The organism is Nonomuraea sp. NPDC049486, assembly GCF_040676925.1.
GTDB classification, from domain to species: domain Bacteria; phylum Actinomycetota; class Actinomycetes; order Streptosporangiales; family Streptosporangiaceae; genus Nonomuraea; species Nonomuraea ferruginea.
Window position 1 is genome coordinate 1 of sequence record NZ_JBFAPV010000032.1, and the last position, 45,443, is coordinate 45,443.

The 45,443-nt window shown below is 70.0% G+C and carries 39 protein-coding genes, 1 tRNA gene and 1 pseudogene; 25 read left to right on the plus strand and 16 right to left on the minus strand.

Annotated elements, in window-relative coordinates:
* The 3 genes from AB0K05_RS43545 to AB0K05_RS43555 form a co-directional block, all read right to left on the minus strand.
* The coding region (locus AB0K05_RS43545; protein WP_364237557.1) for a M23 family metallopeptidase at positions 1-1,487 on the minus strand (1,487 nt) is incomplete at its 3' end.
* Positions 1,488-1,644: 157 nt separating this feature from the next.
* Positions 1,645-2,298 (minus strand): M15 family metallopeptidase, encoded by a 654-nt coding sequence (locus AB0K05_RS43550; protein ID WP_148029802.1) that lies wholly within the window; start codon positions 2,296-2,298, stop codon positions 1,645-1,647.
* 99 nt (positions 2,299-2,397) lie between these two features.
* Entirely contained in the window at positions 2,398-5,409 is a 3,012-nt protein-coding gene (locus tag AB0K05_RS43555) for a BTAD domain-containing putative transcriptional regulator (RefSeq protein WP_364237560.1), read from the minus strand.
* A gap of 357 nt (positions 5,410-5,766) precedes the next feature.
* On the opposite strand from AB0K05_RS43555, the gene AB0K05_RS43560 reads away from it, so the two are divergent.
* Positions 5,767-5,934 carry a hypothetical protein gene (locus tag AB0K05_RS43560; protein ID WP_187280998.1) on the plus strand — a complete coding sequence of 56 codons (168 nt, stop codon included), beginning with the start codon at positions 5,767-5,769 and terminating at the stop codon, positions 5,932-5,934.
* A gap of 111 nt (positions 5,935-6,045) precedes the next feature.
* The gene (locus AB0K05_RS43565) at positions 6,046-7,932 is read left to right on the plus strand and encodes an ABC transporter ATP-binding protein (protein WP_364237564.1); all 1,887 of its coding nucleotides are present in this window, start codon (positions 6,046-6,048) and stop codon (positions 7,930-7,932) included.
* Here AB0K05_RS43565 and AB0K05_RS43570 read toward each other — a convergent pair.
* Positions 7,854-8,324: a S26 family signal peptidase gene (locus AB0K05_RS43570; RefSeq protein WP_271278780.1), complete on the minus strand. Its 471-nt coding sequence runs from the start codon at positions 8,322-8,324 to the stop codon at positions 7,854-7,856. The genes AB0K05_RS43565 and AB0K05_RS43570 overlap by 79 nt on opposite strands.
* A gap of 141 nt (positions 8,325-8,465) precedes the next feature.
* Here AB0K05_RS43570 and AB0K05_RS43575 point away from each other — a divergent pair, with 141 nt between their 5' ends.
* Positions 8,466-8,639, plus strand: a complete 174-nt coding sequence (locus AB0K05_RS43575; RefSeq protein WP_187280999.1) for a hypothetical protein — start codon at positions 8,466-8,468, stop codon at positions 8,637-8,639.
* 5 nt (positions 8,640-8,644) lie between these two features.
* Positions 8,645-9,934 carry a hypothetical protein gene (locus AB0K05_RS43580; protein WP_364237569.1) on the plus strand — a complete coding sequence of 430 codons (1,290 nt, stop codon included), beginning with the start codon at positions 8,645-8,647 and terminating at the stop codon, positions 9,932-9,934.
* Between the two features lie 2 nt (positions 9,935-9,936).
* On the opposite strand, the gene AB0K05_RS43585 is transcribed toward AB0K05_RS43580, so the two are convergent.
* On the minus strand, positions 9,937-10,836 hold the full coding sequence (locus AB0K05_RS43585) for a pyridoxal-phosphate dependent enzyme (protein ID WP_364237572.1): 900 nt from the start codon (positions 10,834-10,836) through the stop codon (positions 9,937-9,939).
* Entirely contained in the window at positions 10,826-11,788 is a 963-nt protein-coding gene (locus tag AB0K05_RS43590; RefSeq protein WP_364237575.1) for a hypothetical protein, read from the minus strand. Before AB0K05_RS43590 ends, AB0K05_RS43585 begins: the two co-directional genes overlap by 11 nt.
* A 270-nt stretch (positions 11,789-12,058) precedes the next feature.
* Between AB0K05_RS43590 and AB0K05_RS43595 the strand changes: the two genes are divergently transcribed.
* From AB0K05_RS43595 to AB0K05_RS43635, 9 genes are all read left to right on the plus strand, one after another.
* A complete protein-coding gene (locus AB0K05_RS43595) occupies positions 12,059-13,594 on the plus strand; it encodes an L-tyrosine/L-tryptophan isonitrile synthase family protein (RefSeq protein ID WP_364237578.1) in 1,536 nt (511 codons plus the stop codon).
* A gap of 1 nt (position 13,595) precedes the next feature.
* Positions 13,596-14,774, plus strand: coding sequence for a hypothetical protein (locus tag AB0K05_RS43600; RefSeq protein ID WP_364237581.1), 1,179 nt, complete (start codon positions 13,596-13,598; stop codon positions 14,772-14,774).
* 31 nt (positions 14,775-14,805) lie between these two features.
* Entirely contained in the window at positions 14,806-15,684 is an 879-nt protein-coding gene (locus AB0K05_RS43605; RefSeq protein ID WP_219547955.1) for a 3-hydroxyacyl-CoA dehydrogenase NAD-binding domain-containing protein, read from the plus strand.
* A complete protein-coding gene (locus AB0K05_RS43610) occupies positions 15,675-15,935 on the plus strand; it encodes a phosphopantetheine-binding protein (RefSeq protein ID WP_364237584.1) in 261 nt (86 codons plus the stop codon). Before AB0K05_RS43605 ends, AB0K05_RS43610 begins: the two co-directional genes overlap by 10 nt.
* Positions 15,922-17,058: an acyl-CoA dehydrogenase family protein gene (locus AB0K05_RS43615; protein ID WP_364237587.1), complete on the plus strand. Its 1,137-nt coding sequence runs from the start codon at positions 15,922-15,924 to the stop codon at positions 17,056-17,058. Before AB0K05_RS43610 ends, AB0K05_RS43615 begins: the two co-directional genes overlap by 14 nt.
* Before the next feature lie 17 nt (positions 17,059-17,075).
* Positions 17,076-18,137, plus strand: coding sequence for an HAD-IIIC family phosphatase (locus AB0K05_RS43620; RefSeq protein WP_364237590.1), 1,062 nt, complete (start codon positions 17,076-17,078; stop codon positions 18,135-18,137).
* Positions 18,134-18,763: a GNAT family protein gene (locus tag AB0K05_RS43625; RefSeq protein WP_364237593.1), complete on the plus strand. Its 630-nt coding sequence runs from the start codon at positions 18,134-18,136 to the stop codon at positions 18,761-18,763. Before AB0K05_RS43620 ends, AB0K05_RS43625 begins: the two co-directional genes overlap by 4 nt.
* Positions 18,764-18,831: 68 nt before the next feature.
* Complete coding sequence (locus AB0K05_RS43630; protein ID WP_364237596.1) at positions 18,832-19,257, plus strand: nuclear transport factor 2 family protein; 426 nt, start codon at positions 18,832-18,834, stop codon at positions 19,255-19,257.
* Positions 19,254-20,321, plus strand: a complete 1,068-nt coding sequence (locus AB0K05_RS43635; protein WP_364237599.1) for an alpha-hydroxy acid oxidase — start codon at positions 19,254-19,256, stop codon at positions 20,319-20,321. The genes AB0K05_RS43630 and AB0K05_RS43635 overlap by 4 nt, the downstream gene beginning before the upstream one ends.
* A gap of 6 nt (positions 20,322-20,327) precedes the next feature.
* On the opposite strand, the gene AB0K05_RS43640 is transcribed toward AB0K05_RS43635, so the two are convergent.
* A complete protein-coding gene (locus tag AB0K05_RS43640) occupies positions 20,328-21,221 on the minus strand; it encodes a glycosyl transferase family 90 (RefSeq protein ID WP_364237602.1) in 894 nt (297 codons plus the stop codon).
* 232 nt (positions 21,222-21,453) lie between these two features.
* Positions 21,454-22,128 (minus strand): PIG-L deacetylase family protein, encoded by a 675-nt coding sequence (locus tag AB0K05_RS43645; protein ID WP_364237605.1) that lies wholly within the window; start codon positions 22,126-22,128, stop codon positions 21,454-21,456.
* A 148-nt stretch (positions 22,129-22,276) separates the two neighbouring features.
* Here AB0K05_RS43645 and AB0K05_RS43650 point away from each other — a divergent pair, with 148 nt between their 5' ends.
* The gene (locus AB0K05_RS43650) at positions 22,277-23,236 is read left to right on the plus strand and encodes an NAD-dependent epimerase/dehydratase family protein (RefSeq protein WP_364237608.1); all 960 of its coding nucleotides are present in this window, start codon (positions 22,277-22,279) and stop codon (positions 23,234-23,236) included.
* Between the two features lie 46 nt (positions 23,237-23,282).
* On the opposite strand, the gene AB0K05_RS43655 is transcribed toward AB0K05_RS43650, so the two are convergent.
* A complete protein-coding gene (locus AB0K05_RS43655) occupies positions 23,283-23,876 on the minus strand; it encodes an XRE family transcriptional regulator (RefSeq protein WP_364237611.1) in 594 nt (197 codons plus the stop codon).
* A 79-nt stretch (positions 23,877-23,955) separates the two neighbouring features.
* Between AB0K05_RS43655 and AB0K05_RS43660 the strand changes: the two genes are divergently transcribed.
* Positions 23,956-25,578, plus strand: coding sequence for an MFS transporter (locus AB0K05_RS43660; RefSeq protein WP_364237614.1), 1,623 nt, complete (start codon positions 23,956-23,958; stop codon positions 25,576-25,578).
* On the opposite strand, the gene AB0K05_RS43665 is transcribed toward AB0K05_RS43660, so the two are convergent.
* Entirely contained in the window at positions 25,521-25,931 is a 411-nt protein-coding gene (locus AB0K05_RS43665) for a Rid family hydrolase (protein WP_148029823.1), read from the minus strand. The two genes, AB0K05_RS43660 and AB0K05_RS43665, sit on opposite strands and share 58 nt — an antisense overlap.
* Before the next feature lie 79 nt (positions 25,932-26,010).
* Here AB0K05_RS43665 and AB0K05_RS43670 point away from each other — a divergent pair, with 79 nt between their 5' ends.
* Positions 26,011-26,391, plus strand: coding sequence for a helix-turn-helix domain-containing protein (locus tag AB0K05_RS43670; RefSeq protein WP_364237618.1), 381 nt, complete (start codon positions 26,011-26,013; stop codon positions 26,389-26,391).
* Between the two features lie 96 nt (positions 26,392-26,487).
* Here the strand turns inward: AB0K05_RS43670 and AB0K05_RS43675 are convergent, their stop codons facing one another.
* Both AB0K05_RS43675 and AB0K05_RS43680 read right to left on the minus strand, forming a co-directional pair.
* Positions 26,488-29,433 (minus strand): DUF6351 family protein, encoded by a 2,946-nt coding sequence (locus tag AB0K05_RS43675; RefSeq protein ID WP_364237621.1) that lies wholly within the window; start codon positions 29,431-29,433, stop codon positions 26,488-26,490.
* Positions 29,434-29,503: 70 nt separating this feature from the next.
* Positions 29,504-30,874: a hypothetical protein gene (locus AB0K05_RS43680; RefSeq protein WP_364237624.1), complete on the minus strand. Its 1,371-nt coding sequence runs from the start codon at positions 30,872-30,874 to the stop codon at positions 29,504-29,506.
* A 258-nt stretch (positions 30,875-31,132) separates the two neighbouring features.
* On the opposite strand from AB0K05_RS43680, the gene AB0K05_RS43685 reads away from it, so the two are divergent.
* From AB0K05_RS43685 to AB0K05_RS43715, 7 genes are read left to right on the plus strand one after another with little or no spacing between them, the layout of a single operon-like run.
* Positions 31,133-32,446 (plus strand): extracellular solute-binding protein, encoded by a 1,314-nt coding sequence (locus AB0K05_RS43685; RefSeq protein WP_271278095.1) that lies wholly within the window; start codon positions 31,133-31,135, stop codon positions 32,444-32,446.
* A gap of 42 nt (positions 32,447-32,488) precedes the next feature.
* Positions 32,489-33,436 (plus strand): sugar ABC transporter permease, encoded by a 948-nt coding sequence (locus AB0K05_RS43690; RefSeq protein ID WP_148029828.1) that lies wholly within the window; start codon positions 32,489-32,491, stop codon positions 33,434-33,436.
* A complete protein-coding gene (locus AB0K05_RS43695) occupies positions 33,433-34,308 on the plus strand; it encodes a carbohydrate ABC transporter permease (RefSeq protein WP_364237632.1) in 876 nt (291 codons plus the stop codon). Before AB0K05_RS43690 ends, AB0K05_RS43695 begins: the two co-directional genes overlap by 4 nt.
* Positions 34,305-35,798, plus strand: coding sequence for a DUF4127 family protein (locus tag AB0K05_RS43700; RefSeq protein ID WP_364237635.1), 1,494 nt, complete (start codon positions 34,305-34,307; stop codon positions 35,796-35,798). Before AB0K05_RS43695 ends, AB0K05_RS43700 begins: the two co-directional genes overlap by 4 nt.
* On the plus strand, positions 35,795-36,850 hold the full coding sequence (locus AB0K05_RS43705; protein ID WP_148029831.1) for a LacI family DNA-binding transcriptional regulator: 1,056 nt from the start codon (positions 35,795-35,797) through the stop codon (positions 36,848-36,850). The genes AB0K05_RS43700 and AB0K05_RS43705 overlap by 4 nt, the downstream gene beginning before the upstream one ends.
* A complete protein-coding gene (locus AB0K05_RS43710) occupies positions 36,851-38,461 on the plus strand; it encodes an FAD-dependent oxidoreductase (RefSeq protein WP_148029832.1) in 1,611 nt (536 codons plus the stop codon).
* 16 nt (positions 38,462-38,477) lie between these two features.
* A complete protein-coding gene (locus AB0K05_RS43715; protein ID WP_364237638.1) occupies positions 38,478-39,143 on the plus strand; it encodes a hypothetical protein in 666 nt (221 codons plus the stop codon).
* Between the two features lie 163 nt (positions 39,144-39,306).
* Here AB0K05_RS43715 and AB0K05_RS43720 read toward each other — a convergent pair whose 3' ends face one another.
* Entirely contained in the window at positions 39,307-41,649 is a 2,343-nt protein-coding gene (locus tag AB0K05_RS43720; protein WP_364237640.1) for a M28 family peptidase, read from the minus strand.
* A gap of 137 nt (positions 41,650-41,786) precedes the next feature.
* Here AB0K05_RS43720 and AB0K05_RS43725 point away from each other — a divergent pair, with 137 nt between their 5' ends.
* Together AB0K05_RS43725 and AB0K05_RS43730 are read left to right on the plus strand one after the other, a co-directional pair.
* Positions 41,787-42,377 (plus strand): CGNR zinc finger domain-containing protein, encoded by a 591-nt coding sequence (locus AB0K05_RS43725; protein WP_364237642.1) that lies wholly within the window; start codon positions 41,787-41,789, stop codon positions 42,375-42,377.
* Positions 42,378-42,396: 19 nt separating this feature from the next.
* Complete coding sequence (locus tag AB0K05_RS43730) at positions 42,397-42,879, plus strand: protein-tyrosine phosphatase family protein (protein ID WP_364237644.1); 483 nt, start codon at positions 42,397-42,399, stop codon at positions 42,877-42,879.
* A 209-nt stretch (positions 42,880-43,088) separates the two neighbouring features.
* Here AB0K05_RS43730 and AB0K05_RS43735 read toward each other — a convergent pair.
* From AB0K05_RS43735 to AB0K05_RS43745, 3 genes and pseudogenes are all read right to left on the minus strand, one after another.
* Positions 43,089-43,175: transfer RNA gene (locus AB0K05_RS43735), tRNA-OTHER, on the minus strand.
* A gap of 60 nt (positions 43,176-43,235) precedes the next feature.
* Positions 43,236-44,711, minus strand: a complete 1,476-nt coding sequence (locus AB0K05_RS43740; RefSeq protein WP_364237646.1) for a hypothetical protein — start codon at positions 44,709-44,711, stop codon at positions 43,236-43,238.
* Positions 44,712-44,737: 26 nt separating this feature from the next.
* Positions 44,738-45,096, minus strand: a pseudogene (locus AB0K05_RS43745) (IS256 family transposase); the annotation flags it as partial.
* Positions 45,097-45,443 lie beyond the last annotated feature (347 nt).

The following is a 45,443-nucleotide window of genomic DNA, read 5'->3' on the forward strand; positions in this document are numbered from 1 at the left end:
CCGGCGTAGGAGACGCCGTTCTTCCAGACGTGGTAGCTGAAGGTGCCGTCGGAGTTCTGGTAGGTGGCGACGATGTCGTCCTTGCCGTCTCCGTCGACATCGCCGGAGGCGACGCGGTTGCCGACGTTGGCCATGGTCCAGCCGCCGGAGGTGTAGTCGGAGGCGCGGCTGAAGGCGGATCCGGTGGAGGTCCACCGGTAGATGGTCATCGATCCGTCGCCGTCGTCGCGCATCATGGCGGGCTCTGCTTTGCCGTCACCGGTGAGGTCGGCGACGACGAGGCGTCCATCGACCGGACCCAGGGCGTAAGGGCCGGAGGTGTACCACTTACCGGCGTAGGACAGGCCGTTCTTCCAGACGTGGTAGCTGAAGGTCCCGTCCGAGTTCTGGTACGTGGCGACGATGTCGTCCTTGCCATCTCCATCGACGTCACCGGAGGCCACCCGGTCGCCGACATTGGCCATCGTCCAGCCGCCGGAGGTGTAGTCAGAGGCGCGGCTGAAGGCCGACCCGCTGGAGGTCCACCGGTAGATCGTCATGGAGCCGTCACCGTCGTCACGCATCATCGCCGGTTCTGCCTTGCCGTCACCGTTGAAGTCGGCGACGACCAGGCGTCCATCGACCGGACCCAGGGCGTAAGGCCCGGAGGTGTACCACTTACCGGCGTAGGAGACGCCGTTCTTCCAGACGTGGAAGCTGAAGGTCCCGTCCGAGTTCTGGTACGCGGCGACGACATCGTCCTTGCCGTCCCCGTCGACATCCCCGGAGGCCACCCGGTCCCCGGTGTTGGCCATCGTCCAGCCACCGGAGGTGTAGTCGGAGGCGCGGCCGAAACCCGATCCGGTCGAGGACCACCGGTAGATCGTCATCGACCCGTCGCCGTCGTCACGCATCATCGCCGGAGCGTCCAGTCCCGGGGACGAACAGTTGCGGCTGGTGACGTTGCGCCAGGTCTGGCCGTTCGACCCGCCGTAGGTCACACCGTTGAAGGTGGGCCTGACCCGTTCGGAGCCCGCGGTTCCCCAGCTGGCCGAACCGCTTCCGTCGGCGTCGTAGCCGAGCTCGAAGTGCAGGTGCGGATGCCCGTTGGAGGTGGGGCCGGTCTTGCCGACCCGGCCGATCGTCGTGCCCATGCTCACCCTGGCGCCGACCGAGACGGCGCGGGATTCCAGGTGGAGGTAGGTGGTGAAGTAGCCGCCGCCGTGGTTGATCTGGATGACGTTGCCGGCGTTGCTGTGGTAGAAGGACTGGTTCACCGTCCCGGCGGCGGGGGCGATCAACGTGGCGCCGTCGGTGCCGTGCTGGTCGGGCTCCTTGACCATGTCGAGCGCGGGGGCGTGCGCCCACGTGTCCAGCCGCCACTGCTGGCCGCACGGGAAGGGCAGTTGCAGGTTGGGGGCCGCCAGGGCGGGGCTCGCCGTGGTGACCATGCCTAAGGCGATGAGCGTGCCGGTGATGGCGACGCGTAAGACAGCGGACTGGGACACGAGATCCTCCGGGGAAGCATCGATCGGATGTCGACAGACTCCCGGCGGGCCCTGCAAATCCGCTGTAACTTCCCTCCAGACGACGCCACAGCCCCGTGAACGAGGAACGGCGCCTACCGTGAGGCGGTACGACCGTGCCGATCGAGAGGCCGCGAACTCACAGCGCGTCGGTCGTGGCGTACGTGGCGTGGTGTGCCCCGGCGCTGAAGGCCCAGTAGCGGTCGCCGTAGGACCAGTGCCACCACTCGGTCGGGTAGTTGACGAACCCGGCGGAGGTCATGGCCGCGGACAGGAGCCGGCGGTTCTCTCTCGCCTCCGGGGAGATGTCCGCCGAGGCGGTGTAACAGGCCTCGTCGCTCTCCGGCGGAGTGGCGTTGACCGATGTGCCCATCGGGAGCTCGACGCCGTCGGCGGTGCACAGGGTCAGGTCGACGGCGCCGCCCGTGGTGTGCGGGGCCACTTCGGGTGGTGCGACGTACCGGCTGGTCTCGATCCGGGCGCGGCCTTCGTCCCATTCGGGGTGCGCGGCCCGGTGGCGGGCGAGGGCGTCGGCGAAATACCGCCGCTGCAGGGCGGGCGGGCGATAGCCCTCGACGATCAGCAGGCGTAGCCCGCGGGGCAACCGGGTCTGCGCCGCGACCAGCCGGTCGGCCACGCTCACCCGTACGTGCGCGAAGGCGCCGGCCGGATCGGCCAGCCTCAGGTCAAGCTGGAGCGCCTCCACGGTGCGGAGATCCAGCAGGGGTTCTCCGCACTCCCTCACCGATGTCTCGGCGATTCGCTTGTCCGATAGAAGCACTATCTCAGTCATGCAAGCCTTCGTGATGGACCGTCGGCGCTCCGCGTGAGACGCCAGGTCACCATGGTGCGGCCAGGTGCTCCAAAAGCGCTGTAGCGGCGTTACAGATCATTACAGCGGAAGGGATTCGCCGTACTCGCGGGCGCCGTACAACTGGAAGACCTCCACGGCCTCCGACCGGATGGTCTCGGCGGTCGCGTCGTCGCCGAGGGCCTGATGGACCAGGGCGAGGTCACGCAGGGTACGGGCGCGGAACAGGGCGATGTTCAGCGTTTCCCACAGCCGCAGCGACTCCTCCAGATGGCTCTTGGCCTGGTAGAGCCGCCCTTCGGCCAGATAGAGCTCGCCCAGGGTGCGCAGGGTGCAGGCCTCGCCCCAGCGGTCGCTGAGAGTGCGGGTGGTGACCAGCGCCTCCTCCAGCGGTTCGCGGGCCTCGTCGTATCTCTCCAGCCGCACGCGGGTCTTGGCCAGGGAACGATGGCAGTAGGCCACCATGAGACGGTCCCCGAGGTCCTCGAAGATCGCCAGCGCCCGTTCGCACAGAGCCTCCGAGCTGTCGAGCTCGCCTCGCGCGCGGTGGTACAGCGACATGCTGCGCAGCGTCAGCCCTTCACCGCGGCGGTTCTCGCCTTGCCGGTAGAGCGTTAGCGCGGCGGTGAGACAGGCCCACGACGCGGCGTAGTCTCCCCGTTCGAGGTGGACCGTGCCCATCAGCCGCTTGATGTGCGCGACGGCCGCCGAGTCGGCGAGGTCGTCCCACAGCTCCTCCGCCTTGCCGAGGAAGTGCAGGGCCTCAGGAAGATATCCCTGCTCGCGGCAGGCGGCGCCGAGTGCCGCGAGGGTGGTGCCCTCGCCCCTGGTGTCCTTGGCGGCGCGGAACAACGGCAGGGCCTGGCTGAGATACTCGCGCGACTCGGCGAAGGAGTCGCGTTCGTAGGAGAGCTGGCCGAGCCCGGCGAGCAGCTTCGCCTCGCCGAGTGTGTTGTCCATCCGCCGCGCGACCGCGAGGGCGGCCTGGTGCGTCCGGTGCCAGGCCGCGAACGGGTTGTCGAAGAGATACTGGCTGCCTTCGAAGGCCACGGCGGACAACGCGGAGGCCAGTTCGACGGCGATCTCGTCGAGGTCCATCGCCGCCGCGAGCTCGACGGCGACGATCAGCGACTCCTCCTCTCTGCGGAACCAGGCGTGCGGGTCGGCGAGCACCGCGCGCACCACCTCGGCGTCGACCGGGTGGGTCAGCCCGGTCGTGGCCCGCATCGGGATCATGCCCGTGGGCAGGGCCTCGCTCAGCTGCTCGACCAGCCACAGCCACCCGCCCAGCACCCGGGTGACCACGGCCGCGCACGCCTCCTCCGTCTCCTCGGCCGCCGCGCGCTCCTTGGCGAACAGCCGGGTGAGGTCATGCAGCCGGTAGCGGACCTGGCCCGTCGGATCCGCGTCCACGAGGTCGACGAGGGAGGCGTCGACCAGCTGCTCCAGCGCCTGTTCGGCGACGTCGAGGCTCGCCTCCATGGCGGAGGCGGCCACCCAGACGGTGAAGTGCGGCATCCCGAGCAGGCCGAGCCGGCGCAGCGCGGTCTTGGCCAGCGGCGGCAGCAGCTGGTAACTCAGGCCGATGCTGGCGCGTACCGCCTGGTCCCCGACAGCGAGCTCGTCCAGCCTGCGGTGCTCGTCGTCCAGCCGGTCGGCCAGCCGGGCCACCGACCACTGGCGGCGCGACGCGAGTCGCGCCCCCGCGACGCGCAGGGCGAGAGGCAGGCCACCGCACTGGTTCACCAGGCGCCAGGCCGCGTCCGACTCGCCGGCGATCCGTTCGGGACCGTTGATCCGTGACAGCAGTTCGAACGCGGACTCCCGCGGCAGCAGGCCCAGATCGACGAACGCCGCGCCGGCCAGCCCGGCGAGCCGGTTGCGCGAGGTGATGATCACCGCGCATCCCCTGCCGCCCGGCAGGAGCGGTCTCACCTGGCTCTCGGACACCGCGTCGTCCAGCACGATCAGCTTCTGCCTGCTGGCCAGCAGCGTGCGGTAGCGGGCGGCGCGCTCCTCCAGAGCGGCGGGTATCGGCGTGCCGGGCTGATCGAGCTCGCGCAGGAGCCGCCCCAGCGCCTCCTCCGGGGTGACGGGCGCCTCCGTCGTGCCGCGCAGCTCGACGTAGAGCTGCCCGTCGGGATAGTGGGGGGCGACCTCGTACGCCGTCTGCAGCGCAAGAGCCGACTTCCCGACGCCGCCCTGCCCGGAGATGACGCAGAGCGGCACGGCGTCCGGGCCGGTCAGATATCCGCTCAGCCGGGCCGTCTCCTCGGCGCGGCCGGTGAAGTCGGGCACGGGCGAGGGCAGCTGGCGGGGCAGCTGGGCGGCGGCCTTCGCCCTGTGCAGCAGCGTGGTGTCGGATCGCAGGATGGCCGCCTGGGTCTCGCGTAACTCGGGTCCCGGCTCGATGCCCAGCTCCTCGATCAGGACCTGCCTGCCGTGCTGGTACATCGCCAGGGCGTCGGCCTGCCTGCCCGAGCGATAGAGCGCCACCATGAGGTCGCGGCGCAGGCGCTCGCGTCCCGGATACAGGGCGACCAGCTCTGTCAGCTCCTCGATGAGCTGCTGGTCCTGGCCCGCTCCGAGATCGGCGGCGACCCGTTCCTCGATGACCGCCAGCCTGAGCTCCTCCAGCCGGTCCGCCTCGGCGCGGAGGAAGGAGTCGCCGATGCCGCCGAGCGCCGTCCCGCGCCAGAGTGACAGCGCGGCCCGGAAGGAGGCCGACGCCTCCCGGTGGTGGCCCTTCCGCGCGGCGCCGCGCCCCTCGGCCAGATGCTGCTCGAACACGTCCTTGTCCAGAGTGCGCGGCGGGATCTGGGCGAGGTAGCCGACGCGGTGGGACATGATGACGGGCGGCAGCCCCGCGGCCGCGAACGCCCGGCGCAGCGAGGCCACATAGGTGTGCAGGATCCCCTTCGCGGTGGCCGGCGGGTCCTCCGCCCAGATCGCCTCGACCAGCCGCTCGCTGGTGACCACCCTGCCCGGTTCGAGGAGGAGCGCCACGAGCAGCGTCCGGGGCTTGGTCCCCCCGAGAGACACCTGGCGCCTGTCGTTCCAGACTTCAACGGGCCCGAGCAGCCGAAATTCCATCGAGCTCTCCCAGCTTCGTGACTGACCGCAGCCGTTCAGAGGTCCGCACCGTGCCATGTGGCAGGCGAGGGCGGGAAGATCGAGGTGCGCCACCCATGCTGTCACAAACCTTCTCGTACGCTCACGGAATGCGTCGCGGGCCGGGCACCCGCGTCCAGAGCCGGCGGATCGAGCAGGTCAGTGATGCTGACGGACCCGGAAAAATCTGTCAACAGCAAAAGTCATCAAAGCGGAATCGTCTGATATGACGATCTTGATCATTATTTTCTGATCTTGGTCCGCATAGGTTGCAGGCGCCGGCAAGTAATGATCACCGCTCCGGCATGACCTCTTACGGGGCTCGACAGAGGAGATTTCATGATCCGTTCCCTGGGCAAGCTGGGTGACCGGCTGCTCGACAAGCTGCTGCCCAAGACCTCCGCGGCCGCGGACACCTGCTGGGACGAGACGAAGTTCGTCGGCTACACCATCCGCAGGACGTGCTGCATCGCCGCCGGTTACACGGCCTGCACCCCCTGGCGCTGATCGAGGTCCTCGCCGAGTGATCGTCATGCGGTACGTGCGCCGGTCGGCTTCGCGCCGGCCGGCGCCGATGGTCGTCATCCGCCTCGCCAGCGCCGGCCGAGCGGTGATCACGTGAGGGACCCCGAAGGTCCCGCCGGGGTCTCCCTGTTCCGCCGCGGATGGGTGGCGGTCGAGCTGGCGTGGCGGGCGCAGCCGGCCGCCTTGACGGGCTCGCTGGCGACGGTGCTGCTCATGGGGGCGGCACCGGTGGTGACCGCGTGGCTGACCAAGCTGGTTCTCGACAGGCTGGCGGACGGCGGGGGCCAGGGCGTCCTCCTCCCGCTCGCGGCCGCACTCGGAGTGGCGGGCCTGGCCCTGGTCGTCCTGCCGCACGTCTCCGACTACCTCAAGGGACAACTGCACCGGGGGCTGCAGACGCTGATCTACGACCGGCTGTTCCAGGCCGTCAACGCCGACCCCGGGCTCAGCCGCTTCGAGAACCCCGCCTTCCACGACGAGCTGCGGCTGGCCCATGAGGCCGGCCAGAACGCTCCGCAGCAGATCGTCGGCTCGTCCCTGGCGATCTGCCAGGGCATCCTGACGCTGTTCGGGTTCGTCGTCACGCTGACCGTGCTCAGCCCGGTCATGGTCGTCGTCGTCATCGCCGCCGCCCTGCCGTCGGCCCGGGTCCAGCTCGCGCTGAGCCGCCGCAGGGCCCGCATGATGTGGGGCATCAGCTCCAACACGCGCCGCCAGCTCTTCTACGGCTCCCTTCTCACCAGCCCCGACGCGGCCAAGGAGGTGCGGCTGTTCGGGCTGGGCGACTTCCTGCGCGGCCGGATGCTCACGGAGCTCGGGACGGTCAACGAGGCCGAGCGGGATCTGGACCGTCGGACGCTGCACAGCCAGGGGCTGCTGTCCCTGCTGGGCGCCGCCGTCGCGGCCGGCGGCCTGATCTGGGCCGTGCTCGCCGCCGCCGCGGGAGGTCTGAGCGTGGGGGACGTCTCGGTGTTCGTCGCCGCCGTCGCCGGGGTGCAGACGGCCCTGACCGCGATCGTCAGCCAGTGGGCGGGCGCGCACAACGCCCTGCTGATGTTCGGGCACTACATCGGCGTCGTCCGGGCCGGGCCCGGTCTCCCGGTGGCCCCGGAGCCCGCCGCGCTGCCCCCGCTGCGAACGGGCATCGAACTGCGTGACGTGTGGTTCCGCTACGACGACGAGCACCCCTGGGTGCTGCGCGGCGTGGACCTCTTCATCCCGCACGGCCAGGCCGTCGCCCTCGTCGGCCTGAACGGGGCGGGCAAGAGCACCCTGGTCAAACTGCTGTGCCGGCTGTACGACCCGGTCCGCGGCTCCATCCACTGGGACGGCGTGGACCTGCGTGAGGTGCACCCGGACGACCTGCGCGCCCGGGTCGGCGCGGTGTTCCAGGACTACATGGCGTACGACCTCACCGCCGGCGAGAACATCATGCTGGGCGACCTGGCCGCGGGCGCCGATCCGGAGCCCGTCCGGGCCGCCGCCCGGCGCGCCGGGATCCACGACACGCTCGACACGCTGCCCAAGGGCTACGACACGCTGCTCAGCCGGATCTTCTTCGGCGACGACGACGAGCGCCAGGCCGGGGTGACCCTGTCGGGCGGGCAGTGGCAGCGGCTGGCGCTGGCCCGCGCCCTGATGCGCCACCGGAGGGATCTGCTCATCCTCGACGAGCCGAGCTCCGGCCTGGACGCGGAGGCCGAGCACGCCGTCCACCTGGGACTGCGCCGGCATCGGGCGGGCCGGACCAGCGTCCTGATCTCACACCGGCTGGGAGCCCTGCGGGACGCGGACCTCATCGTCGTGCTGAGCGACGGGAGGATCGCCGAACGCGGTTCCCACGGTGAGCTCATGGCGATGGAAGGGACGTACGCGCGGCTGTTCGGCCTGCAGGCCAGCGGCTACGAGCTCACGCCGGACCCCTCAGCGGGGGAGAGCCTGCGCACGACCACGCCCAGCACCCGGTCGGCCGGGAGATAGCCCCAGTTCCGCGAGTCCGCGCTCGCCGGGCCGTCGCCGATGACGACCAGCCGCCCCTCGGGGACCAGCGCCCCCTCGGGGGCGTTCACCGCGTGCGTGACCTCCGGCGGCACCGGATCGCCGGGCAGCGCGGCCACCCGCTTGATGAGCCACTTCGAGTCCTTCGGGGCGGACAGCGGGCCGGTGCGCCATCGGCCTTCCAGCGCCGATTCGAAGACCACCACCTGACCCCGCCTGAGTCTCGAACCGGCCACGCGGCGGATGAGCACACGATCTCCGGAGCGGTACACCGGGAGCATGCTCGGCCCCGTCACCTGGACGATCACCAGCCGGCGCCGGGCGACGGCGAGACCGCCGGCGATCACCGCCGACAAGATCACTAAGTACCACACGCGCTCACCCTACGTGCCGCACCCCCGCGTGGCGCCACACGAAAGGTTGGCGGATCGGCCATGTCACCCCGTGTTACGCTCGCCGCACAGAAAGCCATAGAGGGGCGCGGCCAGCGTCATCTTCATGATGGGGGAGGGGACATGAACGACAGTTACGCGACAGCGGGCGCGAAGCAGAGGGTCGTGATCGAGGTCGCCGAGGAGCACCTCGGCACGGTCGACGACGTCCGCGCCGCACTGCGCCGGCACATCGACGACATCGCCGACGAGCGGCTCGCATGCGCGCGGGGGATCCAGATCCTGCTCATGTGCTGAGCCACATGCCGGCGACCCAGCGAGACGATCTCACCGCGGACGAGACTTCGCGCGAGAACGCCCGCGTCAATCTCGGACTGGCACTCGAGGCGTACCCCTTGTGGGTGGAACGGCTGACCTGCCGAGACCTGAAGCGGGCGTTCCTGGCGGAGTGCTCGGCCGCGGTCCCCCATTATCGGAACCTCTTCCAGGGCGCGGTGCGCGATCTGGACCGGTTCCCGGTCATCGATCGGGCCGACCACGACGACAGGCGCCTCGACTTCATCAGCACCGACTTCGAGGATCCTCGCGGCGAGATCCTCCGGATCTCCACGAACGGCACCTTCGGCCGGACCCTTCGCGTCGCCTGGGACCTGCCGAGCTTCTTCGATCTCAACCACGCGAGCTACCTCCGCTTCTCGACGGTGCTGCCCGCCTTCTTCTCGTCCCTGGTCCCGGGCGAACCCTCGGTCTTCGTGATCTCCGACTCACCGCGCGATCTCCGTACCTCGGTCGTGATGCCCGCCCTGGACGGCGCGATCCTGCGGAGGCTGATCCTTGGCCGCGACGAGATGACCGACGTCGCGCTCGTCGAGCACCTCCGCCGCGCACGGATCGCCCTGCTGCACGCCAAGCCCTCGGTGCTGCTGGATCTCATCGAGCTGGACGGCGCGCACGACGGAGGCGGGCGCATCGCCCCGGCCTACGTCGTGTGCAGCGGCGAGAACCTCTACCCCGACGACCGCGCGCGCATCGAGGCCGGGCTCGGATGCTCTGTGCTCGACGCGTACGCCGCCAGCGAGGCGGGCCTGATCGCGTACGAGTGCCGGCATCGCACCGGCATGCACGTGGTGACGGATCATCTGACGGTCGAGGTGGAAGCGGGCGACGGAAGCCTCGGCCCGACGGGGACGGGGCAGTTGCTGATCACCAACGCGCTCAACTGGCGCCACGCCTTCATCCGCTACCGCATCGGCGACAGGGCGACGGTGACCTCGGGCGAGTGCGGCTGCGGCCACGACGGGCAGACCATCGTCGCCATGCCCGGACGCGAGCGGGCCGCCTACGGGGACGGCACCGGCTCGATCACCGCCGAGGAGATCGGCGCGGCGGTCGCGGCGGCCGATCCTCCGGTGAAGCAGTTCCAGGTCGCGCCGGGAGAGGACCATCGGATCGTGATCTCCTGGGTGGGCCGGCCCGGCGGTGACACCGCCCTGGCCGCGGTCTTGCGCGGGCGCTTCCCCGGCGCCAGGTTCGAGCTCGTCAACGTCCCGGCCGTCAACCTGCCGGGCGGCAAGCTCCGGCGGTTCCTGTGAGCTCAACCGGTGAGAACCACCACGTGCGCCGACGCCCGGTCGAGCTGTGAGGCGAAGGCCCGCAGGCCCACCAGACCGGCCGCGCCCGCCGGGGACACGCGGAGACCGGCGTGCCTGAACATGCCGTCACTGGCCAGGACCAGTTGTTCGTCCGTCGCGTCGCAGAAGTGGCCCCCCGTGCCCAGGACCGCGTCCATCGCCTCGCGGGCATGGAACGAGGACCAGTTGACGAGCGGCTCGTTCACCTCCGTCTCCAGCAACCGCGCCGCGTCGAGCTCGACCAGGCGGCCGCTGGCGAGGCTCGCCGTCAGGGCGGTGTTCCCGGCGCTTCCCACCACGCCGATGCGCACCTCGACGCCGTGGTGCCGGAGCCGGGCGTGCACCCCGGCCGCGCACGTGCCGTTGCCGACGGGCAGCCAGATCGACCCCAGCGGCACCGGGCACTGCGCCATCAGCTCGTCGACGATCGCCCCGTACGCCAGGATCGCGATCCTCCCCCCACGGCCGACGGGGTTGGCGTCGAACAGCCGGCGCTTCCTGGCGAAGCTCCGGCTGGCCCTGACCGCCGCCTCGTAGTTGTCCCCTTGGGCGATCACCACGGCTCCGAGGCCGGTCATCTCTTCTGAGCGGGTGTGGTGGTACCGGATCGGCACGAAGACGGTGCACGGCAGTCCGCGCGCGCGGCTCGCCCGGCTCAGGGCCACCCCGAGGTTGCCGCAGCTGCCGGCCGTGACGCCGGCCGCTCCGTCGCGGATCGCGGCGAGCACCAGCCCGCCCGCGATCCTGTCCTTGTGCGTCCCCGTCGGGTTCCCCATCTCGCACTTGGCATAGACGTGGGGCAGGCGCAGCCGCTCCTCCAGGCAGGGCAGCCGGATCAGCGCCGTCTCCCGCCTATCCTCCATCGGGATTCCGTACGAGACCCGCCCCGAGATAGGCGAGCAGATCGGGATGTCCTCCGTCGCCCCAGGACGGCGTCGTGTTGACGTCGATCAGGTAGAGATCGCCGTTATCGTCGCTGACCAGGTCGAAAGCTCCGTACTCCACCCGCGCGGCGTCCGAGACGCGGGCGGAGATCGCCGCGGCGCCGGCGACGTCCGCCGGGAGCGCCGCCGGGCGGCCGGCGTCGGACGTCTTCAGGTAGTAGCTCTCGCGCGTGATGCCCACCGGCATCTTCTTGAAGACCGCCGAGTCGTGCACCCGCGACACGACCATGGCCTCACCCGCGAGATAGACACGATGGAAACGATGGGCCGCATTGGTGATGTACCGCTCGACGACCCAGTGCGGCGAGGCCCAGATTGCTGGGGGAACTTCGTCGCGCCTCATCACCCGATATTCGCCCTCCGCTCTGGAGGACGGCATGTCGTGCGGTGCCTCGTATCCGAGCATTCGCCGCTGCGGAAGCGTCAGTTCGCATTCTCGAACGCCGTGGTAGTTGCAGTTCGTCTTGACCAGCAGCGGTTCGCCGGGATCGCCCTGGCGGGGCGCCGTGGCCGTGGCGACCCCGGCCCGGGCACAGGCTCGTTGGACGGCGCGCTTCGAGATGTCGGTGATCCCGGCGTTTCGAACCGTGACGCCTCGGGCCCGCAGTTCTCCGACGAGTTTTTCCCGGTCGAACGGCACCCGGGCGGAAAGCGTCAGGTTGATATGGAACACGAATAACCGGCAGCCGGCCGGTATTCGTGAAAGCACATCCTGGAATCCCTCTCCGAGGCCGGCGGTGATGCGGCGCGCGCCCGGAAGAACGGCCGGAAGCAGGAACCCCTTCCAGGCCCTGTGTTCGTAGACGGCCACCTGGTCGAAGCTCCGCATATCGCAGTATCGACACACGTCTTCGCGCACGTCAAGCGACATGAACCGATCTCGCGGGGCCGTCGTCAACGGCCGGGCCGTTCGGATGATCTCGGAGCGGCGCGGCCACGGAAATGACTGCTTGTTGGCCGGATAGGGCTGTGATAGTAGTGGTTCAGCCATGTTCCGCCCGCGGCGGATGGTCCCGAAAGACATTTCAGCACCGAGGCCCCGTCGAGGTGGCCGGTATTAGCTGAGGGGGCGTCGGCACATGGACTGGATATGCGGCGATCTGGCGCCATGAAGTTTCCCCGGGCTCCTTATCCGGAACAGGTGTCCTACCAGGTCGGCCTCGACAAGATCCAAGAGGCCGTGATCAGTTCGCATTTCATGCACGAACTCGCCGGCGATCCGCGGCTCGAACTCTACGACGAGGACCGGTTCGTCGCGAAGACGCTGCATATCGACGCCGAGGCCGTCCACGACCGGCTGATTCCCGCCCTGCGTGAAGCCTGCGACGTCTTCTCCGGGCATCGGGCCGCCGCCGCACGGTCGAGGGCGCGCGATAATTACCAGGATTACGGGCTGGCCGATCCACGCCAGGTCGGAACAGCTCAGGTCATCACGGAAGTCATGTTCGACCGGCAGTATCGCGCCGAGCCGTTGCGAAGCTGCTCCAGAGAGCTGCTGTGCGGCACCGTGGCGGAGCGGGTCGAGGCCGGTTCTCCCATCGAGATGCTCATTCCGGCGCTGCCGTTCAAATTCTCCTCACCACTCAAGACCCGCGGCCGGCTGCCCGACCTGGCCGAGCTCAATTTCCTCCTCGGTCTCAACGAGATCGTGTCGACGGTCGAGCAGATCTATCGGGCGGCGAGACCTGATCTCCAAGGGCCTCTGGCGCGATTCACGGTCGTTTCCGACGGGAGCCGCTACAACAAGCTGGTGAACGAGCCGGACAGCGTCGTCGAGCGCTACTGGAATCGTCTGGGCGTCTGGGTCGAACGGTTACGGCTCGACGAGCACATCACCATCCTCGACTACCGGTCGCTGCTCCGGGACTCGATGCCGGCGAGTGACCGGCGACGGAAAAGCGCGATCGCCGCCGGAGCGCGCACGGAGTACGGCCGGGTGCTGTGGTCGGTATTCGATCCGAACGACATGGTGTCCGCCATGACCATGGCCGCCCGGGTCGAGCCCGATCCGGAATACGCCAATGCCGAGGGCCGGTTCGTCTCCCTGCTGAAATCCCTGATCTACACGATCAAGTACGACTCGCTCACCATGTTCGACCCCCTGCCGGCCGATGCCCGCCATGCTCTCTACCGCGACCTGACAGCGCACATCTTCGAACCGTATGTGGCGATCCCGCCCGACGAACTCGCCGGCGTCCGCATCGACGCCCGCGCGGGGCTCGCGCCCACGGATCGGGTGAAGGAGCGCCTGAGACAGATGATGCTGAGGGAGTCCTGGGCCTGTGCGATCGACTACATGGCCGAGATCAAGAGCGACCGGGAGCTCACGGAAGACCCCATCTTGACCTGTCTGCCAGGCCATCTGCGCTGGACCATCCACGCGAAAGCGGGCCAGCTGGCGTTGTCGACGCCGATCGCCGCCGGGATCAGGGTCCAGGCGTGGGCGGGCGCCGCGGTGTTCAAGCTCACCAAGAGGAAGGACGTCAAGCTCTGCACCCTTCCGGTCCTCGCCCTGGAGGGAGCCGGCGCCATCCCGGTGCGCGTGCGCGGCGTGGACGACGCGCTGGCCCTGGCCGGCCAGCCTCTCTTCTACATCTACCCGGACGTCACGTTCGCCGACATGGACGACTTCCTCGCCGTCGTCCGGAGGTCGCTCGTACGCAGGAGGACGAACTAGCGTGTCGAACCGCCCGAGCAAGAGGGCGATCTTCTTCGTCTACGACAGGGGCACCGGCATCGGGCACCTGAGAAGACTCGGTTGCCTGGCCAGAAGGCTCCAAGGGCGTCTTTCGTGCCTCATCGTCACCGGTCACCGGTCAGCGGCGCACTGGTTCGTGCCGGAGGAGTGCGAGTACGTCCACCTGCCGAGCTGGGACAGCCTCCTGGAGGACAAGGCGCGTTACTGGGACCGGCGGCCGTTCGTCGTCCTGGACGAAGCCGGCGCCGTCCGGCTGCGGAAGTCGATCCTGACGGCGGTCGTGGAGGCGTTCGAGCCCGACGTCATCTTCGTCGACCATCTTCCGCTGGGCGCGGGGGAGGAGCTCGCGGAGGTCATCGAGGACACGCGATGCCTCAAGTACCTGGTGACGAGAGGCGTGCTGAACGAGACCGCGAACCTGCGCCGGCTCGTCTTCGGCGGAAAGGCCGGCCGGTATCTGGACGCGTACTATCACCGGATCCTGGTCGCCACCGATCGCAAGGTCTTCGACTTCGCGGCGCAGTACAACCTCGGGCCCGCGATCCGCGGGAAGACGGTCCACACCGGTTACGTCGCGGACGGCGTGCCGCACGACACGGTCAAGACGGTCCGCGAGGACCGCGGCCTGAAGGACGGCGACCTCTGGGTGGTCGCCTCGGCCGGCGGCGGCCAGCTCGGCGAGCCGCTGATCGAGGGCTGTCTGGAGCTCGTCCGCGCGTACCCGAACGTCACCTTCGACATCGTCCGGGGGCCCCGGTCGAACATCGCCTGGCCGCGGCGGCACCGCGACCTCGTCGAAACAGGCAACCTGCGCCTCCACAAGGAGACCCACAAGATGCCCTTTCTCCACGCCGGCGCGGACCTGGTGATCTCCTCGGGCGGCTACAACTCGCTCCTGGAGGCGCTGCAGGGGAACGCCCGCATTCTCTGCTTCCCGTTCTGGAGGGATCGGCGCGATGAGCAATACCGTCATGCGGCCCGGCTGCGGCAGTTCGTGGACCTCGAGGTGTCGCTCGACCTCTCCGAACTGCCGGGGATGTTCGCCCGGGCCATCGGCTCGATCGGCCGTGGCGTACCCGACCGGCGTGCGGAGCTGGACTTCGACGGCGCCGCCGCCATCGAGCGCATCGTCCACCGGGACCTCGGGCTGACCGCCTGAGCGGGCTCGACGTACAGGCAGGGGAGTCGCCATGGAGTTTCCGAACGTCGGCGTCATCGGTGCGGGGACCATCGGGACCGAGGTCGCGCAGTGCCTCGCCCAGGCCGGGCACCGGGTGGTCCTGGTGGACGTCGAGACCGGGATCCTCGACCGGGCACGGTCGGCCATCGGCGAGAACCTGAGGTACGCGTCCCTGTTCGATGCCGGGGTGCGCGAGGCCAGCCATGCCGGCATCCTGTCGCGGATCGACTGCACGACCGACTACGGCCTCCTGGCCGACATCGACCTCGTCGTGGACAACAGCACGGAGAGCCGGCCGATCAAGGAGGAGGTCTTCACCCGGCTGGACCGGATCTGCCCGCCGGACCGCATCCTGGCGGCCAACACCTCCGCGATCTCGATCACCCGCCTGGCCGGCGCGACGCGGCGACCCGACCGCGTCATCGGGGTGCACTTCATGAACCCCGTCTTCCGTAAGCCCGTCGTGGAGGTCGTCAAGGGCTGGCACACCAGCGACGCGACCGTGGAGGCGGTCCAGGGCTTCCTCGGCGGGCTGGGCAAGCGGGGGGTCGTCACCAACGACATGCCCGGCTTCGTGTCCAACCGCGTTCTCATGCTGGCGATCAACGAAGCGATCAGCGTCGTGCACGACAGGGTCGCCACCCCGGCCGACGTCGACGAGATCTTCGTCAAGTGCCTGGCCCACGAGATGGGACCGCTGGCGACCGCCGACCTGATCGGCCTGGACACGGTCCTCCGTACGCTCGACGTACTGAACGAGAGCTACGGGGACGGCAGGTTCCGCGCGTGCCCGCTGCTGAGGCAGATGGTCGACGCGGGCCTGCGCGGACGGAAGTCAGGCAAGGGCTTCTTCGACTACTCCGGACAGCAGGGGCTCCGATGGACGTGAAAGCCAGGGTCAGAAGCTACCTCAGACAGGCGATCATGGAGGAGGTCGGAGACGGGGACGACCTGTTCGAGCTGGGGCTCGTCAACTCCCTGTTCGCTCTGCAGCTCGTCCAGTTCGTGGAGAACGAGTTCTCGATCAAGGCCGAGCGGGAAGATCTGGACATCGCCAACTTCTCCTCGATCGATGCTCTGACGGCGTTCGTCCTGAGGAAGACGCAGCCGCCACCCGGGCCCGGCCATGCGGCTGACTGACGTCCAGGCCGGGTGGCGCGACAGGGCGCGGCGGTTCGCCGCCGAGCGGATCGCCCCGCTGGCGGACCAGATCGACCGGCAGCAGGCCACTCCCGCTTCCGTCCTGGCCGCGATGCGCGAGGAGGGCTACCTGGGGGCCGCCCTGCCCGCGCGGTGGGGCGGCGGTGAGCTCGATCCGGTCAGCTACGGCCTGGTCACCGAGGAGATCGGCAAGGCGTGCTCGTCCGTGCGCAGCCTGATGACGGTGCACAACATGGCGGCGCAGGCGCTCACCGCGCTGGGCGACCGGCATCAGCGGCAGCGATGGCTGCCGGAGCTCTGCACCGGCCGCAAGATCATCGCCTTCGCGCTGAGCGAGCCCGGCGCCGGCAGCGCGACCCGGGCGATCGGGACGCGGGCGGTGGAGGTGGGCGACGGCTACCTGGTCACCGGCACGAAGAAGTGGATCACTTTCGGGCAGATCGCCGACCTGTTCCTGGTCTTCGCGCACTGCGAACGCGAGCCGGTCGCGCTCGTGGTGGACCGGCACAGTGACGGCCTCACCGTGACACCGGTCACGGACATCTTCGGCACCCGGGGGTCGATGCCGGCCGAGGTCCGGCTGGACGACGTCCGGGTCCCGAGATCGCACCAGGTGGGGCCCACGGGCGCGGGACTCGGCTTCGTCGCCAACCTGGCGCTCGACCACGGGCGGTTCTCGGTCGCCTGGGGGAGCACCGGAATCATCCAGGGATGCCTGGACGCCTGCGTCTCGTACACCGGGCGGCGCACCCAGGGGGACCGCACGCTGAAAGACCACCAGCTCGTCCGCCGGCACCTCACCGACATGCTGGTCGCGCACACCGCCGCCCAGGCGGTCTGCTACCGGAGCGCATGCCTGCGGGAGACGGGCGACCCGCGCGCCGTCATGGAGACCGCCCTGGCGAAGTACCACGCGGCCGAGGCGGCGATCCGGGTCGCCAACGACGCGGTCCACCTCCACGGGGCGAACGGCTGCACCACGGACTACCCGGTCGCCCGGTATCTGCGTGACGCCACCGTCATGGGGATCGTCGAGGGGACCCACGAGATCCACCAGGTGACCCTGGCGGACTACGCCTTCCAGCGGCCGTACCTGCGATGACGCGACGGAGTGTGAGCATGCGGGCTGAGCGGCAGGGGCCGGGCATCAAGTGCGTCGTCTGGGACCTCGACGACACGTTGTGGCAGGGCACCCTGCTCGAAGGCGACGACCTGGTCCTCGCGCCCGGCGTCAGATCCGTCGTCGGCGAGCTCGACGACCGAGGCATCCTGCAGTCCGTCGCCAGCAAGAACGACCACGACCTGGCGTGGGCGAAGGTCACCGAGTTCGGTCTCGCCGAGTTCTTCCTGCATCCGCAGATCGGCTGGGCCGACAAGTCGGCGTCGATCAGGATCATCGCCCGCGAGCTCGGCATCGGCCTGGACACCCTCGCCCTCGTCGACGATCAGGCGTTCGAACGGGACGAGGTGCGGTACGCCCTGCCTCAGGTGAGCGTGATCGACGCCGCCGACCTCGGCGGGCTGCTGGACCTGCCCCGGATGCGACCCCGGTTCGTCACCGACGAGTCGAGGAGGCGGCGGCAGATGTGCCAGGCCGACATCCAGCGCAACCGGGCCGAGAACGAGTCCCCGGGCAGCCGCGAGAAGTTCCTGGAGACGCTCGGCATGCGCATGACGATCCGCCCGGCCGGGGAGCTCGACCTGCGGCGGGCGGAGGAACTCACGCTGAGGACCAGCCAGCTCAACACGACCGGCCGCCACTACGCGTACGAGGAGCTGAACGATCTCAAGGACTCGCCCGATCACCTCCTGCTGGTCGCCGAGCTGGAAGATCGGTACGGGTCCAGCGGGACCGTCGGCCTGGCGCTGGTCGAGCGGGGTCCGGACGCCTGGCTGGTGAAGTTGCTCGTCATGTCCTGCCGCGTCATCACCCGCGGAGTGGGCGGGATCATGCTGAGCCACATCGTCCGGTCGGCCCGGCGCCACGGCGTCCGGCTGCGGGCGGACTTCGTCGCCAACGAACGCAACCGCATGATGTACCTGACCTACAGGTTCCACGGATTCCGGGAAGTGGCCGCGTCGGGCGACGTGGTGCTGCTGGACCACGACCCGGGCGTCGTCCGTCCGTTCCCGCACTACGTCGAGGTCAGGACCAGTCAGCGAGGGAGGGGAGGCGGATGAGATTCGCCCGGCCCGGCACGTTCTCCGGGCCCCGCGTCGTGCTGGAGCCGTTGACGGTGCGGCATCGGGAGCCGTTGCGGGCGGCCGCCGGCGACGACCAGAGCATCTGGACGTACTTCACCACCGTACGAGGGGCCGACTTCGACGACTGGTTCGACTACTCCGTCGAACGGGACGCGAAGGGGGAGCTCTACCCGTTCGCGGTGCGGCGCCGGGCGGACGACAGGATCGTGGGATCGACGCGGTACTACGACATGGCTCCCGAGCACCGCCGCCTCGCCCTCGGCTCGACGTGGTACACGGGCAGCGCCCGGGGAACGCTCATCAATTCGGAGGTCAGGCTGCTGACGTTGACGTACGCCTTCGAAAGGTTGTCGGTCAACCGGGTGGAGCTGATCACCGACCCGTACAACCTGAGTTCGAGGGCCGCCATGAAGATTCTGGGCGCCGTGCAGGAAGGCGTGATCCGTCAGCACATGATCTACGACGACGGCCGGGTCAGGGATTCCGTCCTCTACAGCATTATCCGGTGTGAATGGCCCGGAGTAAGGGACAGACTGCTGCGGAAGCTCGGTTATACCGAGGACATGATAAGCGTCGGGACTTTCCCGGCCGGCCCTTCGTGACCCGTTTACACGGGTCACCCGCCGGTATAACTTTCCGGCTGTAGGAAAGTCCCGCCTCGGGAGGCCCCATGGGTGAGCTCGACGACTTTCGCGCGGACACCCTCACCCGCCAGACCGAGGCGATGAGAGCGCTGTTCTCGGGAGACCAGGCGCCGTTCATGAGCATGTGGTCGACGCGGGACCCGCTGAGCCTCTTCGGCGCCTGGGGGTCGTGCACCACGGGATCCGCCGAGCTCAACCGGGTCTACCACTGGGTGGGGTCGAGGTTCTCCCGGTGCGGTGACCTCAGCTTCGACGTGGAGGTCGTCGACATCGTCGGCGACCTCGCCTACACCGTGGGGTGCGAACGCTTCACCGCGTCCGTGGACGGGCGGCCCGCCGAGCCGATGACGATCCGGGTCACCCACGTCTACCGGCGTGAGGACGGCACGTGGAAGATCGTGCACCGGCACGGCGACTGGGCCCCCGTCGACGAGGGCCCGCCCCCGTCGTGACACCGCCCAGCCTCGACGATTTCCGGGCCCTGGCAAGGGAGCGGTTGCCGGCCGGCGTCTTCGACTACATCGACGGCGGCGCCTGCGACGAGATCACCAGCCGGGCCAACCGCCGCGACCTGGACGGGATCCGGCTGCTGCCCTTATGCCTGCGTGACGTCGCCGACCTCGACCTGCGGACCAGCCTGCTGGGGCATGCGTTCGGCTTTCCCGTCGGGTTCAGCCCGACGGCCTTTCACCGGCTCGTCCACGAGAGCGGAGAGGTCTCGGCCGCGAGAGCCGCGAAGGCCCTGGACATCCCGATGATCGTGAGCTCGATGTCCAGTGTCGCGATGGAGGACGTCGCCAGGGATTCGGGAAACGAGCACCTCTGGTTCCAGACGTACATCTTCAAGGACAGGGCGCTCACGAAGGAGCTGATTCAGCGGGCCGAAGGCTCGGGATACAAGGCGATCGTCCTGACCGTGGGATGTCCGGTCACCGGAAGGCGCTACAGGAACGTCCGCAACCGGTTCGCCCTCCCGGCGGACGTGGTCGCCGCCAATTTCGCGCGGCGGAACGTGGTCGTGCACGACAACCCCATCCACTCGGTCGGCGCGGACCTCGATCCCGCGCTGACGTGGAGCGACGTCGAGTGGTTGCGCGGACAGACCGCGCTGCCCGTGGTGCTCAAGGGCATCATGAACCCGCTCGACGTCCCGCCGGCCCTGGACCTGGAGGTGGCCGCGCTCATCCTGTCCAATCACGGGGGCAGGCAACTGGACACGACGGAGTCGACGATCAGGATGCTCCCCGAGATCGCCGCGGCCGTCGGGAAGCGCACCGGCCTGCTGATCGACAGCGGATTCCGGCGGGGCACCGACGTCCTCAAGGCGATCGCCCTGGGAGCCGACGGCGTCCTGCTCGGCAGGCCGGTGATGTGGGCGCTGGCGGCCGGCGGGGAGCGAGGGGTCGTCGACGCGGTCGGCCTCCTGGTCGAGGAGCTGCGCATCGCGATGCGGATCGCCGGCTGCCGCAGCATCGGCGAGATCAGGGCGAACGGGTCGGCCGTCGTCCGCGTGTGAGGCGTGTCAGCCGCACAGCTCGCCGCACCTGTTGACGACGTGGACGAAGAAGGTGTCCAGAGCGGCCGGGTGCAGTATCTCCCCGGCGAAGCGCTGCCCGTTGTCGGCGATCGCCTCCGCCTCCTCCGGATGCTCGGCCAGCCGTTCATGGACTTTCAGCAGATCCGACAGGTCATGCCGGACGGGTGCGTAGTGGACCCACGGTTTCAGCCCCGCGTAGAAGAACTGGCTCCACTGAGCTTGCAGCAGCAGGACAGATCTCGAAGCCAGGATCGTGGGCACGCGTTTCCACGCCGCCACCGCGCCGTCCAGCGAGATCAGGTACTTGTAGCGTACGAAGCCCTCGGCGGGCACTTCTTCCGCGGGGTCGCCGAACATCTCCCGCAGGTGGCGTCGCAGCGCGAGCGCGGACTCGCTGTCGGTCAGGTTGTCGTACGTGACGAGGCGCGCGTCCAGCACCTCGGGGTGCTTGCGCGAGGCCATCAGCAGCGCGTAGCGGGCGAAGTCGCGCCGGTTGCCGAAGTTCGGGTATCCGGGACCCGACAGCGTGCCCCGCCATTTGATCAGGCCGAGGCGCCGCTCGAACGGGATCGCCGCGGACGCCTTCGCGATGGCGGCGAGCTCGCCGGCGTACCGGGGCCCGAGAATGGCGAAGTCGGGGATGAGGATGGAGTGCGCGCTGATGTCGTCGCCGTCACGCCGGTCGCATCTCAGCAGCGGCGCCCTCCTGAGGAACTCGACGAACTCGGCCCGGCCGGCAGGGGAGACGTACACGCTGTCGCTCAGCAGCACGAAGAAGTCCGCGGGGTGACGTATCCGGGGGAGCAGGCGCCGCAGGGCGGGCAGGAGGGAATCCGTCAGCCTGTGCCGTGATATGGGTTTGTCCACGACCACACGCACATCGAGATCCTGGGCGCTGATCCGGCAACGCACGATCAATGACGGGCGGGACAGCGTCCCCGGTGCGGCCAAGAACGCTTCGAAATCGTCCAGGACGGATTTCTCGCAGCCACTCTTGGCGAGATGCCGGAACTGCTCCTGCTGTCGAGCACGAATCGCTGCCATCGCTTCCGAAGGCATGGAGCTCACGACAGAAGATTACCCCGCCGAGGGAACCGATCAAGAGGTCCGGCTAATCGTGGATGACGCGCGCTATCTCGAAGGCTTCGGCCAAGGGGGCGGCCACCTGACTGCCGCGATATGCGGCCAATACCCGCACGCCATTCTCGCTTCGCGGGAGCGGCCATTCCTCCACCTCCCCGCCGTACGCGCGCAGCGCCGCCAGTTTGCGTTCGAGATGCTTCTCGGAGACGACCTGCCAGCAGTTGGGGGAGAACGCCGGCCGCAGGCCGGACGCCTCGCCCCAGTCGGTCGCCGACCGCACCTCGGCGCACCGGATCTCGGTGACGCCGGTGCGCCCCGGACGGGCCGCCACCCGCACCGCGGAGCTCACCAGGCGGTGGTCCTGGTTGAGATCGCTGAGGCTGGTGGTGAACACGGTGTCCGGGCCGAAGAGCCGGATCTCCGCCTCGATCGTACGGTTGAGTTCGAGCTGACCTACCTGGTCGAGCCGGTTGTCGCCATAGCCGTGGACGCTGACCTCCTCGATGCCGAGGATGCCTGCGGCCTTCTCGATCGCCCCGGCGCGGTCGGTGGCGCCGCCCCCGGTGGGGTCGCGGGAGCTGTCGTCGCGGGTCAGGACGCACAGCCGGATGCGCACGCCCGCTTCGCTCAGCCGCGCGAGTGTGGCACCGGCGCCCAGGGTCTCGTCATCGCCGTGCGCGACGACCACCAGCAGTCTCCTCAATCCGCCTCCTGCTTTTCGGCCGCTGAGTAATCCGCCGAATGTCCGGGGAGTTTCCGGTCGGCGCGCACAGGCCACGGCAGAGCATTTCGATTATGCTCTATGAATCGTATGCGTCACGGCTGCCCATCCATTTCTGCCAGGAACAACCGTGAGATACCTGATCACTGGAGGGGCCGGCTTCATCGGATCCCATCTCGGCGAAGCGGTCCTCGCGCGAGGCCATTCCGTGGTCGTCCTGGACGACCTGTCCACCGGCCACAACCTCGCCGCGCACACGGCCGGCGGGTGCTTCACCTTCGTCAAGGGCTCGGTGCTGGACGAAGGGCTGGTGGCGGAGCTGGTCGAGGGCTGCGACGTGGTCGTGCACCTGGCGGCGGCGGTCGGCGTCCGGCTGATCGTGAGCCGGACGCTCGGTTCGCTGATCACCAACGTGCGCGGCACGCAGGTGGTCATGCAGGCGGCCGACGCCTTTCGCAAGAAGGTCCTGCTGGCCAGCACGAGCGAGGTCTACGGCCAGAGCCGGGAGATGCCGTTGCGGGAGGACGCGAACCACGTGCTGGGCCGGCCCGAGATCGCCCGCTGGTCCTACAGCCTGGCGAAGGCCGTGGACGAGTGCCTGGTCAACGCCTATCACCGGGAGCGCGGGCTGGACACGATCATCGTGCGCTTCTTCAACACCGTGGGCCCCCGGCAGAGCCCGGCCTACGGCATGGTGGTGCCCCGGCTGGTCCGCCAGGCGGTGGCGAACGAGCCGGTCACCATCTACGGCGACGGCAGCCAGACCCGGTGCTTCCTGCATGTCAACGACGCGGTGACCGCGATGCTCCTGCTGCTGGAGAACGAGCGGTCGATCGGCGGCACGTTCAACCTCGGGTCGTCGGAGGAGACGAGCATCCTGGATCTCGGCAGACGCGTCATCGAGCTCGCGGGCTCGGACTCGGAAATCGTCTTCGTCCCGCACGAGGAGGTGTACGGACCGCACTCGGAGGAGCCGCTGCAACGGGTGCCGGACACCGGGCGCCTGCGGTCCCTGACGGGATGGCGGTCGACGCACTCTCTGGACGACGTGCTGCGGGACGTGATCGCCGAGGTCCGCGCCGACGGATGAGAAGCGCCGGCGCGGCCGGCCGTACGAGGCGGGCATGTCGTCGACGTCATGCGCGGGTGCCGGGCGTGTCGCAGGCGCCGCCGTTGTCGCGCTGGTGTCCGCGGCGGGCGTCGCGGTCGAAGATGCCCAGAATCTCACACGGTCCGCCTTCGGCGCCGATGGCGTGCGGCAGCATGGTGGGGAACTCGGCGGCCTGGTTGGTCTCAAGACGGAAGCGCCGGTGACCCAGCATGAGGATCGCGGTGCCGGAGAGGACGACCAGCCATTCCCGGCCGGGGTGGGCACGCATGCGGGAGGGGCTGTCGGGTGGCGCGGTCATGCGCTGGCGTACGACGCTCACGCCCGGGTCGCCCTTCACGGGCCAGCGCATGAGGCTGTGAGTGTCGTCGATCATCGGGCTGATGACGACGTCGTCGGTGGCGGTCTCGACGAGCTGGTCCAGGGTGGTGTCCAGGGCGCGGGCGAGGGTGACGAGCTGGTCCAGGGCGAGGCGGCGCTGACCGTTCTCGATGCGGCTCAGTGACGACTGGCTGAGGTTGGCGCGGGTGGCCAGCTCTTCCAGGGACCAGCCCTGAGCGACCCGCAGAGCGCGGATGCGTTTGCGTACGAGGCCGTCCAGCTCTCCACCTTCTTGCGTCATACGCAACATCGTATGCCTCAACCGCAAGCCACGCTTACCGTCGTGTGCGGAAGATCGCATGCCCAGATGAGAGGAATCCATGACTACGAACCAGCCTCCGCAGGCCGCTGACAGAAGCGGCGGAGGCGCACCGGACGCGCGTCAGCTGCGCGGCATTCTGATCGCCGTCTCCATCGCGCTGATGGCCGTCATCGCGTCGGTGTCCGGGCTGAACGTCGCCCAGACGCACATGGCCGTCGAGTTCGGCGCCTCGCAGAACACCATTTTGTGGATCATCAACATCTACACCCTGGCCCTGGCGGCGCTGCTGCTGCCGCTCGGCGCGATCGGCGACCGCTTGGGACGCAAGCCCATGCTGATCGCCGGGCTGGGCGTCTTCGGCGTCGCCGGTGTCGCGGCGGGCCTGGCTCCGACGGCCGAGGTGATGCTGGCCGCGCGCGTGGCCGGTGGTATCGGCGCCGCGATGATCATGCCCATCACTCTCGCCGTCATCACCTCCACCTTCCCCGAGGAGGAACGCGGCACGGCGATCGGTGTGTGGACTGGCGTCGCCGGAGGCGGCGGCATCCTGGGCATGTTCCTCTCCGCCCTCCTCGTCGACGTCGCCGACTGGCGGTGGCTGTTCGTCCTGCCCGTGGTCCTGACGGTCGTGGCCCTGGCCATGACGCTGAAGTCGGTCCCCGACTCCCGCGAGAGGTCCGCCCACCGTTTCGACACCGTCGGCGCGCTGGTGTCCGCGGTCGCGGTGGCCGGCCTCATATTCGTCCTGCAGGAGGGCCCCGAGCGCGGCTGGACCGCGCCCGCGACCCTGATCAGTCTCGCTGCCGGTCTCGTCGCCGCGATCGGCTTCGTGGCCTGGGAGTCGCACCGCCGGGACGCCGCGCTGCTGGACGTGCGCCTGTTCCGGGAACGTGGACTGGCCGGCGGCTCGATCACGCTGCTGGTGGTCTTCGGCGTCCAGGCGGGCATCGCCGTGGTGCTCTTCCCGTTCTTCCAGGCCGTGCTCGGCTGGTCGGGGCTGCTGTCCACGCTGGCCCTGATGCCCATGGCCGTCATGATGATGACGACCTCCGGCCTCGCCCCCAAGCTGGCCGCGCGCATCGGCCCCCGCTCGACCATGGCTGCGGGCATCGCGCCGGCCGCCGTCGGCCTGGCCCTCATGGCCCTGTTCGTCTCCGCCGACGGCGGTTACCTGACCATCCTGCCCGGCATGTTCGCCATGGGCATCGGCATGGGCCTGTCGATGGCCCCCTCCACCCAGGCCATCACCAGTTCCCTGCCGCGCGAGAAGCAGGGTGTCGCGTCCGCGCTCAACGACGTCACCCGCGAGTTCGGCACCGCCCTCGGCGTCGCCCTGCTGGGAGCGCTGCTGTCCGCCGGCTACCGCGGCGCCGTGGACGACCGCCTGCGGGGCATTCCCCAGGGTCTCGCGGACACCGCGCGCGCAGGTGTCGCCAACGCCGTCGAGGCGGCCGGCAGCGCGGGCCCGCACGCGCAGGACCTGGTCCACGCCGCCCGGCAGTCCTTCGTCGACGGCTGGCAGCAGGCCATGTGGGCGGGCGTCGCCGTCATGGGCGCGCTGTTCGTCTACATCGCCCTGCGCGGACCGAAGACTCCGCCCCCGCGGCTTCCTCAGGGGCCCCTTCAGTCGAGGACTGCTTCCGCCTCCACCTCCACCAGCACGTCGGGCTCGAAGAGGTAGTCCACGCCGATCGCCGAGAGCGGCGGCAACGGCTGGGGGATCCCCAGTTCGTCCACCACGCTCTCGATGCCCGCCATGAACTCGGTGTACTTCTCCGGCTGCCAGCCGGTGACGAAGAACCGGAGGCGTACGACGTCGGAGAAGCTCGCTCCCGCGCCCGCCAGGCCACGGGCCGTGCTGCGCAGAGCGTGAGCGATCTGCCCCGCCAAGTCGCCCGTGGCGACCTTGTTCCCCTGCTCGTCTCGCGCGACCTGGCCGGCGACGTGGACGTGTCGCGTGCCTGTGGAGACGGAGACATGGTGGTAGGGAACCGGCTGGAACATGCCTTCTGGGGTGAAAAGCTCAACGGTCATGAGATGTCCTTCTCTGTGCGAAATCAGGTATCTCATGTATACCTAGTACAGAAAGGCCACCTCAACGAGACCAGGTGTCATGAACGAAACCACCGCGGCCCAGGCCGGACACCCACCGATCGCCCGCGAACATCGGGAGCTGCTGGATCAGGTGCTCGACAAATGGTCGCTGCTGGTGCTCGACAGGCTCTGTGAAAGCCCCCGGCGCTTCAACGAGCTGCGGCGGGTGATCCCCACGGTCTCGCAGAAGTCCCTGACAGCCGCGCTGCGCAGGCTGGAGCGCAACGGCATGGTGGACCGCGTGGTGATCGCCACCCGCCCGGTCGCCGTCGAATATCGCATCTCCGCGTTGGGAAAGACCCTCCAGGACCTCATCGACGCGCTGCTGGGCTGGGCGACGGTCACCATGCCGGAGGTCGAGCGCGCCCGCGAGGCCTTCGACGCCGAGCACGGGGAGTGACCACCGTAGGTCATCCTGCTGAGCGGACCCCACCAAGACGGAACCCCCGAACCCGTAGGTCCGGGGGTTCCGGCCATGGCCCGGCCGCCGGGATCGTCAGAAGCGATGCCAGGTGTTCTTCGTGCGCTGCTGGGACACTCCGGGCCTGGTGTAGTCGCACACCCCCCGAGGGAAGATCGTCCGCAGCCGGTCCCACTGCTCGTCCGTCCACTTCACCGCGTAACCGTCGCGCTTCGGCGTGGTCAGCCGGCACGTGATGATGTCGGCGGTGACGTCCTCTCCCGCCACCTCCCGGGGGAAGGACGCGGTCGGGTACAGCCGCTCGCACTCGCTCGCCGGGTCGCGCTCGAGCGTCTCGGCCACGAACCGCGGCTGCTCGTCGCGGGTGTTGCAGCCCTCGACCAGGGTGTTCGGCCGCGCGGTGGTGATCCGCTGCATCGGCTTGCCCCCGGGGCGGAGGCCGGCGAGGTTCGTCAGCCAGTGGTCCATCTGGGTCACGGCGTGCCGCACCAGCGCGCTCTCGGTGCTGAACAGCCCGTATCGGGCGTCCTCCAGCAGGCTGACGTGGTTGGCCGCCGTCCCGTTGGCCTCCTTCAGCCGTTCCCGCATGGAGAAGGTGTGGTAGCGGACGTGGATGTCGCCCCAGGACACGTCGTCCCAGTACGAGCGATAGTCGATGATCGGTGTCGTGGCCAGCCCACGACCGGCGCTGATCACCCGCCCGGTGCGGTAGGCGATCTTGGTGGCCGCCGGGTCGGCCTCGGTCCGCCGCGGCACGACGTTCGCGTCGGCGTCGAGACCGCCGATGCGCTCGTTGAGGTCGAGGAACTGCTCCGGCGTGATGGAGCCGTCCTTCAGGGCGCCGAGCCCGTACTGGATGCCGACGTTGTCCAGCGGCCTGCGGGCGAAGCCGGTGGCCGGGTCGGCGCCGTAAATGTTGATCATGTGGTCGTAGACGCCGCAGCGGACGCCGACAGGGTTGGTGTCCGGGTTGTAGCGCTGCTGCTCGGGCACCATGTCGCAGTCCAGCCGCGGGTCGATCCGGTTGGCGCCCCGCGACATGGCGGACACCATGGCCGCCGTCGCGAAGCCGGAGGCCTTGCGCTTCTGCTCGTCCGTCCACGGAACCGTCGTGGACGAGGTGAAGTAGGTGTCGAGCAGCCGCGCGTCAGAGAGGAAGTTGACCGTGCCGATGCCGACCTCGGGGAACGAGCAGCCGACGACGATGCCGTCGAAGATGCCCGGGTAGTTGTCGGCGATCTGGTGAGCCTGGTAGGACCCGCCCGAGCAGCCGTAGCCGATCGTGTGCTCGACCGGCCCGTGCCTCTCGACGAACAGCTCCTTCGTCATCATCGCCGTCTCGGCCGCCGTGACGTCGTTGCAGTTGTTGCCGAAGACGTTCAGCGAGGACGACATCAGCGCGAATCCGCGGCCGAGCATGAACGCGTCGGTGACCGTGCCGGTGCCGCTGCCCGACCGGTACCACCCGCCCGCGCAGCCGCCGCCCAGGGTGAACACGGCCCGGCCGTTCCAGCCCGCGGGACGCGCCGTGGGGGACGGCGCGGGCTCGGTCAGCGGGTCGTGCAGCATGCTCATCTGGACCACCGCGCGGTTGGCGGTGGCCGTCTCCATCCGGACGATGAACTTGGTCGTGACGCCGAGCGAGTTGGTCGTGGTGGCCAGGTCGGCGGGGTAGGCGGTGGCGCCGGCCGGCCAGCGCTTGTAGGCGTCGGCGGTGGTCCGGTAGAAGTAGTCGACCCGGGGGGCGATCGTGCAGTCCGCGTCGAGCGGCTCGCCGAGCCTGCCGCCGATCACCGGGATCGCGAACGCCGCGGTCTCGCAGGCGAACGGCCGCTGGTGCGGGCCGGAGAACACCGGGCCCTGGGCGGGGTGGTCGACCAGCGTGATCGAGGCGTGCGGCCCGCCGGGCGCCCGCGTGGTGACCTCGACCGTGTTCTCGCCCTCCCGCAGCCCGGTCACCAGCCCGAGGAGCTCGCCGGTGCCCGCCCCGGTCCGGAACGCCGGTGTGACGTCGGTCTCGCCGTTCAACGTCACTTGAAGGCTCTCGCGCTGGACGGCGCGGGGCAACTCGATCCGGAGCAGCGCGTCGCCTCCGGTCACCATGTCGGGCCTGCCGGAGATCGCGGAGATCCCGAGCTCGTCCGGCCCCGACTCGTCGGGCGCGGCGGTCACCGTGATCGTGACGGTCGCGGTCGAGCGCTCGGAGTCGTCGCCGATCCCGTACGTGAACGTGTCGACGCCGACGTACCCCCGGTCGGGCTTGTAGCGGAACGACCCGTCCGCGGACGTCGTCAGGGTGCCGTGGGCCGGCTCGGACCACGCCGCCACCGCGGGCGTGACGCCGTCGGGGAAGCGGTCGTTGCCGAGCACGCCGGGCGCGCCGGCCACGAGTTCCGTCCCCTCCGTGACGGTGCGGAAGTCGTCGGCGGCGGTGGGACGCGGCGTGGGCGGTCCCTCGCCGGGCGCCCTGACGACCATCTCGTACAGGCGGGCCGTGTCCGTGCTGTGCCGCGACTTCTTCGTGATGACCAGGCGGAGCGTGTCGGTCACGAGGTCGGTGGTGAACGTGACCACCGGCTTGGTGTTGCCGGCCGCGCTCCCGACGGTCACCCAGCCGTCATCGGTCCGGGCCTCGACGGTGAAGTCCACCAGGACCGTGTCGGCGTACGGGCTGGGCCAGCCTGAACCGCTGTAGATCTCGACGGTGCCGACCGGGGTCCTGGCCGGGAAGGTGATCGTCAGGGTGGGGGTGGTGTCGGCGGCCGACGACATCCAGCGGGAGGACTCCGCGCACACGCCGTCGACGGCGTTCTTCGCGCCGTAGGCCGAGCTGAAGGTCGAGGACGCCGTGACGGTCGCCCCCATCGCCCGATGGCCGGTGCACGCGATGTCCGACGCCTGGGTGGAGTTCTGGGTGGTGGTCTCGGCCGACAGCGGTGGCGCGGTCAGATGGCTCGCTGTCAGCAGGGCGGTGGTCAGCAGCGCGATGACCGAGGACCTCAGGTGCATCCTCGCGGACACGACGTCTCCTCGTCTCAGGGGGTGGGGATGAGGGGCCCGCCGGCCGCGTGGCCGGCGGGCCTGTGATCGCTCAGGGGCCGTCGGGGTAGGCGAGGTGGACGCGGATGTTGGTCCAGTTCTGCAGGCAGTTCGCCGCCTGGCAGGTGCTGGGGTCGTGCACTCCGGTGAACTCCGGGCTCAGCTGCCAGGTCTTGCCGTAGTCGTAGGAGACCTCGAAGTAGGTGGACTCGCCGAGATCGGCCGGGTCGAACGTGGTCCGGGCGTACATGCCGAACACCGGCGCGATCGCCTCCCAGCCGGGGGAGAACGAGGTCTTGCCGTCGATGATGTAGCGCCGGTCGAGCAGCCGCTTCGGGTCGGCGCCGACCGGGCCGACGATGAGCCACTGGGGCCGGCCGATGAACGAGTTCTGGCCGAGGTCGTTGCTGAGGAACTTCACGTGGTTCGCCGGGACGATCTGGAAGCCGCCGCGGACGTTCTCGTCCCAGCTGAAGCCGACGAACGGTGAGGTCGAGAAGGTCAGCGCGCCGGGGTGGTTGGTGTCCATCTGGCCGATGTGGGCGAACTCCGTGCCGCCGAAGCGCCCGGTGCCCTGGACCCGCTGGACGACGTCGGCGACCTTGCGCTTCTCGCCCCGGGCGTAGCCGACGTAGATCCCGCCGTTCTTCTCGTGCGTCTTGCCCGCGACCGTGTCGCCCGCGGCCCAGTTCTCGAACTCGAGGTAGGTCGGCGAGGCGTTACGCACCAGGGGCTGGTACGCGGTGAAGCGCAGCTTGGCGGGGGGCGCCGCGTCCGGATCGGCGCGGAAATGCTCGGCGATGGGGCGCCAGGCCTGCTTCGCCTCGTCGAAGTAGGACAGCGGCGCGCCGGTGGGCAGCGAGCTCTTGCCTCCGAAGATGCCCGAGCCGCCCGGGATGTCGGTGTAGATGGTGTCGGCCAGCCAGTTGCCCCAGTCCGCGCCGATGTACCGGTCGGGCCGGATGTTGAGCAGGCTGGTGGTCCAGTCGCGCTCGCCGGTGGCCGGGTCGAAGTTCTCGTAGCGCAGCGGGTCGTAGCTCTCCTCCGGCCAGACCTTGGAGCGCAGCACGTAGACCGACGTGGCGAGCAGGTGTCCCGTGGTGCCGTCGACGGCGCGCGAGTACTTCGACGCCCAGAAACCGTCGTTGGCCTTGACGGTGGCGGTCGCCGGGCGCTGCACGTGCCCGAGCACGGTACGCGTGCCGTCCAGCGCGACGTGCTCGATGGCGCCGCCGGTGGAGTTGTCGATCTCGACGTGGAACTGCGCGGCGAGGCGCGGGTTGTTCTCCGGCGTGGCGTGCGGGGGGATCGGCGTTCCCACCATGTTGCTGATGCCCGAGGGAGGACCGCTGCGGTTGTCCTCGACGGGCGACGCGCCGGCCGCGGTGGCGGGGGCGAGCAGTGCCACCGTCGCGAGGCCCACGCACCAGAGGCGGGCGCTACGGCGTCGGCGGGTGGTCGTGCTGCGGGGGGTGGCTTGCATGGTGTCCGGGCGGGCTGCTCGGCTATCGGGAACCACGGATGGCTCCTCCTTCTGGTGTTGCGCATTATCGCGGCTGCAAGTGTCGGCAAGTGTTGCGAGCCGATCAGTGCCTGTCAAGATTCGGTATTGACTGATAATGCGCAACACCGCCATGATGTTGCGCATTATCAAGCCGGGGGTAGCCCTCAGGAGGTACGGATGATCACAAAATCGCGTGGCGCTTCGCGGCTGGCGGCCGGGCTCATCGCGGTGATGGCGCTGAGCGCGTGCGGCGGCGGCTCCGGCGCCGGCAGCGGTGGCTCCGGCGACGGCGCGAGCACCCTGCGGGTCTGGTTCCCCGGCAATCTCGCCGAGGAGGTCTCCTGGGTCAACGAGAAGCTGGTCCCCGCGTTCGAGGCGGAGCACGACGTCGACGTCCAGGTCGAGTTCGTCGACTGGGCCAACCTGGCCACGCGGCTGTCGACCGCCTTCGCCGGCGGCACCGCGCCCGACGTCTTCGGGCACGGCAACGCCGCGGCGGCCGGATACGCCGCCAACGACCGGGTGATCGCGCTGGACGACTACCTCGCCAAGATGCCAGCCTCCGACGTGGAGGACCTGACCTTCCTCGACCAGGGCAAGGTCGGCGGCAAGCAGATCATCATGCCGCTGCGGGGCTTCGGCCACCTGCTCGCCTACCGCACCGACCTGTTCCAGGAGGCCGGTCTCGACCCGGACTCCCCGCCCGCGACGTGGCAGGACCTGCGCGCGGCGGCGGACAAGCTCGTCGTCCGCGACGGCGACAGGATCACCCGCTCCGGCGTGATCTTCCCGGCCGACGACCCGACGAGCATGTCACAGGCGTTCGGCAGCTTCCTGTTCCAGGCCGGCGGGAACTTCGCCGACGAGAGCGGCCAGACGGTCACCTGGAACTCCGACGCGGGCAAGCGCGCGCTGGAGTTCCTCGCCGGGTTCTACAACGGCCCGAAGGCGGTCTCCACCGGCCTGGGCGAGGCGACGAGCGGGGCGGGGGCGCAGCATCCGCTGGTCACCGGGCGCGCGGCCATGGCCGTGATCGACGAGGCGACGTTCAAGAGCATCCACGAGCAGGCGCCCGACGTCGCCGCGAAGATCAAGCTGGCCCCGCCGCTCAAGGACACCACCGCGGCGTCGTTCGGCGGAGCCGGCAACGGGCTGTTCATCAGCGCCGACTCCGGCCAGAAGGACCAGGCCTGGAAGTTCATCGAGTTCCTGCTCAAGCCGGCGAACGCGAAGGCGTACGTCCAGGCCGTCGGCGGCATCCCGGCGCGCGCCACCCTGGCCGCCGACCCCGAGCTCGCCGCCCAGCAGTACATCAAGCCCTACATGGACGCCGCCGCCCTGTTCCGCGGGAACCCCAACATCGCGACGTGGACGCAGCAGCGCGAGGCGCTGGCCAAGGAGATCGAGGCCGTGCTGCGCGGCAAGACGGCTGCCGCCGAGGCGCTCGACCGCGCGGCGACGGAGGCCGCGGCCCTGGCGAAGCAGAACTGATCGGCCGACTCGAACGGATCTCCCAACGGATGAAGCTCCATCATGGTGACTGAGACCCGGCCGCCGGGAACGTCCTCCGGGCCCGAGCCCGCGACGGCACGCCGGCCGAGGCGGAGCCCGCTCCGCTCGGCCCAGCGCAGAGCGGGCTGGATCCTGGTCCTGCCCGCCGCCCTCGCGCTGTCGCTGGTCACGATCGTGCCGATCGGGTACGGCTTCTACCTGAGCCTGACCTCGTACAACCCCGTCGAACGGGGCGGGCCCAGGTTCCACGGCCTGGACGGCTACTTCGCCGTGCTCCAGTCCGGCGAGTTCTGGCACGCGATCTGGATCACCGTCCAGTACGCGTTCGGCACGCTGATCCTGGCCGTGCCGGCGGCCCTCGCCCTGGCGCTCCTGGTCAACGGCCGGTTCCCCGGCGTGACCCTGTTCCGCGCGGTGCTCTACCTGCCGCGCGTGGTGCCGCTGGTGGCGGTGAGCATGATCTGGCTGTGGCTGTACTCCCACGACGGACTGTTCAACTACCTGCTGGACCTGGTCGGGCTGCCACCGGTGGACTTCCTCACCGACGAGGACACCGCCCTGTTGTCGCTGATCGGGATGCGCGCCTGGAAGGCGCTCGGGGGCAGCATGATCATTTTCCTGGCGGGGCTCCAGGCGGTCCCGGTCTCGCTGATGGAGGCCGCGTCCGTGGACGGCTGCGGGCGCTGGCGGACGCTGCGGCACGTGATCCTGCCGCTGCTCGTGCCGATCACGACGTACGTGGTCGTGGTCGACCTCATCTACCTCGCCCAGTCCTTCTCCGAGATCTACGTCCTGACCTCAGGAGGTCCCCTGTCCTCCACGACCGTCCTGAACATGCTGATCTACAACGAGGCCTTCGAGCACTACCGGCTCGGCAACGCGAGCGCCATGGCGTTCCTGCTGTTCTGCCTGATCTTCGCCCTGGCCTACTTCAGCATCCGCACGATGGCCAGAGGAGGCCGGCGGTGACCGCGCTTACGGCCGGGCCGGGCGCCGGCCGGCGCAGGGCGCTCCTCACCGGGGTGGTCACCCTGCTGGTGGCGATGCCGTTCGTGTGGATGGTGTCGCTGGCCTTCAAACCGGCGACCGAGGTGTTCAGCTACCCGCCGAAACTGCTGCCCGACCAGCCGACGCTGGACAACTTCGCCTACGTCTGGAACTCCACGAACATCCCCGGAGCGATGGCCAACAGCCTGATCGTGGCGACGCTCACGGTCGCGGGGAACTGCGTCGCGGCGACGGCGGCGGGCTACGCCCTGGCGCGGATCGACTTCCGCGGCTCGCGCCTGCTGTTCACCACGGTGCTGGGCAGCGCCATGGTGCCGTCCATCGTGCAGCTGATCCCGCTGTTCCTCATCGTCAAGGGCTTCCCGCTGGCCGGCGGCAACGACCTGTTCGGCCAGGGCGGCAGCGGGCTGCTGGACTCGCACCTCGGGCTCGTGCTGCCGATGCTGGTGCAGCCGCTGAACATCTACCTCGCCCGCCAGTACTTCCTCGACATGCCCGGCGAGCTGGCGGAGGCCGGGCGGCTGGACGGCGCCGGAGAGCTGCGCATCTTCTGGCAGATCTACCTGCCGCTGGCCCGGCCGATCGTCGCCACCATCGCCATCCTCTCCTTCACCGGCGCCTGGGAGGACTTCCTGTGGCCGCTGGTGGCGGTGTCGTCGCCGGAGATGCAGACGCTGCCGCTGGCGCTCAGCTCGTTCGCGGGCAGCGGCGTGACCCAGTACGGCCCGCTGATGGCCGGGACGTTCATCGCCATCGTGCCCGTACTGGTGATCTTCGCTGCCGGTCAGCGGCACTTCGTGCAGGGCCTGGGCGCGGGAGGGGTGAAGGGATGAGTGACAGCGGACCGATCGTGACGCTGCTCCCGCTCGACGACCGGCCGGTGAACACCGGCCACGTCGCCGGGCTGGCCGCCACCGCCGGAACCCGGCTGCGGCTCCCGCCGGCCGGGCTCCTGCCCGCCGGCGGCGTGCCCGCGGACATGGACGGCACATCCCGGTGGCTGGAGGACGCCGCCGGCGACAGCGACGCCGTCGTGGTCAGCGTCAACCAGCTCGCCCACGGCGGATTCGTCGCCTCGCGGCGCACCACCGAGCCGCTGGCCCGGACGCTGGCCCGGCTGGACGTGCTGCGCCGCATCCGGGCCGACCGGCCGGACCTGCCCGTCCACGCCTCCGTGACGCTGATGCGTACCAAGAAGACCGACGGCGCCGGGGCCGAGCCGCAGTACTGGGACCGGCACGGGCGGCGGTTCTTCGCCCTGTCCGAGGAGCTCTACCGGGCCGAACACGGACGCCCCGCCGCGGTGGCGCAGGCCAGGGCGGAGATCCCCGAACCGTTCGTCGCGGACCTCTTCACCCGGCGGCTGCGCCTGCACGCCATGCACCTGGCCTGCGTCGAGCTGGTGGCGGAAGGAGTCGTCGACACGCTGGCGATCCTGGTGGAGGACAGCACGGTCGAGAGCGTGTCCACGAGCGAGCGGGAGTGGCTGGAGTCCTGGATCGGCCGCCTCGGCCTCGGCGACCGGATCGGCTGCTACCCGGGCGCCGACGAGGCCGGCGCCGTGCTGACCACCCGGGCCGCGCTGGAGCACGCCGGCCTGCGCCCGAAGGTGGCGCTCGCCTGCCTCGACCCGGACGCGCTCGGACGGATCGCGGCCTACGAGGACGTGCCCGTCCGCGACACGATCGCGGACCAGGTCGCCGCCATCGGCGCGGTCCTCGTCGAGGACGCCGCCCACGCCGACCTGGTGCTCGCGGTGCACCCTCCCGGCCTGCCCCCGCGCGACTGGTGCTCCGGTCCGGACCAGCCGGAGCGGCCGTCCGGCGACGCGGTGCGCCTCGCCGCGCGGGCGCGAGAGCTGCTGGAGGCGGGGCTCCCGGTCGCGGTGGCGGACGTCGCCGACGCCAACGGCGCCGACCCCGCGCTGGTCATGGCGCTGCGCGGCGCCGGATTGCTCCCGCGCCTCGCCGGGTACGCCGCGTGGAACACCGCGGGCAACACCATCGGCAGCGCGCTGGCGCAAGGGTGCAGCCGTCTGCTGGCCAACGGGGACAGGCGACTGGCCGAGCACGCCCGGACTCTCACCCATCGTCTGCTCGACGACTGGGGCTACCAGACCTCCGCGCGGCGCGGGTTCCTCGCAGCCGGTACGGCCCTGCGGCCGGACCAGGTGGAGCGGGAGCTGGGCGAGCTTCTCGCCGACCTCGGCCCACCGGCCGACAAGTTCGGCATTGCGCCCGGCAGCGTCTGCTTTCCGTGGGATCGTCCGTTCGAGATCTCCTTTGCGTTGGAGCACCTTGAGGAAGGGAACGATCGCCGGTGAAAGACACCCCTCACCGCAGGCCGCGTCAGTCCGACATCGCCAAGCTGGCCGGCGTCTCGCAGACCACGGTCTCCATCGTGATCAACGGCAGGCATTCGGACACCATCCGGATCCCCCCGGAGACCAGACGGCACGTCTTCGAGGTGGCCCGATCGCTCGGTTACACCATCGATCCGGTGGCGCGCAGCCTGGCCGGCGGGATGAACCACCTGATCGGCGTCTACACGTTCGAGTCGCTGTTCCCGATGGACCACCACGACTTCTACTACCCGTTCCTGGTGGGGATCGAGGCCGCGGCCGAGGCGCTCGGCTACGACATGCTGATGTTCACCAGCGCCACCGGCTCGGACGGCGGTAGGTCGATCTACCGCGAGGGCGTCAACCGGCTGGGGCTCGCCGACGGGTGCGTGCTGCTCGGCAAGGAGACCAACCGGGACGACCTCGTCCGGCTGCGGAACGAGGGGTTCAGGTTCGTGCTGATCGGCCGTCGTGACGTGCCCGGCCCGATCACGTACGTCACCGCGGACTACGCGACCGCGACCGGCGAGGTCGTCGACCACCTGGTGGGGCTCGGACACGAGCGCATCGCCTACCTGACGGCGGCCGATCCGGGCGAACCGTCCGCCGACCGTGACGCCGGATTCCTGGCCGCCCAGAGCCGGCACGGGCTCGACACCGGCGGGCTCGTCCTGTCGGTCCGCAAGGAGGAGGGGCCGTCGGCCGAGGAGGTACGGCGGCTGCTGGAGGCCGGGGCCACCGCGTTCATCGCCCACGAGTCGGTGGTCGCGCTCAGGGTGCTCGACCTCCTCGCCGGGATGGGCGTCGACGTGCCGGGCGAGTGCTCGGTGGCCGCGCTCAGCGACCCGCCGGACGCCGTGCCGGGCCCGGAGCTCACCTGCTTCCGGATACCGCGGCGGGAGATGGGGATGCGCGCGGTCGAGCTGCTGGTCCAGCAGCTCGAGTCGGAGGAGAACGTCGAGCCGCAGGCCGTGGCGCTGTCATGCACCTTCGTCGCTGGACAGACCAGCGGCTCCAATCGAAAGGAATCCTGAGTGACCGAGTTCCGCGCGGACGTCCTGGTGGTCGGTGGGGGGTTGGGCGGCGTCGCGGCCGCCCTGGCCGCCGCCGGGAACGGTGCGCAGGTGGTGCTCACCGAGGAGACGGCCTGGCTGGGCGGACAGCTCACCACGCAGCTCGTCCCGCCCGACGAACATCCCTGGATCGAGGCTTTCGGAAGCACCGCGAGCTACCGGCGGCTGCGTGACGGCATCCGTGAGTACTACAGGAGGGAATACCCGCTGCGGTCCGCGTCGAGGTCGCTGGCCCACCTGAACCCCGGCGCCGGCCGGGTCGGCCCGCTGTGCCACGAGCCCCGGGTGGCCCTGGCGGTGATCGAGGCCATGCTCGCTCCGTGGCAGGCGGCCGGGAAGATCACCGTGCTGCGCCGGCACGTCCCGGCGACCGCCCAGGTCGACGGCGACCACGTGACGGCGATGGGCTTCCACGACCTGGAGACGGGCGGCGACGTCACCGTCACGGCCAGGTTCGTCCTGGACGCCACGGAGGCCGGGGACGTGCTGCCGATCACCGGCACCGAGTTCGCGACCGGCGCCGAGTCGCAGGACGACACGGGCGAGCCGCACGCCGCGGCCACCGCGCGGCCGGACAACATGCAGGCGGTGTCGGTGTGCTTCGCGCTCTCGCACCACGCGGGGGAGGACCACACGATCGACAAGCCGGACGACTACGCCGCATGGCGGGCGCTGGCTCCCGAGTGGTGGCACGGTCCCCAGTTCGGCTGGGTTGCCCCGCACCCGCACACGCTGGAACCCCGCCGCCACGTCTTCACCCCGAACCCGGACGACGACCCGACGCGCATCGTCGCCGACCAGAGCAAGGACCCGGGGTCGGACGAGCTGTGGACGTTCCGGCGGATCCTGGCCCGCAACCACTTCCGGCCGGGCGCGTTCGACAGCGACATCACCATCGTGAACTGGCCGATGATCGACTACCTGGGCGGTCCTGTCATCGGCGGCACCGCCGAGCAGAACGCCGCCCACACCGCCGCGGCGCGGGCCCAGAGCCTCAGCTTCCTCTACTGGCTGCAGGCCGAGGCGCCCCGGCCCGACGGCGGCACCGGCTGGCCCGGCCTCAGGCCGCGGCCCGACGTCACCGGCACCGCCGACGGCCTCGCGATGCGCCCGTACATCAGGGAGTCGCGGCGGATCCTCGGCCAGTACCGGATCGTGGAGCAGGACCTCGCGGTGGCCGTACGCCCCGAAGGGCCCGTCTCCTACCACGACAGCGTCGGGATCGGCTCGTACCGGATCGACCTGCACCCCTCGACCGGCGGGGACAACTACATCGACGTGCCGGCCTGGCCGTTCCAGGTCCCGATGCGCGCGCTCGTTCCCGAGCGCGTCCGGAACGTGATCGCCGCCGGCAAGAACATCAGCACCACGCACATCACCAACGGGTGCTACCGGGTCCACCCGGTCGAGTGGACCGTGGGCGAGGCGGCCGGTCACCTGGCGTCGTTCTGCGTGGCCAGGGACACCGAGCCGCAGCAGGTCACCGCGACGCCGGCCTTGCTGGCCGAGGTCCAGGAATCGATGGCCGCCCAAGGCATGGAGCTGGGCTGGCCGAATGTCACCTACTACTGAGGCGGGGGATCCTCGAATGCGTTTGCCCGAGTCGCGACTGGCCGTGCTGGTCAGTCTGCCGCGCAACGAGACCGCTCTCGCGCAGGCCGCGTCGGATGCCGGAGCCGACGGCCTGAAGGTGCACACCAACGTGCGTCACCGCGCCTCCGGGACGGACTTCGGGCCGCTGGACGCCGAGCGTGAGGCGCTGCGCGGCATCCTCGCACTCGGCGTCCCGACGGGCCTCGTCGTGGGCGCGGCCGGATCGGTGTCGATCGCGGAGATGGCCGCCGCGCGGGAGATGGGGTTCGACTACTTCGACGTCTACGCCGCCGACGCGCCCGCGGGGTACGTCGAGGCGTGCGGGCCGGTGACGCCCATGGTGGCCCTGGGGCCGGGCGACGGCCCGTCCCAGGCGCGGGCCCTGGCGCGGCGGGGGTGCGGGGCGCTCGAACTGTCCACGCTCGAACCCGACAGGTACGGCACGCCGCTGAGCCTGGCGACCCTGGCGAGACTGGAGGCGGTGGCGTCGGCGGTCGACGTCCCCGTCGTCGTGCCGAGCCAGCACGCGCTGGTCCCGGACGACCTCGCGTCCCTGCGGGACGCCGGGGCGGCCGCGGTGCTGCTGGGCGCCGTGGTGACGGGGGCCGACACGGCGGAGTTCGGCGCGCGGATCGAGCCGTACGTCGCCGCCGCCCGTTAGGCGGCAACGCGTCCCGACCCGGTGGTTCCCCGAGGAGCCGCGCCAGGTGGCGATGCGGGCGCGGCGTCCGCCATGACGCCGCCGTCACCGGCCGGCCTCCTCGGCATCGCCGACGTTTCCAGCGGTCACCACGGCCGGGGGCCTGGCGATGTGCCCCTCGTCTTCAACGCGGCAGGCGTGCGGAGCCCCTGGTCAGGGTGTAACCACGCGTGACCGCGGTGAGGTCACCGTCCTCCCTGGTGGCGGCGACCAGGTCAGGAGGTCGGGGGACGAAGCCCGGCACCGCGGTCAGCCCGTCGGTCTCGGCGATCACCGTGAGACGGATCCGGTCCTTCTCCGGTACGCGCAGGGTGATCTGGACTCCCCGGGCGGGAAGGCCGCGGAAGCGGATCTCCGAGGGCCAGGTGCCGATTCGGGTGCCGGTGACGGGCACGCTCACCGACCCGAACCGGCCGGCCGACGCGGTGGCGTGGCTGATCGGCTGGTCGAGCCGTAGCGTCACCGAGCGCGTGCCCTCCCCGGCGGTCACCCGCAGTTTCAGCGTGTCCCCGCTGTGCGCCAGGACGTCGGCTCGCGGGCCTTCGGCGGCGATCGCCGGTGCCGGTCCGGTCCGCAGCGTGCCGCGTGCGTACCCCGGGGGCAGCGCGGAGGCGTCATGGCCGGACACGTACCGCTTCGTCCACGGCGCCGGGTCCACGTCGGCGCTGACCCAGTGGGCACGACGAGTTTCGGCGTCCATGACGTACGCCAGATGCGTGCGCCGCGGCCGGTCGGCGTCGAAGTCGTCCACCACGAACCCGGCCACGACCAGCCCCGCCGCGAGGAGAACAGCCGTCAGGGGCACCGCGAGGACGGGGGCCCGCTTCGGCCGGGTGGCGGGATCGGGCAGGAACAGCTCCGCGATCGGCACGACGATCAGCCCGGACAGGGCCAGCACCAGCGCGCTCGCCCCGCCGAGCGCCAGCCCCATCCCGTCGAAGACGTTCCCGGCCAGGGACGGCAGCAGCATGGCGGCCGTGACCGGGCCCAGCATCGCCACGACCGTCCGCGCCCAGGCAGGCGTGCGGAGCAGGACCGCGGCCAGCCAGCCGAGCGCGCCCGTCAGCGCCGGCAGGGCGAACAGGAAAGACGCCCCGGGAGCGACCTGGGCGCACAGCACGCCCAGCCCGGCGAACCAGGTCAGCGCCCCGACCGCCAGCGCCGCCGGGCCGAGCCTGCGGCGCAGCACCAGGTACCAGCCGAGGAACGTCAGCGCGCACAGGACCGCGATCGCCGCCCGGTACGGCTGCGGGCGGTGCAGCAGCCCGCCCATCAGGTCGTAGGCCGGCCGCCAGGACACCAGCAGTTCCCACAGCCCTTGCGCCAAGACGGCCGACGCCGCCAACGGCACCACGGCCGAGGCCGTCGCCATGATCAGCCGTGGCAGGCTCAGCAGCCGCCTGACGCGGGCCAGCAGCGCCAGGCCCGCCACCGCGACGACGGCCAGCACCGCCAGCGGCCAGACGAACTGACCGGGATACGTGATCATCGTGCCGAGCGCGCGGAAGTAGGTGGCGTCGTGATCGGAGTCCAGCGTCCGCAGGTCCGCGCCGCCGAGGGCGCGGGCCAGCGCCAGCATGTTGCTGCCGTGGTGTTGCAGGCTGCCCGGGTTGAGGTTGGCGATGGTGTCGCCCGCCGTGTGATACAGCGAGGAACGCTGGATGTAGGCGAAGTTCATGCCGGTGAAGCCCGCCTTGGTCAGCGGGGTGAAGTCCGTGTTGTTGGGCAGCAGCCGATACACCTCCACCATGGCGGAGTGTCCGCGCGGCGCGGGGACGGCTTCCGCGAAGGTCTCGACCAGGCGGGCGTTGCCCGCGGAGGTCTCGAACATCAGCGAGGGGCCGCTGACCCCGCGAGCCTCCCAGTTCAGCAGCACGCCGCCGGCCTTGCCCAGGGGGTGCTCGCGGACGAAGGCCTCGGCGCCGAGCACGCCGTCCTCCTCACCGTCCGACATGAGCAGCACGATGTCGTTACGCGGGCCGGGGCCGCCCCGCAGCGCCCGGACGGTCTCCAGCATCGCGGCCACCGCGGCGCCGTCGTCGGAGGCGCCCGGCCCCATGGCCGCGGAGTCGTAGTGCGCGGCGATGAGCACGGTGCCGGTCGAGTCCGTTCCCCGCAGCCGGCCCACGATGTTGTCGACCTGGCCGAACGTCGCCAGCCCCGCCGCCGAACGGGCACCCACCGAGCGTTGGACCTCCACCTCGAGCCCTGCCGCGCGCAGCTGACCGGCCAGATAGTCCCGGGCCCGGTCACCGGCCGGGCTGCCGACGGGCCGTGGTCCGGCGGCGAACTTCTTCAGGTGAACCAGCGCGCGTCCGGCGCTGAACTGGTCGTCAGGCGCGGTGGCCGGCAGGGGCTGCATGGTGCTGTCCGCCATGGCCGTGAACGCGACCACCGCGGCCAGGGTGAGCAGGGCCGCCAGCCCGGCCAGCAGCCGGCGTGGCACATCGAACAACTTTCCGATCATGGCCAAGAACGGTAGGCCGAGCCGCTCACCTGGCGGAATGAGGCACCCGCCCGTCTGAACCTGCGGTTTACCGCACCCCGCGTGATCCATGTAAGGGGTATAGTTCCGTTTATTCGGTTACTGAAACGAGGTGCGACATGCGGATCTCCATCACCGACTACGCGGTCGGGGCGACTCTCGCCGGCGATCTGGCCAACACCTCGCCCACCGTGCAGGCCCCGGCGGGCGACGCCCTGCCCACCCCCGGCGCGTTGATGGAACTGCTCGCGGGGCACGGGCTACGGCTCGACGCCATGGCGGACGGCCGGCCGCCGACCGACGACGACCTCCGCGAGGTCCACCTGCTGCGCCGGGAGGCCCGCGGCGTCGTGGAGACCGAGACGGAGGAGCAGGCCGTCGCGGGCGGCGCCGTGCTGGCCGGGCGGGCAGGACTCCGGCCGGTGCTGGAGCGCGATCCCGGCGGGCGGTGGCAGTGGTACGTCCCGACCAGGCCGGGCGCGCCGCTGGCCGAGGAACTGGCCGCGCTCATCGGCATCGGGCTGCTCGGCGCGGTCCGGGCGCTCGGGCACGACCGGTTCCGCGCCTGCGCCGCCCCTGGCTGCCGCGGGGTGTTCGTCGACATCAGCCGCGGGGGGCGTCGCATCTACTGCAGGCCCGACGTGTGCGGTAACCGGATCAATGTCGCGAAACACCGCGAACGGCGGCGCTCCGACAGCGCCGCCCACTGAAGAACACAAGGAGAACCCCATGAGCGACCCCTTGGACACCCCTGCGGTGGGCGGACCGCCCCTCGCAGGCGCCTTCCAGCTCCCCGACGGCACCTGGATCCGCGGCCGCGGCCTCCGCCATCCGCTGCCGTCGGGACCCAGACCCGACTTCGGCCTCTACTTGGGCTCCGACAAGCTCCGCCGCCACCACGAGAGCGAGCTGCCGTGGCCGCGCGCGTGGATCCAGTGGCCCGACTTCCTGCTGCCCCGCGACCGCGACGTGGCCGTCCAGCAGATCCGTGCCCTGTACGAGCGAGCGCGGGCGGGCGCCGCGGTGGAGGTCGCCTGCGGAGGCGGCATCGGCCGCACCGGCACGGTCGTCGCCTGCCTGGCCATCCTGGCGGGCCTCGCCCCGGCCGACGCCGTCGCCTGGACCCGCGAGCACCACCACCGTCGGGCCGTCGAAACCCCTTGGCAGCGCCGCTGGGTGCTGCGCTTCCCGCCATCGCTCCGCTCGGAATGACGCGACCAGGCCGCTGAACGTGTTGCTGATGTCGGAGAGGGGTCGGCCGGGAGAGCGCGAGGAACTGCGGCGTTTTCGCCTATGCGCGTCAACGCCCTCGATCGCACGCTACCCAGGGTCCCGGTTCGCCGCCGGGCCCCATCCTGCGGGCCGCGAGTCCCGCCCGGACAAAAGACCAGCTCAGACGGTGTTTGAGCTGGCCTGGACGGCGCGCCCTGCAGGACTCGAACCTGCGGCCGGGACACCCAAGAGCCATACGTCGGCTGGACGAAGAAGACTGCCAGCGCGAAGGGCGCCACCAGACCGACAGCCGGCCAGTAGGGCAAGCGCGGCCACCATACTGAGCGGGAAGGGCGCTAGCGCGACGACTGCTCGCGGGCGAGAATCGCACCGAGGGTGGTGGCGAGTAGAGGAAGGCCGACGATGACGGCCACGATCGCCGGCCAGGGAGTCTCGAACGGCACCCGTACCGGTTCTTCCCACGTGATACGCACCGTCAGGGGCCACAGCAGCAACATCCCGGCGGGACATCCGGCGACCGCGCCAAGCACCGTGCCGTACAGGGTGCTCAGACCCGCGCGGAAAGCGCAGAACCACCGGAAGGCCGTGGCTGATCCGTTGCCGGCCCGCCTCAGAACCCGGGCCTGGCGCGCGTTGGCGGCCTTTCCGAATCCGGTGGCCAGCGTGCACGCGAGGGCGATGAGGAGCGCCACCGCGACGACGGGCAGCCACCAGGTCGAAGCTTCGAAGCCCCGCTCGACGTACGTTTCCGCGACCGCGTCATCCAGTCGGTCGTCGAGGCGCTCCTGCTCCTGCACCGTGACCCGGCGGAGGGTGGGGTCGACGATCAGTTCGTCCGGTTGGAGCTGGTAGCCGAGATCCTGGACGATCTTCGAGGGGATGAAGATCGTCTGCATGTGGGGGTCGGCGGTCCTGGTGATGACCGCCGGGACGGTCCTGGTCGTCGCTGTCTCATCGTTCTCGTTGATCTCGTAGAAGAGTTCGACCGAGTCGACTTTCACCTCGGCTGACGTGATCACCACGGCCATGCTCTCGTCGTACGGTGTCGACTGATCGCCCGTGAGGTACCGCAGCAGCTTCTCGTTGCCGATGGCATAGTCCCAGTAGACGGCCTCCTCTGGTATTTCGACGTTTTCCGCCCTCGCGTCGAAGTACCAGGATTCGCCCGAGGGGCGCTCGCTCTGGGCGATCGGCACCCCGGGTAATTCCTGCTCGATCGCCGCTCGTACGGTGTTCGCATCGGCCGCCGAGAAAGGTTGCTGCTCGTACAAGGCGGTTGACCGGATCAACAAGGTGCCCGGCCGGGCCTGGGGAGAGTATTCGGCCCTGCTCTGCGTTGTTACGCCGACCGCGATGACCGTCAGCGCGATGCCGAAGGCCGTCGCCATCATCGTCAGCGTGATAGCGAGCACCGCGCGGCCACGACGGTGGGCCAGGTCGCGGGCCGCCAGGCGGAGGGGCAGCGGCAGCCGTTCCATGTACGGGCCTGAGAGCTGCAGCAGCCACGAAGGCAGCGGGCCGAGACCGGCGACGAGCAGACCCGCGCCTATGAGGGAGATCAGCAGCATCCCGAGGAATTCGATGGCGCCGTAGCGCGAATCCTCCCTCCCCAGCCAGGCGCCGAGCCCCATCAACAAGACGCCGGCGATCGACACCAACAGTCCCACGACGACGAAGCGCAAGCGCATGACCTTGTGGCGGTCAGGCGGGGCGGTGAGCATCGCGGCAGGGATGGCCCCGGCTGCGGGAAGGCCCGCGAACAGGACGAAGAACGCGGTCAGGAAGGCGTACCCTGCAAGATCGAAAAGCATGGCGGAATAGTAGTGAGCCGCAACAGGCCGTGCCGGTACAGCAGCGGCAGCACTTCGCCGATGGGGGAGGACTTGCGGATCCAAGCGGGCAGAATCGCCGAGAAGAACCGCCGCCGCTGGCCTTGTCGATGCGCTTGTCGTTGAGGCGTAGGGCCATGACCTCGATCGCGCCGGCCGTGGTGAGAATCTTTTGCGGTTGGTGGCCGTTGCGCACGACCAGCCGGAGGCCCTTCTCGTCACGCTCGCCGGCGAAGGCGGCGATGTAGCCATCGACCTCGGCCTGCAATGCGCCGGCGAGCATCTTGCGGGCGCCCTCACGAACGATCTGCTCGATCAACGAGGGCGAGGCAGGAGCGGCCGAGCCGCCGTGGTGGTCAGCGGGCAACTCGGGCACTACGGTAAGCGGCACGGGTGCGCTTCCCGACCGACGTTGGCGCGTCGGCCTTATCCCGAAACTCTGATCAGATGATTCGGGAAGGTACACCCCTTCCCGTCAGATCCACAGGTTTCGCCGCCGGCTTCATCATCTCGGCGGCGGGCGGTCCGCCAATAGTCCAAAAGGAACCCCTTGATCGATAAGAGCTACTATCGCTGGTTCAATGGGTACACCAATAACGTCCTCGCGCTCACATGGTGCTTGAGGTGCCCCGAAGATTCCGGACAGTTGGCTACATAAACTGACAGAAGTCTGGAAGAGGTAGGTACGTGACGAGGCGTCGCAGGCAGTTCTCG

Excerpts from the sequence above, each read along its gene's own strand:
- AB0K05_RS43550 (WP_148029802.1), bottom strand. The coding sequence starts at position 2,298 with ATGACTGAGATAGTGCTTCTATCGGACAAGCGAATCGCCGAGACATCG.
- AB0K05_RS43555 (WP_364237560.1), bottom strand. The coding sequence starts at position 5,409 with ATGGAATTTCGGCTGCTCGGGCCCGTTGAAGTCTGGAACGACAGGCGC.
- AB0K05_RS43560 (WP_187280998.1), top strand. The coding sequence starts at position 5,767 with ATGATCCGTTCCCTGGGCAAGCTGGGTGACCGGCTGCTCGACAAGCTG.
- AB0K05_RS43575 (WP_187280999.1), top strand. The coding sequence starts at position 8,466 with ATGAACGACAGTTACGCGACAGCGGGCGCGAAGCAGAGGGTCGTGATC.
- AB0K05_RS43580 (WP_364237569.1), top strand. The coding sequence starts at position 8,645 with ATGCCGGCGACCCAGCGAGACGATCTCACCGCGGACGAGACTTCGCGC.
- AB0K05_RS43585 (WP_364237572.1), bottom strand. The coding sequence starts at position 10,836 with ATGGAGGATAGGCGGGAGACGGCGCTGATCCGGCTGCCCTGCCTGGAG.
- AB0K05_RS43590 (WP_364237575.1), bottom strand. The coding sequence starts at position 11,788 with ATGTCGCTTGACGTGCGCGAAGACGTGTGTCGATACTGCGATATGCGG.
- AB0K05_RS43605 (WP_219547955.1), top strand. The coding sequence starts at position 14,806 with ATGGAGTTTCCGAACGTCGGCGTCATCGGTGCGGGGACCATCGGGACC.
- AB0K05_RS43610 (WP_364237584.1), top strand. The coding sequence starts at position 15,675 with ATGGACGTGAAAGCCAGGGTCAGAAGCTACCTCAGACAGGCGATCATG.
- AB0K05_RS43615 (WP_364237587.1), top strand. The coding sequence starts at position 15,922 with ATGCGGCTGACTGACGTCCAGGCCGGGTGGCGCGACAGGGCGCGGCGG.
- AB0K05_RS43620 (WP_364237590.1), top strand. The coding sequence starts at position 17,076 with ATGCGGGCTGAGCGGCAGGGGCCGGGCATCAAGTGCGTCGTCTGGGAC.
- AB0K05_RS43625 (WP_364237593.1), top strand. The coding sequence starts at position 18,134 with ATGAGATTCGCCCGGCCCGGCACGTTCTCCGGGCCCCGCGTCGTGCTG.
- AB0K05_RS43630 (WP_364237596.1), top strand. The coding sequence starts at position 18,832 with ATGGGTGAGCTCGACGACTTTCGCGCGGACACCCTCACCCGCCAGACC.
- AB0K05_RS43655 (WP_364237611.1), bottom strand. The coding sequence starts at position 23,876 with ATGACGCAAGAAGGTGGAGAGCTGGACGGCCTCGTACGCAAACGCATC.
- AB0K05_RS43660 (WP_364237614.1), top strand. The coding sequence starts at position 23,956 with ATGACTACGAACCAGCCTCCGCAGGCCGCTGACAGAAGCGGCGGAGGC.
- AB0K05_RS43665 (WP_148029823.1), bottom strand. The coding sequence starts at position 25,931 with ATGACCGTTGAGCTTTTCACCCCAGAAGGCATGTTCCAGCCGGTTCCC.
- AB0K05_RS43670 (WP_364237618.1), top strand. The coding sequence starts at position 26,011 with ATGAACGAAACCACCGCGGCCCAGGCCGGACACCCACCGATCGCCCGC.
- AB0K05_RS43685 (WP_271278095.1), top strand. The coding sequence starts at position 31,133 with ATGATCACAAAATCGCGTGGCGCTTCGCGGCTGGCGGCCGGGCTCATC.
- AB0K05_RS43690 (WP_148029828.1), top strand. The coding sequence starts at position 32,489 with ATGGTGACTGAGACCCGGCCGCCGGGAACGTCCTCCGGGCCCGAGCCC.
- AB0K05_RS43700 (WP_364237635.1), top strand. The coding sequence starts at position 34,305 with ATGAGTGACAGCGGACCGATCGTGACGCTGCTCCCGCTCGACGACCGG.
- AB0K05_RS43715 (WP_364237638.1), top strand. The coding sequence starts at position 38,478 with ATGCGTTTGCCCGAGTCGCGACTGGCCGTGCTGGTCAGTCTGCCGCGC.
- AB0K05_RS43720 (WP_364237640.1), bottom strand. The coding sequence starts at position 41,649 with ATGATCGGAAAGTTGTTCGATGTGCCACGCCGGCTGCTGGCCGGGCTG.
- AB0K05_RS43725 (WP_364237642.1), top strand. The coding sequence starts at position 41,787 with ATGCGGATCTCCATCACCGACTACGCGGTCGGGGCGACTCTCGCCGGC.
- AB0K05_RS43730 (WP_364237644.1), top strand. The coding sequence starts at position 42,397 with ATGAGCGACCCCTTGGACACCCCTGCGGTGGGCGGACCGCCCCTCGCA.
- AB0K05_RS43740 (WP_364237646.1), bottom strand. The coding sequence starts at position 44,711 with ATGCTTTTCGATCTTGCAGGGTACGCCTTCCTGACCGCGTTCTTCGTC.